We start from the raw sequence: 47,693 nt of genomic DNA on the forward strand, positions 1-47,693 counted from the left end.
GCAAGACTTGATTCACTTCTAACAAGGGCTGCGCCTATTCACCTGAACGCAACGCCGGGATACGGGTTGACATCACCGTGCAGACCTTAACCGAACGGCATTGCCTTTAGCCCCTCAGGTTTACAGAGCAGTAGTTCAAAGAACACCTCACTCAAGGTATGCGTTTCAGTACTGAGTGCAGGCCATGGGCGGCGGCCCAGCATGGTGACAGTATCGCCCTGCCTGTAGGGAGCAATGGCGCCCGGTAAGTGGAAAATGTCCGACATACTCGACATCGGTTCCTCAGGGGAAAGTGGCAGCAGAATTACGTCAGCCAGAACTCCAGGCGTGTCAGTAGAACGTCCGTACTTGAACCTGGGGATCTTCACGCCCTCATCGTTCACGTCGAAAAGTGGAACTCTCGCCAAAGCCGCCTGCTTTTCGTTGTGAAGGGTAATCTCGTCGGCCCAGAGCGACCAATCGTCCGTTTGCGACGTCTCACCTGTGGCGAGATGCGCCACTGTGACCAGATAAATTCGACCATCCGACTGGACGAGGAAACCGCTTCCGACGTTGCTCTCGGGACCCTGTTGCGTGGGTGCCGCTAGGGGAGCCACCATACTGTTGAAGTTCACAACACGACCGTACCGGCCGCATCAAAGATGCTGCACTATTTGATGCCGTTTTCTCTTACCGGATGCGGGATTTTGGCGTCTGATGCGAGGCCTAGCTGAACGCCGATAAGAGATAATGCTAAAGCTGGTTGCCCTTAGGCGACAGTTCTGCTGACTGATTGTTCAGCCAGCAACCTCCGACATCCTCACCAAGGGGACATGCACTGTCAGCCCCAACCCATAGGATTTGCGTGACGACAAACCGAGGAGACAACTATGGGCCAACTGTGGGAAGGCATCAACCAGTACTTGGCTGACCGCGCTCCAAAGGAATGGGAGAAGGCTGAAGTGCGCCGGTACCGTCAGCGCCTGCACGACATCTTTAATGCCAAGTACCGGCTCATGTCGTTCTACCAGAGCGGCTCGTTCCAGCACGGAACCGCGATCACCCCGCATAGCGACGTCGACTACGTCGCAAGAATTCACTTCGAAGACCGGCCCGTCTCGTCGACCACCGTCCTCAATAACGTGCGGCAACTGCTGAAGGACGAGTTGTACGAGGCAATCAGCGTGAGCGTTTCCCGCCCCACAGTGACCGTCCAATTTCCGGGTCTAGTCACCCGTTACGAAATCACGCCCGCCTACCTTATTCGTGGAACTTCGGATGATGACCGGGTGGTTTCCATCCCAGCTGCCGGCGGAGGGTGGCGTGAAGCTGCACCGAAGGCACACAACAAGTTCGTTGCCGATGTTGATCGGCAGCGCAATGGGAACGTCCGGGAACTCGCGCGCCTGCTCAAGGCGTGGAAGTACGAGCACGGGGTTCCCATTTCATCGTTCTATCTGGAAATGCGCTGCGCTGAGCATGGGAAGAACAACGACTTCATCTGGTCGCTGTCCTCGCTGAAGGCGATCGTCAACAGACTCATAACGACAAACCTGGCCGCGATGAACGACCCGACTGGCCTTGTTTCCCGCATCAGCCCATGCTCAGCGGAGAGCAGTCGCTTGACGTCGATGGCTCGACTCCGAGACCTCCACAAGAATCTGGACGCGGCATACACCGCCTGGGCAGCCGGGGAGTCGAGACGATGGGAGATGAACCAGGCACTGCGGGCCATCTGGGGAACCAGTTTCCCCTACTGCGACCCCTACTCCGCGTGAGAGGCGATGGTACGACGGCGGCCGCTCGGACTCCGATCGCTGTGGCCCAAAACACCGACCATTCCCAGCGCCTCCTCGCCGCTCAATCACGGCTGTACACCGATGCGAAGAGGATCCACGACGGCCGGGTGATCATCGTGGTCCTCCTCGCCGTTGTCACCATCGCCGTTGCCCTCGCCGTCCCGGAGGCGCGACAGGCGGTTGGCGCTACCGGAGGCGCGCTCACCTTCCTGTGGTCTGTCCTGGGCAGCAGCCGGGAAAAGCGCCGACGCCGCGAAGCCGTTAGTGTTCAAGAGGAGTTCGACACTAACGTCTTTGACATTCCCACAAACGAGTTTGCCATCGACAGGCCCTCGCCCACGCTCATTGCTGAGGCCGCAGCCCGTTACAAAGGCAACCGAACCAAGGACTGGTACCCTGATCCGCGGCCCGTCGCCCGTCCGCTGGACGTCCTGATTTGTCAGCGGAGCAACCTCGGATGGGGCTCGTCAGTACACCGGTACTACGCGGCATGCCTCACGGCCGGTCTCCTCGCGCTCATCTTCTCCGGGTTCGCTGTCGCCGCGGTGGCAGGCCTGTCTATGGTCGACGCCCTGGTCGCCGTGCTGGTGCCGCTCCTCAGCCCCGCCCGCGAACTCATCGAGGCGATTCGTGCCAATCACGACAGCGCCGACATGAAAGCAAAAGCTGAGTCAAAGGTCCTCAGACTCTGGCAACGCGGTCTGGAAGATCACGGCGCTATAACCGCTGAGGATTGCCGCAGCGTTCAAGACCGTATTCTCCAGATCCGTCAGACCAATGCGCACGTCCCGGACTGGCTCGACAACTTGAGGCGCAGCCGCAACGAGACCGTGATGCACGAAAGTGCTCAGCACCTCATCGAAGACGCGATCCAGCACGGTCGTACGACTTAAAGGCTTGATCAACCAGGTACTCGGCCCAGGAACAAGGTCCGCCACGATGATTCTGACTTAGTCAGAGTGCCTCCCATACCTCAGCGCCGCAACAGGTGCCGCTAACGGGTCAGGCCTTTCTGAGCTTGCTTGTAGGGTCCGGCCGCTGTGCGAGATTTTCGCGCCTTGGACCCGCGCGTGGCCGGAACCTATCGCTGATTTACGCCGATATTGGATTTCGTCAAGCTACTCTCAAAGACGGGGAGCCCTTGTTCCTGAGAGAGTTCCTGTAACCGGACGGCCTAGGACGCCACTTGCTAATGGCAGGCACAGACCCTTTGGCGGGCACTCCCCCGTTCGTTTTCTTACGCCGATAATGGAGATTATGTAAAGCTAATGGATTGAAGCTTCAACTAACGGCCTCTTCTCAGCCTACACGGGCGGGCTCTCCCGCGGCTAACCGGACGTCGCCAGGGCCAGCGAAAACATCAGTGCTGCCACCGCAGTGTGCTTCCGCGCACCGAAGGTCCTGTGCGAGGTACTGCCCAAACATTCGCTCCACAGTACTTGGCGGCAGCGGAAGTGCATGGTTATGACGCCTAAAGGGGCCCCGAACATAGCGGTTATCCCCGCGGTCCGCCCTAGCCCGTGAAGGAGTTGGGGATCGCAGACCCTTCTGCGGGGACCTGCCCCTTCACCTCGCAAGCGACCAGCGGACCTGGGAAATACAGCAGCAGGGAACCGGGTATGGCCGCTGAATACCAGTACTTCACGTTTTGGACGGTGTGCTTCCAGCTCTGACTAATGGCGGTGTACGCCACCGAGGCGCCCGGTTCAAGGACGAACTCGCCCATGCACGGCTGTCCGGGCGGCGGCGCCCAGTCATACGTCCCGTAGAGCTCGATGACAATGGACTGCCCTCTGTCATCCAGCCCTTGGAAGTTAGGGATGTCATCTTCCCCCACGGCGATTGGAGAGGACGTGCCGTTGGTCAGAACGCCGCGCGCTCTTACATCAATGTCGTACATAGTGGGGTTTTCCACATCAAATTCCACAGACGTAAGTCGGGCAGATACCGCACCGGACGGGCATTCCCTGCGTTGCTGCGGACCAGGTACATGGACTGGGGGAGGCGCGTCAGCCAATGGTGCCGGAATGATTGGCTGTTCGGGCGCAAGCACGGGTGCAGGTTCGGGCGCCGGCAGAGCAGGCTGAGTTGAGGGATCTGCGGCCGCGGTCTCGGTCTCTTCGGGCTCTTCCCGCCAAGTCGGCTGGATAGTTTCGCTTTGCCGCTCGGCCGCCGCGGTCGGCGCCTTCGCTAGGGGCTTCTTCCCTGATTCGATTACCCCTGCCGCGATCGCACCAGCTGCGACGGCCACTGCCAGAATCACAAGGACCACGGTTACCCAAACCGGCATCCCGGGCCGTGAAGATTTCATACGGGCATATTACGTCCGGGCGCCCTGAGACCTATCAGTGGAAGCGCGATACGGGGTTTCGTTACGTGTTTTCAACTGGCTTCCTTGCCCTTCCCTCAGAAGAGGGTGAGCTGTCCTTCGGAGACATCCCGCCAGTGCGCCGGCCGGTCACGTGCCACCCAGGCGCACTCGATGGAGCAGAACTTCCGACCCTTCGCCCCTTTCCATCCAGGCAGCGTGAAGGTCTTCGCGCAGAGCGGGTTCAGGCAAACCTTGTCGATCGTTGTGCTAGTGCGCGATTTGAACACGCACTCCTGCGAGCAGTACTTGCGCGTCCGAGCCAGGTGGGCTCTGATCAAATCCGTTTTTCCGCACTGCGGACAGGTCCAATGGACCCGTGGCTGGCGCTCGGTACCCTCGTCGCGGGCGCTGCCTTCACGTGGTGAGGGATGCCGGAAGTTGGCCCGAAGCGACTCGGCCGGCAACGGCCAGGCGCCTCGTTTCGTCGTGTTGCACCTCTTGCAGATGGGGCGAAGGTTGGACAGGCAGTGGGACCCGCCCTTGGAGATGGGTTTGACGTGATCCTCTTCGGTCGCGTCGGCAATCCCGCACATCCAGCAGTGTCCGCCCCAGAGTGCGAACCGTACCGCTTTCTGGGCCGACGTGAAGTTGACCATGATCCCGCCGGGCGCCGCCTGGTACTGGTAGCGGCGCCGCTGATAGGCGCCCTTGTTTTCCTCGTAGTAGGCCCGGCTGCAGTCCTTGCAGTCGTTGGAGAGCCCGTTGCGGTGCTTGCGTTCCTTGGTAAACCGCTCGGCCGGCAGGATGTGTTTGCACCTGCGGCAGACCGCGAAAAGCTCACCGGTCTCGCGGGCGAGCTCCTCCAGTTGGGAGGTCAGCGCACACCGGTTCGAGCAATGAGTGTCCCCCGCCATTCTGCGTTCTTCCGGCCGGATTTTCGAGCAGACCGCGCAGCCCCACTCTGCGAACATGCACTTGCGGCTGCAGAAGTGGCGGTCCGCTGCTTCGCTGGCTTTCCTGCTGAAAACCAGGCCGCAGTGTTTGCAGGTGACGTCCCGGCGGCCGGATGCGGACCGGCAGGCAACCGAGCAGAACCGTGCCTGCTTCTGCCGCGCCACGGTCTGGCGCCCCTTCATGGTGAACTGCTCCTTGCAGTGCTCACATGCCTTGTAGATGTACGTGTGCGCCATGGCCTACCCTCCCCCCTGGATTGAAAAGAAACTACCACCTGCGTGCTGGACTGGTGTTCCCTCTAGGCTGCCTGAAGCTGGTGGTGCCAATGTCCATACATGAACCGAGAGCCACGAGGAAACATGGGACGGCAAAGAAGCTGGAGCAGCGGAAAGCATCGCCCAATCACCTCCACAGAGCGACCGGCAGTAGATCGCGGCGCTGTGGGAGGGCCTGTCTTCTCGTTACTGGTAAGCGTGCATATTGGATCTCGAACTAATCGTGCCCTCTGAGGCGCGAGATCGTCCGACTGCGCACACCCCAACCTGACGAACAGGACGCGTATGTCTTGACGTTCTTCTGGGGCTGGCCTAGAACTCAACCTGACAGAACAGACTGGGGAGGTCTTGACTTTCAGCTGGAGCGGGCCTAGAAGTCATCCTGACAGAACGAAGGTTGGAGGAAATCGTGGCTGGCCAGCGGATCGGATACGTGCGAGTGAGCACTCTGGATCAGAACGAGAAGCGCCAGCTCGAAGGCCAGGTTCTGGACCGGGTCTTCATGGACAAGGCCTCCGGCAGGGACACCGCCAGACCACAGCTCACAGAGCTGCTGCGGTTCGCCCGTGACGGGGACACCCTGGTTGTGCACAGCATGGACCGGCTCGCACGCAACCTCGATGACCTTCGCGCCCTGGTTCACGTCCTAACCCGCATGGGCGTGCGGGTGGAGTTCGCCAAAGAAGGCCTCGTCTTCACCGGCGAGGACTCGCCCATGGCCAACCTCATGCTCTCCGTCATGGGCGCCTTCGCCGAATTCGAACGCTCCCTCATCAGGGAACGCCAAAGGGAAGGCATCGCTCTGGCCAAGCAGCGCGGCGCCTATAAAGGACGAAAAAAGACACTCACACCGGAACGGGCCGCCGAACTGGTCCAGCGCGCCAGCAGCGGTGTACCTAAAGCCCTCCTTGCCCGTGACTACGGGATCAGCCGGGAGACCGTCTACCAGTACCTGCGCCACGCCAAGCTGGACTGAACCTCTTGCCGCCGGCGCGGCTGTTACTGCTAGGGAACGCAATTTGCTTGATGGAAGGTCCCATATCGGCCAGTTTCGAAGAGGGTCGGAATGCGCAGCTCTCGTGTCCGGTTTCAGTTTTGTTGGCAAGAATCTCAATAGCCCTGGCAATCTACGGACTGTCGGGATCTGCCTCGCCGTACTTGGCAAACGCAGCTGGCGGACTCTATTGGCGTTACCTTGCTAGGGGCACCTCGCGGCCGCTCACCGGACTTCGGCTCCGCCTACGATGGCACCGAAAGACATTTTCGTATCCGGATCCATGGCCGAGTCCACGCCACATTTCACCGCGGCCTGCGCAGCGATGCGGTTGCGGAGGCCAGCTGCCTGGCGGATGTGCCTTCAGTCTGGGCCCTGGAGACCGCTAATCTCCGGGCTGGCAGCTCTGATGGACACGTAGGACGGCTCTTCTCCGCTGAAGGTTCGCACGCCTCCTGCGGGCCGGGTAGCTTGGGACCATGAGACTGAAAATGTGCAGCATCCATGTCCAGGATCCGGTCACCGCCCATACGTTCTACACCGGGACCCTCGGGTTCGAGACACTCATGGCGATGCCTGAGTACAACCTCTTCATCATCAAGGATCCGGGCTCCGACGCCGGGTCGGTGGGGCTGCTGCTGGAGCCTAGCGACAACCCGATCGGCGCCAATTACATGAACGCACTGCACGACGCCGGTATCGCGGCCATCACCTTCGGGGTTCCGGATGTACAGGCTGAGTACGACCGGCTGGTGGCTGCCGGTGTGAAATTCCAGGGCGAACCGTCAGAGGATCCGTCTGGGATCAGTGCGGTCTTCGACGACGGCTGCGGCAACTTCGTGCAGCTGCACCAGGACTGATTAGCCGGCCTTCGGCACGGCGAGGAATGTGCTTTCCTGAAGTTCACACGTGGTTTCGATGCTGCCTGGCAGGTGGTACCAGCGGGGTGCGGGGCCGAAGTTGAAGACTCTGATGAGGTGGAAGACCTCAGCTTGCTCTTGGGAAAGCTGTAATTCGTTGCGGGACACGAAGAACGGCGTCTCGGCGCGCGACTTTGTGGTTTTGACCTCGAGGAGCCGTTCTTTTCCGCTCTCTTCGAAGGACAGGATGTCGTACCCGAGGCCATCCCCGCGGGTCTTGGACACCTGCTCAACCGACTCCGCAAGCTTGCGCTTTCCGGCACTGTGCAGCCGCCGTCGTTCAAGGTCGACGACGGCTTCCTCGCCGCCTTCGCCGAGCTTGCGGTTGCTGGACTCTACCGTGGCGTAGTCGTAGTGACGCGCTGACCGGGCGCCGGCCCGGGCGTCCGGGAGGACGATTTCGGGGATCGGGGACCACTCGAAGTCGAGTGCGCCAATTGCTGCGGCGTCAGGCGTGTGCAGCGCCTCGGCCAAGACTTGCTCAATGATCGACGGCGAGGACGCCAGTTGCGCTTGAACTTCAGCGATCAGCGCGTGCTGGTAGTTCTTGGCTGGCTGGTATCCCTTGATGGGGCGAAGGCCCAGCCTCATCATGACGGCCGAGATGTTCTGGTGCTTATACTCGACGGCGGTGCTGGTCCGGTTGTTCAGCAGGGCCAGCAGCCGATCCCGGAACATCGTTTTACTGTAGGGCTGCCCTAGCACTTCCAATCGCAGCATCTCAAGGTAGCTGGCTACGGTTGCCGCGATTTCAGCTGCTGACCAGTCTCTGGCCGTCAAGGTGTTTCGCTCCCGGTGCGCATAGCGTCCAGGCTATCGCTTCGGCGCACGGACCTGGCCCGGAATGGGTTGGATTGTCAGTCCCGCACTCAGTCGCCTGCCTCCAGGATCTCCACCACATCTTCGACCAACTCGAAGTCCCTGGCGTTGCGGGTCATCAACGGGATGCCAAGAGAGTGGGCTTGCGCGGCGATCATTATGTCCTTACTCCTGGCATGTTGGGGCCTCAGGCGCTTGACCCGCGCAGCCAGCTCGCCATAACTCTCGGCGGCATGCTCGTCAAAGAGAATCCAGTCCATCAGTTCCCGCCAGACGGCAAGGCGGTGCACCCGGGTCCGGCGGATCTCCTCAGACGCTGACGATCGGATTCCGAATTGGAGCTCCGCCAGCGAGATGATGCTCGAGCCGAGTACGGCGCCGGCCGGCCACACGGCCGGTGGTGCGATCAGGACATTCGTGTCAAGGAGGATCACTGGGTAGTCCACGGATCAACAAGGGGATCGGCATCTCTTGATTCGTCATGTTCCTCGAGCCACCCGGTNATCTCTTGATTCGTCATGTTCCTCGAGCCACCCGGTCTCGTCTGCGCCGAGTTGGGCAAGCTTCAGGGCAATTGCCACTTCAGCGGCTGACGTCCACTTCTTGCGATGCGTTACAGGTGAGATCACTGCAACCGCGCGGCCCTGAAGGGTTATCTCAAGAGTGGCTCCGTGCTCGACCCGCTCAATGACAGCCCTCGGATTTTGCTTGAGTTCCCGAACCCCTACCTTGTCCATGGCTGCATTCTACGCTTGATGTAGCCCTTGTTCTACGGGTGGCAGACCAGGAAAACAACAGAGGCCTGTCCGCGGATCCAAACCTTCAAGGTTCGGATCCGCGGACAAGCCTAGGAAAGCGCAGGTGACTCAGAAAGCGAAGGCTACTCGGCCTGGGCGCGGGCTTTCTTGGCGTCCTTTTTGGCGGCTTCGTCCTTGACGCGCTGGGCTTCGGTGCGGACGGCGGCGTGGGTGGAGCGCTCGGTGACCAGCCAGGCCGGGGGAGCCTGCAGCAGCGCGGTGATTTCCGCCGTCGTCAGCGCTTCCTCAACACCGCCGCGGGCCAGGCCGCTGATGGAGACGTTCAGCTTCTGGGCCACCACCGGGCGGGGGTGGGGGCCGTTGCGGCGCAGCTCCACGAGCCACTCCGGCGGGTTGGACTGGAGTTCGGCGAAATCGGCGCGGCTGATGGTTGAATCCTGGAACTCCTGCGGTGTTGCCGGCAGGTAGATGCCAAGCTTCTTGGCAACGGTGGCCGGCTTCATGGACTGGGAGTTTGCAGAGGTCATGGTTCAAGGGTATCCGGCTGCTTGCCTGAAAGGCACCAGTCCCGCACCAGCTCCGCGCCATCTCAGCGCCGGTTCCGGCATTGCGGGGCCGCGCGGGCGGTACTGTGAAGACGTGCCCGCAGACAATGAATCCCCCCAGAACGCCAGCCCCGACGAATCGCCGGAGCAGGAGGCGCCCCGTGTGCTCCGCTTCGCCTATGTGGCCGGCGTAACCCCGGGCAAGTGGATCCGCCGCTGGGAAGAGCGCGTGCTGGACATCCCGCTGGAGTCGTTTATGTCCGACGACGGCGCCCAGCTTTCCGTATTGCGTGACGGTTCCGCGGACCTCAGCTTTGTCCGGCTTCCGGTGGAGCGGGAAGGCCTCAACGTGATCCCGCTGTATGAGGAGCAGCCCGTGGTGGTGGCGCCTAAGGGGCACGAGATTTCAGTGTTTGAGGAAGTGGCCCTGGCCGACCTGTCAGCAGAGACTTTCCTGGACGTCGCCGAAATGGGTGGCCCGGAAGCGGCCATGCAGGTGGTGGCGTCCGGTGCGGGCCTGGTGATTTTGCCCATGTCCGTGGCCCGGCATTTCAACGTCAAGGACACCGTGGCCCGCCGGCTGACGGGTGCCCCGGTCACGGAGATCGCGCTGGCCTGGCCCAGCGATTCCTCGGACGACATCATTGAGGAGTTCATCGGGATTGTCCGCGGCCGCACCGCGGCGAGCTCCCGGCAGCCGTCGGCCCAGCAGGAGAAGCCCAAGAAGGAGCCGAAGCCGGACCGGCGCGGCCCCGCGGTCAAGAAACCGAAGGTGGCCCAGCGCTACGCCCCGAATCCGGACAAGGGCCGCGGCAAGGGCTCACGCAAAAAGGGCAAGCGCTAACTTGTGAGCCCGCGTTGCCTTAACAGAGGCGGCCGGAACTAAGCCGAGCAGGCTTCCGTCAGTGCTGTGACTGACTCAGCCGGCACCTGGTCTCCGGCTTCGGCGATCTGGCCCAGCGGCGTCGTAATTTCCGCGGGCACCCCGGCAGTGTCCGCGGCGGACACCAGCCCGCCCAGCAATGCCTTGTCCTGGACGCTGACCAGCCCGTCCTCCACCACGGTGCAGACCTGCTTCCTGACCTCGTCCGAGGCTGCGGTAGCCACCTTGGAGGCGGCATCGTTTGCGGTGTTTTCAGCGACTTCCTGGACCGATCCGCAGGCGGAGAGGAGGAGCATCAGGGGGACGGCGGACAGGGCTGCAAGGCGGCGTTTCATTCGTCCAGCCTAACGGCTCAGTCTGTTCCGGCTTCGCCGTGCACTTCGCTCAGGTTGTCTTCGGAGCGGTCCAGATACGCCTGGAGAAGGTCGGCCGCGCGGTCCAGTTCCCCGGCTTCCAGGGCCAGGCAGATCGCTTCGTTGTCCGGCAGGTAGTGCTGGTAGAACTGCGCGTCCACGGTGGCTTTGTGGAAGAACAGGCGCATCTCGGCCAGGACCTGGCCCATGATGCTGTTCAGCCGCGGGCTTCCGGCCATGGCCACAATGGCGCCGTGGAAGTGCTGGTTGGCGGTGCCCAGGGCTTCGTCGTCACTGGCCGCCGCGGCACGCTTGCCTTCCTCGACGGCGGCCCGGACGGCGGCCACATCCTCCGGGCTGCCTCCGGCACGCAGCGCGCTGACCTCGATGGCGCGACGGACGGTATAGACGTCATGGACGTCCCCTGCCTCCAGGCTTGCCACGAAGACGCCGCGGTTGGGATGGCGGACCACCAGGCGTTCGCTGGCAAGTTCAACGAAGGCCTCGCGCACCGTGTTGCGGGAGACGCCCAGGTCCTCGGCGATGGTGGATTCGGTGAGCCGCGTTCCGGGAAGCAGTGCTCCCTCCGCCAGTTGCAGGCGGAGTTCATCCGCCACCCGCTCCGCCACGGACGGAACGGCGACGCGAAGGCGGCCTGCAGCGGTCCGCGTCGCCGCGTGATTCGCCGATCCCCGCGGAGAGACGGACGAAGAGGGGACGATCGGTTCTGAAGAGGCCATACTCGAGAATTTACACGATCGTCACATTGTTGAATCGAAGGATTGTTGAACAATCCGTAAATTTAGTGCATCCTAGTAGGACCACTCAATGAGACGGGGATCACAAATGGCAACGATTGACCTGAACAGCGACGTCGGCGAGTCCTTCGGCCGCTGGAGCCTCGGCGATGACCTGGCCATGTTCGGCTCGGTTTCGAGCGCGAACGTGGCCTGCGGATTCCACGCCGGCGATCCCAGCGTCATCCGCAGGACCTGCCGCGAGGCAGCTGCTGCCGGCGTTGTCATCGGTGCCCACGTCAGCTACCGGGATCTCGCCGGTTTCGGACGCCGTTTTATGGACATCAGCCCCACGGAACTGGCCGACGACATGGTGTACCAGATCGGTGCCTGCAGGCCCTGGCCGCCGTTGAAGGAACCCAAGTCCGGTATGTGAAGCCGCACGGCGGACTGTACAACGCCATCGTGACGCACACAGTGCAGGCCCAGGCCGTCGTCGACGCCGTGAAATCGGTTGACCCCAACCTTCCGATCCTCGGCCTCCCAGGTTCGGAAGTCCTGCGGCTTGCAGAAAAAGCCGGCTTGCGCGCCGTGACCGAAGCGTTCGCGGACCGGGCCTACAACCCGGACGGCACCCTGGTGTCGCGCTCCCTCCCCGGAGCAGTCCTTGAGGATCCGGAACAAGTGGCGGAACATGTCCTACGGATGGCCACGGAATCCTCAGTCCGCGCAATTGACGGGTCCACCCGCAAAATCCGCGCGGAAAGCATCTGCGTGCATGGTGACTCACCGGGGGCCGTAGCGATGGCCACTGCAGTGAAGTCCGCTCTCGGGGACGCCGGCGTGAGCATCGGCTCGTTCCTCTAGCCCCATCCCATGGCCGCACCCAGGCCCCCGCACTACCCCTCATCCCCCCGGAGGAAACCATGACCAGCACAAACAAGGCCGCAAAGGCCGCGACAAGGAAGCCGCCGCCCGGCGCGCTCAAGGCGTACGTCGCCAGCCTCACCGGCACCTCGCTTGAGTACTACGACTTCGCCATCTACTCGGTGGCGTCAGCCCTCGTCTTCCCCAAGATTTTCTTCCCCTCGGACGATGAATTCGTGGGGCTCCTCCTGTCCTTCTCGGCCTTCGCCGTGGGCTACCTCGCCCGCCCGATCGGCGGCATCATCTTCGGCCGCCTCGGCGACAAGGTGGGGCGCAAGTACGTCCTGGTCTTCACCCTGGTGCTGATCGGTATCGCCACCGTCCTCATCGGTGCGCTGCCTGACTACTCCGTGATCGGCATCTGGGCCCCCATCATCCTGGTGCTCCTGCGCCTGGCCCAGGGCATTGGCGTCGGCGGCGAATGGGGCGGCGCCGTGCTGCTGTCCAGCGAATTTGGCGACCCCAACAAGCGCGGCTTCTGGTCCTCCGCAGCCCAGATCGGGCCGCCCGCCGGCAACCTCATGGCCAACGGCGTCCTTGCGATCCTGGCCGCCTCGCTGAGCACCGAAGCGTTCCTCTCCTGGGGCTGGCGGGTAGCCTTCCTTGCCTCCGCCCTGCTGGTGGTCTTCGGCCTGATCATCCGCCTCAAGCTCGAGGAAACCCCGGTCTTCAAGGCCATCGCAGCCCACGGCGACCAGCCGAAGGCGCCCATCAAGGAAGTCTTCACCACCCAGCCCCGCGCGCTGATCTCCGCCGCCCTGTCCCGCGTCTGCCCGGACGTGCTCTACGCGCTCTTCACGGTCTTTGTGGCCGTCTACGCCACCAAGGAACTGGGCATGACCACGGGCAACGTGCTGGCCGCGATCCTGATCGGCTCCGCGTTCCAGCTCTTCCTCATCCCGCTTGCCGGCGCACTCACTGACCGCTTCAACCGCCGCTGGGTTTACGGCATTGCCGCTGCCGCCACCGCCGTCTACATTCCCCTGTTCTTCCTGATGATCGCGGGCAAGTCCGTGGTGATGCTGATCATCGGCGTGGTCATCGGACTGGCCCTGCACGCCTTTATGTACGGCCCGCAGGCAGCCTTCATCACTGAGCAGTTCCCGGCCCGCCTCCGCTACGCCGGTAGCTCCCTGGCCTACACGCTTGCCGGCGTCATCGGCGGCGCTGTGGCTCCGCTGATCTTCACCGCCCTTTACGGCGCAGCGTCCGGCGGCTGGTACCTGATCGCCGGGTACATCCTCCTCACGGCCATCATCACGATCGTGGGCATGCGCCTCGGCCGCGACCCGCAGCCGGAAGAGGACCTCCGCCTGCTGCACCGCGACGACGCGCGGGAGAGCCACGCCTGAGCGGCGCGGCCTGATCCCCATGGAAACAGTCACTAAGCCAGCTTCCGCGGCCCGCGTGCTCGCCGTCCGGCCGGTAGGTACGACGGCGGTGCTCGCCGAACTCTCCGGGCTCCACGACGTCCTGGCCCTGCAGGCCCTCCTGCTGGAGCAGCCGCTGCCCGGCCAGGTGGACGTCCTGGCCGCCGCCGAAACCGTGATGGTGAAGGCGGATTCACCCGCTGCGGCGCGCAGGATGACGGCCCGGCTGCTGGAGATGGACCTGACGGTCCAGTCCCACGCCGAAGGCAAACTGGTGCAGATTGAGACCGTGTACGACGGCGACGACCTCGCGGAAGTGGGGCGGCTCACCGGGCTGGGCACTGACGGCGTCATTGCGGCCCACACCGGGCAGGTCTGGACGGTTGCATTCGGCGGCTTCGCGCCGGGCTTCAGCTACATGGTGGGGGAGAACCAGGTACTGGAAGTCCCGCGCCGGAGTTCGCCCCGCACGGCCGTCCCCGCAGGTTCGGTGGCCCTGGCCGGCAACTATTCGGCCGTGTACCCGCGGAAGTCCCCGGGCGGCTGGCAGCTGATCGGCCGCACCGCGGCTACCATGTGGGACCTCAGCCGGGAGCAGCCGGCCCTGGCCGCGCCCGGTGACCGCGTGCAGTTCCAGGCGGTACGCGAGCTCATTGAAGTTACGGCACCGCGTGTTGCTGCCTCGGCTTCCCAAGCCTTGGCTGCCCGGAAACCGGACATTCAGTCCGGCCTGCTGATCCTGTCGCCCGGGCTCCAGAGCCTGATCCAGGACCTCGGCCGCCCCGGTCACGCCGGGCTCGGCGTGTCCTCGGCCGGTGCGCTGGACCGCTCCTCCCTGCGACGCGCCAACCGGATCGTGGGCAACGACCCGTCGGCCGCCGTCGTCGAATCCGTTGCCGGCGGGCTGCGCGTGCAGGCCGTGGGGGACCAGGTGCTGGCAGTGGCCGGCGCACCGTCGGCTCTGACTGTTGTGACGCCGTCGTATTCTCCCGATCCGGTGGCTGAAGACGAAGGCGACCAGTCCGAGTTTGACCAGTCCGAGCAGGTGCGCGAGGTACCCATGGCCACGGCGTTTGCCCTGCTGGACGGCGAGATCCTGACCATCGGCGCACCCGAGCGTGGCTTCCGCAGCTACCTGGCCATCCGCGGCGGGGCAGCAGTGGACACGGTGCTGGGGAGCCGGTCCACGGACACCATGTCCGGGATCGGGCCTGCGCCGCTGGCCGCCGGGCAGCTGCTGGGCGCTGGCGCTGCAACGTCCTCCAACGTGGTGGGCAACCCCGAACTGCAGCCCGACTTCCCGGACACCGGCGTCACGGTCCTTGACATCGTGCCCGGGCCCCGCGAGGACTGGTTCGACGCCGCAGCACTGGAATCCCTTTGCGCCCAGGACTGGGCGGTGACGCCCCGCTCCAACCGCGTGGGCATGCGCCTGGACGGCCAGCCGCTCAGCCGAAGCCGGGACGGGGAGCTGCCCAGCGAGGGAACCATGGCCGGCGCACTGCAGATCCCGCCGGAGGGACAGCCGGTGCTCTTTCTGGCCGACCACCCCATCACCGGCGGCTACCCGGTCATCGGGGTGGTGGTGGACCACCAGCTGGACCTGGCCGCCCAGGTTCCCATCGGCGGGTCCATCCGGTTCCGCTGGGCTCCCGGCTACGGGCTGCCCACCGGCTTTTCCGATTCTTCCCCCGGCGTTTCCCAGACAAAAGATTCCCAGACGAAGTGAGCAACTGATGCGCAAGGTCCTGATCGCCAACCGCGGAGAAATCGCCGTCCGCATCGCCCGCGCCTGCGAGGACGCCGGACTGGAGTCCGTGGCTGTCTACGCGGACGTTGATGCCGACGCCATGCACGTGGGCGCCGCCACCGAGGCGTACAGCCTGGGGGGCAACGCGCCGTCGGAAACGTACCTCGATATCCCCAACATCCTGCGCGTGGCCGCGGAGTCCGGGGCCGACGCGGTGCACCCGGGCTACGGCTTCCTGTCCGAGAACGCTGGCTTTGCACAGGCGGTCCTGGACGCCGGCCTGACCTGGATCGGCCCAAATCCGGACGCCATCCTCAAGCTGGGCAACAAGATCACGGCGCGCGAGATCGCTGTCCGCGCCGGAGCCCCGTTGGTGGCCGGCAGCGACGGTCCGGTGGATTCGGCCGCGGAGGTCCGCAAGTTCGCCGAGGAGCACGGCCTGCCGATCGCCATCAAGGCGGCGTTCGGCGGCGGTGGACGCGGGCTGAAGGTGGTCCGCGAGATGGACCAGATCGAGGAGTCCTTCGATTCCGCGGTCCGTGAAGCGGTGGTGGCCTTTGGCCGCGGCGAGTGCTTTGTGGAGCGGTACCTGGACCGGCCCCGGCATGTGGAGGCGCAGGTGCTGGCGGACCAGCACGGCAACGTGCTGGTGGTGGGCACCCGCGACTGCTCGCTGCAGCGCCGGCACCAGAAACTGGTGGAAGAGGCGCCTGCACCCTTCCTGACCGAAGCGCAGACCCAACAGATTTACGACGCCGCCAAGGCAGTGTGCCGCGAAGCCTCCTATTCGGGGGCTGGGACGGTGGAGTTCCTGGTGGCCGCCGACGGCACCGTCGCGTTCCTCGAGGTGAACACGCGACTGCAGGTGGAGCACCCCATCACCGAGGAGACCACCGGCGTGGACCTGGTCCAGGAGCAGTTCCGGATCGCCGCCGGCGAGCCGCTGCGCTTCACCGCCGATCCCAAACCGAGCGGCCACTCATTCGAGTTCCGGCTCAACGCGGAGGACGTGGGCCGGGGCTTCCTGCCGTCGCCCGGCACCATCGCGACGTTCAGCGGCCCGACGGGTCCGGGTATCCGGCTGGACTCCGGGGTCCGCTCCGGTTCGGTTGTTGCTCCGCAGTTCGATTCCCTGCTGGCCAAGCTGATCGTCACCGGCGCCGACCGGCAGCAGGCGCTCCGCCGTGCCCGCCGTGCCCTCGCCGAAATGGAAATCACCGGCGTGGCCACCGTCCTGCCGTTCCACCGGGCCGTTGTCCAGGCGCCGGACTTCACGTCCGAGACCGCGCTGGGCATCCACACGCGCTGGATCGAGACTGACTTCGCGGATTCCATCGCGGCGGATCCGGAGTTCGGTACGTCCGTTCCGGACGGTGAGCGGCGCACCATTACCGTCGACATCGACGGCCGGCGCCTCGCCGTCGGCCTTCCCGCTGACCTGCTGGATGGCTGGGCGCGCTCCGGTGCGGCCGTTCCTGCGGGGGTTTCCCTGGACGGGGCTGGTTTCGATGGCGCTGCCGACGGCGACGCTGCGGCGGGTGCCGCTGATTCCGGCGAGCTGCGGGCCGACATGGCCGGGACCGTGGTCAAGTGGCTCGTGGAGCCGGGCGCCGAAGTGTCGGCGGGGGACGCCGTCGTCGTTCTTGAGGCGATGAAGATGGAGACCCAGGTGACCGCCCACCGCGCCGGTACGCTGGCCGGGATCCGCGCAGAAGCCGGCGGGGTTGTGAACGCCGGCGCCGTGCTGGCGCTGATCGGCTGAGCCGTTCGGGCATGCCTGGCTCCAGCGAAAAGGTCCGGCCGTGTTCTCACCCCGCCGGACCTTTCCTGACGTGTAGAGGTACTTCAGTCGACGTGCTTGGACAGGGCCACCAGCACGCCTGCCATCGCAAAGTACTTGTTGCTGCCGAGATCGCGGACCGTCTTGATCCCCATGCTGGCGAGGACTTCAGCGTGCTTGTCCGTGAGGCCGGCCAGTGCGGACGGCGGGGCGTCCAGGGCTTCCTCCAGGCTCTTGTTCTCGTAGTCCTTGTCGAGTTTCCTGCCCAGCTCAATTGAAACGGCCATGATCATCCTTTGCTTGAACGAAACAACAGTCACAACCCGGCGGCAGCATCACCGCGGATCCCGGGGCCCCGAAACTACCCGATCCCCAGATGAAACACACTCCAGTACTACGGCCTGCGGCGCAGCCTGGATCCGCGCCGGTGGGGATTGAAGACGAAGGTGCTTGACTATGCGTCATGACACTAAATCGAAACCTGGTGGTTGACTCTTTTCTTGAGTCGCTGGACCAACCGTTGAAGCCTGTGATTGAGCGCCTTCGGCTGGCTGTCCTGGACGCGGATGACGCCATAACGGAGCGCATTAAGTGGAAGGCACCCAGCTTCTGTTTCGAATCTGTTGACCGGGTCACCTTCAACTTGCGGCCGCTTCATCACGTGCAGCTGATTTTTCACCGCGGTGCCAAGACCATCGAGGATGACTTCGATTTTGATCCCTCTAAATGGAGCGGGCTGTTGGAAATGATCGGGCAGGACCGCGGCCAGGTGATTTTTCCAAGCGCGGAGGCCGCGGCGGCCCGGCAGGAGGAATTCGTGGCGCTGGTGCGGGAGTGGGTTCGAGCCTGACCTGCGGGTTGACCTGCGCATACCGGCAGTGAGTGCATGATTCGACGGCTTTGGCTGGCGGTGCCCTGACATGATTCTGATAGTCTTCAGTCATCCACGGGCCTCCCGGTCGCTTCTTAGGCCGGTTGTAGATAACGAGTGGGAGCTCGCGATTTATCGCGAATGATTAGGAGGCTTTTTATGCATCTAACGCCACGCGAAAGCGAAAAACTGATGATTGTGGTTGCTGCCGATCTTGCACGACGGCGGCAGAAGCGCGGACTTAAGCTCAACCATCCGGAATCCATCGCGATCCTTACCTATGAGCTGGTCGAGGGCGCCCGCGACGGACGCCGGGTCGCCGATCTTATGAGCTATGGCACCACCATCCTGACCAGGGAAGATGTCATGGAAGGTGTCGCCGACATGATCCATGACGTCCAGGTCGAGGCGACGTTCCCGGACGGCACCAAGCTCGTCACCGTGCACAACCCCATTCGCTAGGCGAAGGAGAACCCATGAAACCCGGCGAATACGTCCTCCGCCCGGAGCCCATCACGTGCAATGCGGGCCTCATTCCCCGCGCCCTGGCCGTGATCAATCGCGGTGACCGCCCAATCCAGGTGGGGTCCCACTATCATTTCTTCGAGGTGAACGATGCCCTCGAGTTCGACCGGGATGCGGCCCACGGCTTCCGGCTGGACATCCCGGCAGGCACTGCTGTGCGGTTCGAGCCCGGTGATGCCAAGACGGTCAACTTGCTTGCTCTCTCGGGCGAGCGTGCGGTGTTCGGATTCCGGGACCGCATCAACGGCCCGCTCGAGCCGAGCCGCGGCCTGATCTCCCTGCAGGACGACACCAAATGAGCTTCGAGCTGAGCCGCAAACAGTACTCGGACCTCTACGGCCCCACCACGGGAGACGCAGTTCGCCTGGCGGACACTGATCTGTTCCTCGAGATTGAGCACGATCACACCAACTACGGTGAAGAAGTCGTGTTTGGCGGCGGCAAGGTCATCCGTGACGGCATGGGCCAGAACGGGCAGCTGGTCCGCGACGACGACATCCCGGACACCGTGATCACGAACGTGATCGTGTTGGACTACACCGGCATCTACAAAGCCGATGTGGCCCTGCGCGACGGGCACATCTTCAAAATCGGCAAGGCTGGAAACCCCCAGATTTCCCAGGGTGTGAACATCACCATCGGTGTCGCTACCGACATCATCGCGGGCGAGGGCAAGATCCTCACCGCCGGCGGCATTGATACGCACGTGCACTTCGTAAGCCCCGATCAGGTGCCGGTGGCCTTGGCGTCAGGGATCACCACGCTGATCGGTGGCGGTACCGGACCGAGCGAAGGGACCAAGGCCACCACCGTTACTCCGGGCGCTTGGCACATTTCGCGCATGCTTCAGGCGGTTGAGAACCTGCCGATCAATATCGGCCTGCTCGGCAAAGGCCACGCCAGCGCCATGGAGCCCCTCGCGGAACAGATCCGCGCCGGGGCCATCGGGCTGAAGGTGCACGAGGACTGGGGCGCCACCACGTCCTCGATCGACATGTCATTGCGCGTGGCTGACGAGTATGACGTGCAGGTGGCCATCCACTCCGACACGCTCAACGAGTGCGGCTTCGTCGAAGACACCATCCGGACCATCGGCGGCCGCGTCATCCACACGTTCCACACCGAAGGCGCCGGCGGCGGGCATGCCCCGGACATCATCAAGATCGCGGCGCTGCCCAACGTCCTGCCGGCGTCGACCAATCCCACCCTGCCGTACACGGTCAACACCATCGACGAACACCTCGACATGCTGATGGTCTGCCACCACCTGAGCCCGGACATCCCCGAGGATGTGGCCTTCGCCGATTCGCGTATCCGCGAGGAGACCATCGCAGCGGAGGACGTGCTGCACGACATGGGCATCTTCTCCATCACCAGCTCCGACTCCCAGGCCATGGGCCGGGTCGGCGAGGTGGTCCTGCGCACCTGGCAGGTAGCGGACGCCATGAAGCGCCAACGCGGAAAGCTCGACGGCGACCCCGAGGTGGGAGACAACTTCCGGCTCAAACGCTTCGTGGCCAAATACACGATCAACCCGGCGATCGCCCACGGCATCGCGGACTCGGTCGGAAGCGTCGAAGAGGGCAAATTTGCCGACCTTGTGCTCTGGGACCCGATGTTCTTCGGCGTCAAGCCCGAGTTCGTGCTCAAGGGCGGGCAGGCGGTCATGAGCGTCATGGGGGATCCCAACGCCTCCATCCCCACGCCGCAGCCACGCACCCTGCGCGGCAACTTCGGGGCACTCGGCACCGCGGTACATGCCTCATCGATCACGTTTCTTTCCCAGGCCGCCATCGCCGCCGGAGTCCCCGAGCAGTTGGGCCTGCGCCGCGTGATCCGGCCGGTGAGCGGTATCCGTACCCTCACCAAGGCAGACATGAAGCACAACGGCGCGACGCCGGATATCGGCGTTGACCCGGAAACCTACGAGGTGACTGTCGACGGCGAGCCAATCTCGGCGGAGCCCTCGACGGTGCTGCCCATGGCGCAGCGCTACTTCCTCTTTTAGACACATATCCCTAAGGGGGCATATATGATCATCGACCACGTCATCGCCAACCGGCATGATCTCCCCGAGGACGAGCTGGCTGGCCTCCATGAGGAGCAGGTTCTGCTGCCGAGCGCGGAACTCGTCAAGAAAATCCAGCGGGTGACCACCGACCACGGCCGTGAACTGGGCATCCGGCTCAGCGATGCCGCAGGCCCGGTGCGGGATCTCCGCGACGGCGACATCCTGTTCCGCGACGACAAAACTGTCATCGTGGTGACTGCGCTGGCAACCAACGTCCTTGTTATCGCAGCGCGCAGCATCCGTGAAATGGGGGTTGTTGCGCACAACCTCGGCAACCGGCACATGCAGGCGCAGTTCTTCGACGCCGACAGTGAATATGCCGCGGAGGTGATGGTGGTGCAGTACGACCACACGATCGAGGACTACCTGATCCACGTTGGCGTGCCGTACTCGCGCCAGGAGCGTGTGGTGCCCGTGCCGTTCCGCCATGCCGAACACACCCACTGAGCGCGTGAACGAGCCGCCGTCGTACCTGCTGCCGCTGTTGCAGCTCTCTGACTCCGCGCTCCCAACCGGCGGGTTCAGCCATTCCTTCGGGATGGAAACGTTCCTGGAACGTGGCCTCATCGACGGCGAAGTGAGCTTCGCCAGCTGGCTGAGCCAGTTTGTGAGCATCCAGCTGACCTACAGTGACGGGTTCGCCCTGCGCCTGGCGTACGAGGCGTCCTCGGTTGACGATATTGCCCGGGTCGACCGGATGATCGCCGCGGCGGCGCTGCCCCGTGAGGTCCGCGAGGCGGGGACCAAGATGGGCGCACGGATGCTGGCCATCGCCGGTACCGTGGCGCCGGGTGCCCGGCTCGCGGGCTACGCGGCCGACGTCGGATCCGGGCGGTGCGCCGGGCATCCGGCCGTCGCGTTCGGCGTCGCCGGCCGGCAGTTGGGCGTCCCGCTGGAGGAATTGCTCGCGAGCTACCTCTTCACGGCGGTCACGTCGCTGACCCAAAACGCCATCCGAGCCATCCCCATCGGGCAGGACGCCGGGCAGCGTGTGCTGCTGGGAACACATCCCAGGATCATGGATGCCGTCCGCCGGATCCAGGCACTGGATGCCGACGACTTCGGGATCACGGCCCCGGGTCTCGAAATCGCCCAGATGCGCCACGAACGCCAGCGCGTCCGCATGTTTATGTCTTAGCAGTCCGCGGTTCGCCGTACCCAATACGTAGCAAGGAGCACCATGAAACTCATCAAAATCGGCGTCGGCGGTCCTGTCGGCGCAGGCAAGACCCAGCTCGTGGAACGCCTGACCCGCCACCTCAGCGCCGAGATCTCGATGGCCGCCATCACCAACGACATCTACACCATCGAGGACGCCAAGATCCTCGCGGCCAACGGGATCCTGCCACTGGACCGCATCATCGGCATCGAAACCGGCGGCTGCCCGCACACGGCCATCCGAGAGGACACGTCGATGAACTCGGCCGCTGTGGAGGAGCTGCGGCTGCGCCACCCCGGCCTCGAAGTCGTCTTCATTGAAAGCGGGGGAGACAACCTTTCGGCCACGTTCAGCCCGGAGCTTGTGGACTTCTCGATCTACATCATCGACGTGGCGCAGGGCGAAAAAATCCCGCGCAAGGCCGGCCAGGGAATGATCAAGTCCGACTTCTTCATCATCAACAAAATGGACCTGGCCCCGTATGTGGGTGCTGACCTCTCCGTGATGGAGGCGGACACTCTCGAGTTCCGCGGCAACAAGCCCTACTGTTTCACCAACCTCAAGACCGACGAAGGCCTGGAGCACGTCATCAACTGGATCAGGCGCGACGTGCTCATGCTTGATCTCCGCCAGTGACGGGTGCGCCGGCGCCCGAACTCCCGGTGCGCCGCGCCGCCGTCGAACTCGCCGGTACTCTCGCCCTCACCGTGGGTGTGCGTGGCGACCGCTGCATCGCCACGAGCCAGTACCACCAGGGCGCGCTGCGTATCCTGCGGCCGCACTACCTCGATGACACCAGCCAGGTCTGCTACGTGGTGGTCAATCCCGGGGGCGGGTACGTCGGTGGCGACGAGTATGAAATCGACATCACTGTGGAAACAGGGGCCCGGCTCCTGCTGACCACACAGTCAGCGACAAAGGTCTACCGCACGCCCGAGACCCGCGCTGAACAGCGGACGCACATCCGGCTCGGTCCTAACGCGAGCCTGGAATCTGTGCCGGACCCGCTGATCGCCTACCGCGGGGCGACTTACCGGCAGGCCACCGTGATTGAGATGCACGGCAGCGCCTCGCTGGTGATGGCCGAGATCGTCACGCCGGGCTGGTCACCGGACGGCGCCCTGTTCGGCTACGACGAAATCCGCCTGCGGAACGAGATCTCGGTCGACGGGCGCCTGGCGGTGCTCGACAACCTGCTGATCCGTCCGCTGACCGGTGCCGCCCCGATAGACGGCATGGCCTTCCTCGAGGACTACACCCACGTCGGTTCCCTCCTGGTTATGGATGCCCGCGTGGACGCCGCGCTGCTGAACGAGCTGCATGAGTTGCTGGTGCCCCTTGCCGACGGCTGCAAGCTGGGCATGTCACTGCTCGACGGCGGCCTGGCTATGCGAGCCCTGTCCCACGCCACCGAGCCGCTGGACGCCGCCATCCGCGCCGGCATCGATTTTCTGCGGTTCCGCTGGCACGGCCAGCCCCGCCTCAACCTGCGAAAGTACTAAATGAAAGCCCTCTTGAACCACCACGAGCGGGAAGCCCTCCCGACGGCCCGCCGCTTGGCGGTCACCTTCGCGGCAGTCGCCGCCCTCCACATCGTTATGCTCGCGCTGCTGGCCGATTCACTGCGCACAAACCACAACCCTGTGGTGCTCGGCCTGCTCATCACCGCCTACCTGGCCGGTGTGAAGCACAGCTACGACTGGGACCACATTGCGGCGATCGACAACTCCACCCGCCGCTTCGCCGCCCAAGGCCGCAGCCCCGTCAGCGTGGGCTTCGCCTTCAGCATGGGCCACAGCATGGTCGTCGTGCTTGCCGGCGTGCTTGTGGTCAGTGGTGCCGGCATCATTCAGGACGCACTTAATGACGGCTCGTCCGCGAACATGGTTTTGAGCATTACCGGGGCATCTGTCTCGGGCCTGTTCCTGCTGACCATCGGTGTTTACAACGCCGCCGCGTTCCGGCGTACCGCCTTGTTGTACCGCCGGGTCAAGGACGGTGCCACCGTCACGCGCGAGGCGCTGGCACCGACCGGGCTCGTGGCCCGCCTGCTCGACAAACCGCTCTCCCGCGTCAACCGCCCACGTGACATCTTTGTCCTGGGCTTCCTCTTCGGCCTCGGCTTCGACACGGCCTCGACCATCGCGTTCCTGCTCCTCACGGCGACGGCCGCCCTCGCCGGCATCTCCCCGGTCGCGCTGATGGCCCTGCCCTTCGGCTTCATGGCGGCTATGACCTTATGCGATACGGTGAACGGCGTCGCGATGATGAAGATGTACCGAAGCGCCGTTGTGGACCCCAAACGCCGTATCGGTTTCAACATGATCATCACAGGTGTGTCCGCAGCCTCTGCCCTGTTCATCTCGATCATCACCATCGCAGGCGTACTGCACGCGATGCTCGGACTCACCGACCCGGTGACCACCTTCCTTGCCGAACTCGACCTCAGCCACGCCGGGCTGGTCCTCGTGGCGCTGCTGCTGTTCATCTGGGGTGCGCATACCGGGGTGCGCCGCGTCGGCGACGCCGCCTCAGCCACAACGGGCGGAAACCCGCAGGGATAGGGCTCCACGGCGGGATCGCCTTGGTGCCGCCGGCGCCAGGCCGGGGGCCGCGCTACTCGGCGGACGGCCGCTGCCGTTGCCGTTTCGTCGCCGACCGCTGCTCCTTGGCGGCGAGGCGACGGCGGTTCGAACCCCGGGTGGGTTTGGTCGCCCGACGGCGGGGGCCTTCGGGTGCCAGACCTTCCGCCACAAGCTCGGCGAGCTTCGCCAGGGCGGTCTCTCGGTTGCGCAGCTGGGAGCGTTGCTCGGAGGAGGCCACGGTGATCACCCCGGCGACGAGGCGTGGTCCAAGCCGCCTGAGCAGCATCAGCCGCTGGTCATCCGTGAGCACGGCGGAGCCGGCGATGTTCCACGAGACTTCCGCACGGCTGTCTGTCGTGTTGACGTGCTGACCGCCTGGCCCGGACGACCGCGAGAACCGCCAGCGGAGTTCCGACGCCGGAATCGTGAGCGCGGGCGACACCTCCAGATCCATGCAACCAGCGTTGCACACTATGGGCGCTTACCCGCTACGGCTGCGGCAGGGGAGGGAGGTACTGGCAGACCCCTGATAACCAGAGCCCTCGCTAGGACAGGCATGACCGCGTTGTATTGAACGTGAACCGCAGTCCTGCCCCTACCCACAGACCGGAGCCAGCGTGACCGCCGTCGTAACCCCGATTCCCGCACGCGAGCAGACAGTCGGCCGCCCCCTGGCGATTGTGCTTGGCCTGCTGACCATCTTCGGTCCCATCTCCATGGACCTCTACCTCCCGGTCCTCCCAGCCCTCACCGCTGAGCTGCAAAGCACGACGTCGGTGGCCCAGTTGACCATCACCGCCTGTCTGCTGGGCCTCGCCATCGGCCAATTAGTAGCGGGGCCGCTCTCGGACCGCCTCGGGCGGCGGACGCCGCTGCTGATCGGTGTCGTTGCGTACACGGTCACTTCTGTCTTTTGTGCGATCAGCCCGACCGTTGAGACGCTCATCGTCGCGAGGTTTGTCCAAGGCCTCGCCGGAGCCGTGGGCATCGTCATTGCGCAGGCCGCCGGGCGGGACGTCTACTCGGGCGCCAAACTCATTCGCTACTACGGCCGCCTCACGGTTCTCGGCGGACTGGCCGCCATCATCGGCCCGGTCATCGGCGGGCAACTCGCCACCGTCACCGACTGGCGCGGAGTCTTCCTATTTCTCGCAGCCGTCGGCGTCGCCGTCCTGCTGGCGTCATTGGTGGTCTTCCAGGAGACCCTGCCGGCGAACCGCCGGGTGACCGGAGGGTTTTCGCAGACCCTCCACGGTTTCCGCCGGCTCCTCGCTGACCGCGTATTCGTCGGGGCCGTGCTGATCACCGGTTTCACGTACTCGGCGGTCTTCGCCTATCTGAGCGGGGCAACCTACATACTCCAAGGCATGTATGGGCTCTCCCCGCAGGGCTACTCGTTCGCGTTCGGCCTGAATTCACTGGGCTTTGTGGTCTTCGGGTTCATCGCCGGCCGGCTCGCTGAACGGTGGTCCGAACGTGGGACGCTCACCGCGGGCCTGATAATGACGGCGGCCGGCGCCTTGGGGCTGCTGGCGGCGGCGGCCCTGCACCTGCCGCTGATTGCCATTGTCCTGTCCCTGTTCACCATGGTCAGCGGCGTGGCCGTCACCAGCCCGCCGGCCACGTCGCTTGCCCTCAAGGATTATCCCGATATCGCTGGGACGGCATCCTCATTGTTGGGACTGGCCCGGTACGCCTTCGGCGGCATCGCCGCTCCCTTGGTGGGCATCGGCGGCGCCAACGACGCCGTCCCCCTCGGCATCGTCGCGACCGCTTCAGCGGCAGCGGCCGTGCTTTGCCTGTGGCTGGTCAAGAGGCGGCGTGGTCAGGATCGAATTCGCTGACCCGGACCACACTCGCACACTGTCTATGGGTCTTTGTCAGCGAGGCTTGTAGACGTCCGCGCGGTGCTCGATGCGGTGGACATATAAGGTGTGCTCTTCAACATCGAGGGTGAACAACACGCGGTAGTCACCGCGGCGTGCGGTGCGCAGGCTCAGGAGTTCACTTGTGAGGGGCTTGCTGAGCCGGCGTGGATTGTCGGCCAGAACTCCAGTAACGAATTCGACAATTGCGGCAGCAGCCTTCTCCGGCAGCCGACGAAACCCCTTCAGCGCGGGGCTGGTAACTTCGATTCTCCAGGGGCCCTGCTCGTTCGATGGTTCCTCAGTCACCTCGGCGGTAGCCCAAACTCTCGGCGCAGGTCATCGCCGCTGACGGTGTTCCCTGCCTCGATGTCGCGCCGGGCCTGTTCCAAATCTGTCCTGATGTCCGGCTGCGATAGCCAGTGGATGGTTTCCTGGAGTGACTCGAGGTCGTCAGCGGACATCAACACCGCTGACGGGTGCCCGTGGCGGGTGATCTGGATGATCTCATGCGTCTTGTCCGCCTCCTCCACGAGTGCGGAAAGCTTGTCCTTGGCTTCGCTAAGGGGCACGGTTTTCATACTGTGATTATAGCCTGAAGTCAGGCTATTTAATGGCCTGACTTTTAGCCGATAATTGAACTCGCGGAGGCTCAGCTGATGTCACTGCTTAGATCCGCCGCGTCACCCCGTCCGCTCCACCGCCGCCAGGATCGCCTGGCCCAGTTCCACAGGCTTGGTGAACTGGGGCCAATGCCCGGTGGGGAGGTCCACGTACTCGACGTCGCGGATGCGGGCCAGCTCGGCGGTGAAGGGATGGCCGGCGTCGATCCATTCGGTGAGGAGCGACGACGGGAACTGGCACGCGATCACAGTCGCCGGAACGTCGTACCTGCGGACGTCATGCAGCCGCTGCCGGCCATGCGCAACGCCCCTGGGCTCGGGGATGGCGCGCGCCCGGAATGACGCGCGCAACTCATCGGTGAGGTCCACCAGATCGGCGTCATCGAAGCCATCCCACGGCGGCAGGGGCACATCGTCGCCCTCGGTGCGCAGCCCGTCATTGATGACGCCGCCCTCGCCCAGGGGTCCGCTGTCCACGTAAATATTCCGGGCAACGCGGTCCGGCCGTGCGTCCGCCACGCCGTGGATGACCGCGCCACCACCGGAGTGCCCCACGAGGACCACCTTTCCGTCGAGACCGTCCAGAACGTTTACGACGGCGGCAATATGGTCCTTCAGAGTGATGCCGCCACGCGGTGCGTCCACAGATTCAAGGCCGGGAAGAGTCAGTGGATGGGTTGTGTGCCCCGACGCCTCCAGGGCAGGCGTCACCTTCTCCCACGACGACGCGTCCAACCAGAAACCGGGTACCAGGATGATGTCCATGACGGAACCCTACTCCGCGGCGCCTGCGCTAAGTAAGGTGCCGGCGCCGGGTAAGACCGGGGCGGTCAGGCCGCCGTCGCGCATTACAGCGACGGCGTCGGTCAGCGGGACGAATTCCGTGTCATGCGTGACCATCACCGTGGCCACCTGGAACTCGTCGGTGACCCGGCGCAGCAGCCCGACGATCGACGCGCTGCGCGCGTGGTCCAGCGCCGCCGTCGGCTCGTCAACCAGCAGCACTTTCGGACTGCCCATCAGGGCCCGGGCAATGTTCACCCGCTGCCGCTGCCCGCCCGAGAGCTGGTGCGGACGCTTGTCCGCGGACGCGGCCAGCCCCACCAGATCCAGGAGTCCCGCGGCGCGCGAACGCGCGGCCCTCAGCGGTTTGCCACGCAGGTGGTGGCCAATCATCAACTGCTCGACGGCGGTCAGGGACGCCAGGAGGTTGGGCTGCTGGAAGATGATGCCCACCTTCTCCCGGCGCAGCGCGGTCAGTTCCCTGTCCTTCAGCCCCGCGGTGTTGATCCCGTCAACGATCACGTCGCCGCTGGTGGGGCGGACCAGGGTGGCGGCGACTGCCAGGAGGCTTGATTTGCCCGAGCCGGACGGGCCCACCAGCGAGACCATCCGGCCCGCTGCGACTTGGAGGCTACGGCAAGCTCGGCGTGGACAACCGGACCTCCGCCATCGAACTGGCCACGCAACGACGGATCATCCTTATGAGGCGAAAATGTCCGACGGCGGTGCAATACTGAGGTTTGCATCACTCGGCAGCCGGGGGAACTTCTGAAATGGTCTTGGATACAGCGACGCTGCGGGTCGCGTTCGGCCTGATGGCTTTGGTCCTGGTGCTGCTGTTCTACTTTTCGGCCTACCGCTACACACGCTCGCCGTACAGCGGCTGGTGGTGCCTCGCTCTGGTGTTCTTCCTGTCCGGATCCACCGCTTTCCTGCTCAACGGAACCCCACACCAGTGGTGGGCCAACACTCTGGGCAACGTCCTGCTGGTCCTCGGCGGTGTAGCCGTCTGGGCCGGCGCACGCTCGCTCCGGGACGTGCGGCCGCTCCGTTGGATCTTCACGGGGCTGCCGGTGGTCACGCTGGTGGCATCCGCCGTCGACCATCCCGGCACCAACACCTGGTCCGGCGGCCCGGTCTTCCTCGCCGCGATGTGCCTGACGGTGGGGCTTGCTTCCCGGGAACTCTGGCGGCTGGAGCCGGGATATTCGCGCGTCCGGGTCCCCATGGCTGCCGCGGCGGCCGGGTTGTCCGCGTTTTATTTCGGCCGGCTGGTGTACTTCCTCCTGGAGGGCCCGAATGGACCCACGTTCGTCACGTATTTCGGGTCCGCAGTGACCACGTTGGTGACCATGGTGCTGCTGGTGGTGGTGTCCTTCAGCATGGCCGCATTGAGCAACGAACAGCAGACCCGGGCCCTGCGGATGGTGGCCACCCGGGACGATCTCACGGGGCTGCTCAACCGCAAAGCTTTCCTGGACCTGGCCGCGGAACTGTTGAATGACAGGGCCGTCACCCAGGGAACGGGCGCCCTGATCCTTGCTGACCTGGACCACTTCAAGGCAGTCAACGATACCCACGGCCATGCCGCCGGTGACCTCGCGCTGCAGGCTTTCGCTGGCGCCTGCCGGGACACCGTCAGGTCAACGGATCTTGTGGGCAGGTACGGCGGGGAAGAGTTCATCCTCCTCATCCCGGGCGCCTCCGCCGACCGGGCGCAAAAAACAGCGGGGGAGGTCAGCCGGCGCCTGGCTGAGGTCCCCACTGCCGACGGGCTGGAGATGCCCACCGTCAGTTACGGTGTGGCACTGTACGACGCCGGGACCTCCGATGTGGAAGACCTCATCGCCGCCGCTGACCGGGCCCTCTATATGGCCAAGTCGTTGGGCCGGAACCGCTCCGTCCACAGCGACCCGCGGGGCTAGCCCGTCAGTTGAGCTTTCCCGCCAGCCGCGTCCGCATCTGAATGCTGGCGGCATTAAGCCCGATCAGCTCCACTTCCAGCCCGTTCCGCCCGCGATCACGGAGAAGGCGATAGCTTCCGGGATCAGTGCCAGCGCCACCACCAGGCCCGCCAGCGCCTCGGTCTTGAGCCGCCGTGGGGAGCGAAGGGTGGCGCGGACTGATTGGAGCTGCTGCGGCGTGCTGGTCCGGGCATCGGGGACGCTTCGTGCGGCCATGGCTGGGTCCAATCGTGCTGGTGAAGCCGGCAGTGGTGGCTTCATTCTTAGGCGGGGATGGGGCGGCGCGACGCCTCATTGCGAAATAGGGGGCACGTCCGCCCCTACCAGTCTGGGGCACGCGCCAAGCCAACTGCTAAAATAACTGGGTTGTAGACCGGCCTATAGCTAGTCCAGCCAGCGCCGTAACGTAAGTAGGGGACCACACAAGACATGACGGCAGGCGGTTCACACATCAGCACTTCGGAGAGCGTCCCCGGTCCGTCGAAAAAGACAGCGGCCGGCACGGAGCTTCCGAAGTCTGCCGTGCCCGCTGTAGCTCCCCCCACCAGGCGCCGGGTGTACATCGCCACCTGGCAGGGGTTCCTCGGCGCCCTCATGATGTTTGTGGGCTCGATCGGAACCGGCTGGATCGCCAACGGCTCACCCATGATCCGCCAGCCGGTGGTCATCGCCCTGCGGACCGAAGGCTGGGGGGTGACGCTGTCCACCGTGCTCCTGACGGTGGGGGCGATGCTCCTGATGCGGTCCTGGCTGCGGCTGGGCCAGCGCCTGGACGACTGGGGCGAACACTCGCTGCGTTCGGTGGTCATAGCCATCTCCGCCTGGTCCCTGCCGCTCCTGCTGGCCGTCCCCATCTTCTCCCGCGATGTCTATGCCTATACCGGCCAGGGCCGCCTGGTCATGGAAGGCCAGAACCCCTACGCCGTGGGCATTTCCACCCTCAACAACTGGTTTGCCCTCGGCGCGGATCCGGCCTGGGCCGAGAACAGGACCCCCTACGGGCCCTACTTCCTGTGGCTCGCCCGCGGCGTGGTGGAGCTGACAGGGGCACAGCCCGACGTGTCCGTCCTGCTGTTCCGCCTGATCGCCGGCGCAGGGGTTCTGCTCTGCGTCATTTACGTGCCCAAGCTGGCCGAACTGCACGGCATCAACGGCGCGCGGGCACTCTGGATCGCGGTGGCCAACCCGCTGTTCCTCATCAGTTTCGTGGCCAGCGCCCACAACGACGCACTCATGGTGGGCCTCGCCGTCGCCGGTGTCTACTTCGCCGCGACGAAGCGCTACATGGCCGGAATCCTCCTTGTCACGGCCTCCATCGGGATCAAGCCGATCACCGTGCTGCTGCTACCGTTCATCGGGGTCATGTGGGCGGGGCACGCCGCCTCGTGGACGCGGAAGTTCCTTATTTGGGGAGCGACGGCGGGAATCAGTTTCGCCGTTCTGGCCGTCAGCGGGATCCCGTACAACCTCGGGTTGGGCTGGGTCTGGGCCATCATGGACCCGACGCCGGGGTACACCGGCTATTCGCCGTCAGGGTTCCTGGGGCAGCAGGTGGAGTTCCTCGGCAACGTGCTGGGACTGCCGGGCGGCACCATCGCGGACCTGCTGCGGACGGGCATGAAGTGGGCGGCCATCGGGCTGGTCCTGCTGCTGATGTTCCGCGGCGACTACTCGCGGGCGGTGCGCCGGCTGGCCCTGGCGTTCACCGCCGTCGTGATGCTTTCGCCCATCATCCAGCCCTGGTACATCCTCTGGTTCCTGCCGTTCCTGGCTGTGACGGGCATCCGGAACGACTGGCAGATCCGGTGCCTCTACGTGGGCGTGACGTTCTTTGTGGTGTTCGGCGCACAGGACCAGCTCTCGATCTGGTCCTTTGTGGAGCTGGCCATTGACGCGTCGTCGCTGGCGTTCGTGACGGCGCTGCTGTTCACGTTCTATCTGCTGGTCCTGGACATCCACACGCGGAAGTTGCTGATCGAGGGTAAACCCCTGGACTGGGCCCGGCGTGGTTGGCGTTGGGTCCTGGACCAGCGCCGCAGCGCCCGCTGAGGCGCGCCGGCTTCGTCAGGTCCTGAGAGTTGACGAGCCGAACTAATGCGCTGGCTGGCGCCGGAGACCCAAGCGGTATCCCAACCAGAACGCCAGTGTCAGCAGGCCCATTGCAATGAGTAAATAACCGGCCCGTGCACCGCTGTCCATCAGGACTATCGTGTCCGCTGTGAAGGTTTGGTTGGACAGGGGCGCGTAGGCGAACCACCCGATCTCCTGCCGGGGCGCCAGGATGGCAGCAAGTCCTGTAGCAACGGCTGCTGCAGCAAGGAGCGGTGCCAGCAGCGGCAGCCAGCGGCGGAACCCCGGCCTGTTTGTGTTGTCTGCCCCCGCGGTCATGGCACTACCCTAGTGCGGCCCGGGTCAGGCGGCCCACATCAGGCGGCCTGCGGGACCGCCTGCGATTTGCGGCCCAGCTCCGCGGTCCGCTTCACCGACCACCACAGCAGCACCACCAGGAGCACGTTGCGCGTGGTCAGGATGGCGGCCATGACCGGGTGGGCGTGGATGAGGGGCGTGTAGAACAGCGGGTAGATCACAAACGTGGTCAGGGCAATGCCCATCAGCAGCGTGGCAGGGACCTTCCACCGCTCCCAGTCGTGCGTGAGGCCGGCGATGATCACCGGGGCCAGCCAGATGATGAACTGCGGCGATCCCACCTTGTTGAACACGATAAACGCCGTGGTCATCATCAGGGCGCCCTCGAGGAAGAGTTCCTCCCGCTCGGCGCCCCGGTTCAGCGCCCGGACCAGCAGGACGGCGGCCACCACGGCGGCGAGGATCAGCAGGGGCTGCATCAGGAACGCGGCCACGTCCGCGCCCGGGCCGTAGACCTCGGTGGAGTTGATGGCCGTGTTGTCCGCCATCTTGGAACCGGCGATGTTGAACACGCTGAGCCACACCCACGGCGTGGAGAATGTGGCTTCCAGCTGCATGCCGCGCTCGCCCTGGTTGGTCAGGAAGTCCATGATGTGCGGCAGGCCGCCGGACAGGTACGTGCCCAGGCCCACGACGGCGGTGACTGCGACGCCGGACACCAGCACCTGGATCCGTTTCCGGCTGGCAATGACGATCGGCACCAGGACCGCTGCCGGCCACACCTTGAGCCAGGTGGCCACGCTCAGCAGGATCCCTGCCACCACGGGGCGTTCGGCCGCGTACAGCAGGGCAATCAGCACGATGGGGGCGGTAATTCCCTCCACCCGGGCGAAGCTGAGGTAGCCCATAAAGACGGTGAAAAACAGCCACCACCAGGCCGGGGCGATGCCCTTCACCTTCCGCGGCCCGCGCGTCAGGAATGCAAGCCCGACGGCGTTGAGGCCTGTGATGATGAGGAACCAGCACAGGAGGTACAGGCTGGGTCCGGCAATGTTCGCGAGGAAGATGGGGATCTGCGCCAGCACCGGGTACACCCAGGGGCTGATCTTGCCGTCCAGGCTGTCCGGGCTGTAGCCGTCCATGGCCCACTGGCGGTACTGCTCGGTGTCGCTGAACGTATCGCCGTTGAGGAAGAAGGACGCCATCCAGCCGAGGAAATACAGGTGGATGACCGCGAAGCCCCACCAGACGCTGGACGGACGGGCGAACCAGTCCACCACGCGGGCGGGCAGGACTGTGCGGCGGACGCTGACCAGCCGGTCGAAGAACTTTGTGGAAATCTCAGGACTCCTTGAGCGCGGGGACGGACGCTGAAGTCTTTTTGCCCAGCGAGTACAGGCGCCGGACCGACCACAGGAACAGGACCACCAGAAGGACGTTGCGGATGGTCAGCACACCGGCCATAAGGGGGTTGTTGTGGCTGAGGGCATCATAGAACAGCGGGTAGATGAAGAACGTGGCCACCGCGATCGCGATGAGCATGGCCGCGGGGACCCGCCACTCACGCCAGCTGTGCGCCAGGCCCACCGCTACGGCCGGGGCGAGCCACACCATGAACTGGGGCGAGCCCACCTTGTTGAACACCACAAAGGCGGTGGCCAGGGTAAGCGCCCCGGCCAGCAGCAGCTCGGTACGGTCCACGCCGCCGTCGGCCTTTCCGTTGCTGTTGAGCTTGCCGTTGTGCAGCGCCCAGAAGGTCAGTCCGGCCACGAGCAGGGCAGCAAGAATGAGGAGCGGCTGCATCAGCACGGACATCACCGCGGTGCCGGGTCCGTCCACCTGCATGGAGTTGATATCGGTGTTCATGTACATCCGGGAGTCGCCGATGTTCAGCACGGACAGCCACAGCCACGGGGTGGTGAACGTTGCCTCGAGCTGCATGCCCCTGTCACCCTGCTGGGTCAGGAAGTTCAGCAGCTTGGACACACTGCCAACCGCGGCGGCAAGTGCCACCACCACCGCTGACGTGGCCACGCCCGCCAGCACCACCAGGAGGCGGTTCTTGACCACGGCGAACAGGGCCAGCATCACCGCGGCCGGCCAGACCTTTACCCACGTGGCGGCGGCGAGCAGGACCGACGCGACAAACGGCCGGCCCACACCATAGGCCAGGGCCACCAGGACGATCGGTGCGGTGAGGCCGTCCACGCGTGCGAAGCCGAGCCAGCCCATCAGCAGCGTGAAGATCAGCCACCACCAGGCCGCCGGGATGGCGTCCTGGTTGCGGCCACGGTCCGTGAGCTTGGCCAGGGCCCAGCCGTTGAGGAGGGTGGTCATCAGCACCCACAGGAAGAAGAACGGTCCGGGGCCGGCAAGCCCTGCCAGCGCCATGGGGATGAGCGCGAGGATGGGGTACACCCAGGGGCTGGGGCCACCGCTGAGGTTCGCTTCGTCGAAACCGGCCCGGGCCCAGTCGCGGTAGATGAACGTGTCGCTGAACGCTTCGCCGCGCAGGGAAAGCAGCGCCGCGAAGATCAGGAAGCCCAGGTGCACCAGGATAAAGCCCGTGAGCAGTCCACGCGGCGTGTTCAGCCAGGACCGTGCGGCCGCAGGCAGGATGACGTTGCGGATCCGGGTGAGCGTGGCGAAGAATGCGTCCGTGGAAATGGCGGAATCCTTGTCAGAGAGGGGCAAAAACGTGCCGGATCTTGCCGCGGGGCTGGAGCCGGGAGCATCGGAGGTCCGTGTACAACAGCCTCCACCATGAGTCAAGGGTAGTTGAATGTCAGCGGTGCCCAATAATCCTGCGGCTCCGCGATTGGTCTACTCGGACTTGGTCTGGCGGTAGCGCACGATCTGTTTGAGCCGCCGCAGGAGGCTGTCGCGCCGCGGGTGCGGGACGGCGTCGGGCGCCTCTGCGGTGAGGTCAATGTGTTTGGTGCCGTATTGCCACAGCAGGAGGTCATCCAGCAGGCGGTCCGGGCCGGGGGAGTAGCGGTGGTCCAGTGCCTTGCGGACCTCGGTGATCCGCTGGGCGCTGAGCAGGCCTGCCAGCTGGACGGTCTGGTTGAGGCCGTGGGCAGCCATGAGCTCGGCGGCCCAGCCCCAGTCGTCATCCACTTTGCGGTCCACGTGCGGCAGCAGCGTGCGCCAGACGTCCCGGATCCGGTTGGGTGTGAGCTGCGCGGCGCCTTCGCCCTCCATGTCCCAGTAGCTGCGGACTTCCTCGTAGCGTTCGTGGAGGTCCGCGAAGGCGCTTTCCACTGTTTCCAGCATGGCGGCGGTGGCGGTGAACTGCCGGTCGAAATGCGGCGTCCAGGCGCGGGGGTCCTCGGCTTTGAAGCGGATGTCGTGCTCGATCTCGCTCCATGCGTGGGCGAAGACGGTGCGGATCTGGCATTCGAAGAAATAGCTGCCGTTGGCCGGAATATCCGGGTTGAAGGCCTGCTGGTAATCCTTCACCGCCTCGTTCTGGATGGTGCGCAGGATCAGGTGGCGGCTCGAATAGCCGTACGTGCCGGACTCGATGGAACCGATGTCCTTCTCCCGGTCCCCGCGGCAGTCAAACACCTGCCGCTGGCGCTTGATGATGTTGGCCACCAGGGCATTCTCGGTTGGCAGTTTGGTGATGACGCGCACGCCCACCATGTCGTTGAGGGTGCGGAACGGGTCCGGGAACTTCAGCACCGGGGGTCCGCCGGGTTCCAGCGGTTCCTCAATCCGGGAGATCTTCTCCCGGAAGGATTCCACCGACTTGGTGCGCCCGGTGACAAAGAGCGGCGTGACCTCGGTGTCCTTCAACATGTCGCGGAGGATATGGAGAACGTCCTTGGTGACCAGCTTCAGGGCAGGGCGGACGCGCTCGTAGATCTCCACGTTCTCCTGCACGGATTCACGCAGGCTGATGTCCAGGGCGTCCCAGTTACTCGGCATGCCCCCAGCTTACGGCGGGGGTGTGACAGCACCCCATCAGGACGCTCTCTCACTTATTCTAAGAAATGCGGCAACGCTCTCTCACTTTCTTAGGGAAAGTGAGAGAGCGTTGGCTATGAAGGGGCCGTTGCCGAGGTGGAGTTGCGGACCACCAGGGAGCTTTCCAGGGTCAGCTGCGGCTGCTCCAGCTGGTGGCCTTCCATAAGTCGGCGCAGCTGCCCGCCGGCCTTCAGCCCCAACGAGGTCGCCGGCAGATGCACGCTGGTCAGGCTGGGATTGCTGGTGGCGGAGTACGGCAGATCATCGAAGCCGGCGATGGCCAGCTGGCCCGGGATCTGGACGCCTGCCACCCGCGCTTCCTGCAGCACCCCATAGGCGTGGGTGTCAGTGCAGTAGACGACGGCGGTGACCCGGGCCTGCTGCCACGCGGGCCAGGCGGCGGCGAACGCGGCGGCAGACGCCCCGACGTCGATGGTGGTCCTGATGATGTGGCCGGGCCCCACCGATATTCCGTGGGCCGCTGCCTCGTCCAGGAAGGCTTCGCGGCGGATGGCGAACGTCGCTGTGCCGGTGACACTGTCCACGTAGGCCACCTGCCGATGCCCTGCATTTGCCAGGTGTCCCGCCAGCTCCCCCGCGCCGTGTGCAACGTCCAGATTGACGGACGGCGCGTAGGCTTCCAGCCCTGGGGCATCGAGCAGGACCACGGGGCCCGCGGCAGAAAGTTCTTCCAGGAATTCGGCGTTTGGGGCACCCACGAGCAGCCCGGCCGGCCGGAGTGCCATCAGCTTCCGGACGTCGCCGGCCTGCGGAAATTCGCCCGCGTCGGTGACGGACAGCAGCAGCTGGTAATCAGCCCCGAGTGACTCCCGGACCCCGGCGATCACCTTGGCGAAAAACGGGTTGGAGATGTCCGGAGACACGAGGATCACGATGGAGCTGACGCCTTTGGCCAGCGAGCTGCCGATCCCGTCCACCACGTACCCGAGCTCGGAAATTGCGTCCCGCACTCTGGCAATGTTGTCCTCAGAAACGCGGCCGGCAGTCTTGCCGTTGGCCACCAGGGAAACCGTCGCCGTCGAGACGCCGGCGCGGGCCGCGACCATGGCGGCGGTGATGCGCCGAGAGCGGACGGATTGCTGCACCTGCTCCGCGGATTCCATCCTTCGATCGTAGTAGGCGTGGAGGGCCGGTGCTGCCCGCCGGTGTTCTAGACGAGAGTGGAGGTGTCGATGACGAACCGGTAGCGGACGTCGGAGGCAAGGACGCGTTCGTAGGCATCGTTGATCTTGCTGGCCGGGATGACTTCGATTTCGGCACCGAGGTTGTGCTCGGCGCAGAAGTCGAGCATTTCCTGGGTTTCGCGGATCCCGCCGATCATGGAGCCGGCGAAGGAGCGGCGGCCCATGATGAGGGCGAACGCGTTGACCGGGAGCGGTTCAGCGGGAGCACCGACGTTGACCAGGGCGCCGTCGAGGGTGAGCAGCTGCAGGTAGGCACTGATGTCGATCGATGCGCTCACGGTGTTGATGATCAGGTCGAAGCTGCCGGCGAGATCCTCAAAGGTGGTCTCGTCGCTGGTGGCGTAGTAGTGGTCCGCGCCCAGCTTCAGCCCGTCCTCCTGTTTTTTTAGCGACTGTGAAAGTACGCTGACTTCCGCGCCCATGGCGTGGGCGAGCTTAACGGCCATGTGGCCGAGGCCGCCCAGGCCGACGACGGCAACTCTCTTCCCGGGGCCGGCACCCCAGTGCCGCAGTGGGGAGTACGTGGTGACGCCCGCGCACAGCAGGGGAGCGGCGGCGTCGAGCTCGATGCCTTCGGGGATCCGCACAACAAAGTCTTCGGTCACGACGACGTGCGTGGAGTAACCACCCTGCGTGATGGTGCCGTCGCGGTCCACAGCGCCGTAGGTGCCGACGTTGCCATTCAGGCAGTACTGCTCTTCGCCCTTGAGGCAGTTGACGCATTCGCGGCAGGAGTTGACCATGCAGCCGACGCCGACCCGGTCGCCGATAGCGTGCTTGGTGACCGCCGTGCCGATCTCGGTGACGATGCCGGCGATCTCGTGGCCGGGGGCCAATGGGTAGGACTGGGGACCCCAGTCCCCGCGGACGGTGTGGATGTCAGAGTGGCAGATGCCGGCGAACTTGATGTCGATCAGGACATCAAGGGGGCCGACGTCGCGGCGTTCGATCTTCGTGGGAACGAGCGGCTCAGCGGCGGACGGTGCGGCGTAGGAACTAACGGTAAACATTCTTTTCTCCTGTTTAGGGGGTGCCTTTGCATCAATATCACCCTATTTCCATCGGCTGAAGAAGGCTGCGTTTATGGGGGTACAAGCTCTCCCCCCTTTAGCCTGGTGAACCGGGGCTATCGTGGAGTCATGGACAACCTGCCCGACAACCGCGCCGACATCCGGGACTTCCTGGCCAGCCGCCGCGCCAAAATCCGCCCGGAGCAGGTGGGGCTTCCCGCGGGCAGCCGTCGCCGCGTTCCCGGACTGCGCCGCGAAGAGGTTGCTGTCCTCGCCGGAGTGAGCACCGAGTGGTACGCGCGGCTGGAGAAGGGCAACATCAGTGGCGTGTCTGACGACGTCCTCAAGGCCGTCGCCGGGGCACTGCACCTGAATGATGAGGAATGCCTGTACCTTTTCGAGCTGGCACGGGCCGCCCGGCCCATGCGCCGGACGCATTCCCGCCGCAAGGAAGTGGGGCTGGCGGTCGCTGTCCATTGGCTGCTTGACTCCATCACCATGTCGGCCGCGTTCGTCCGCAATGGCCGCCTCGATATCGTGGCCTCTAATGCGCTGGGGCGTGCACTCCACGCGCCCATGTTTGCCAGCGAAACCACCACTGCCAACGGCCAAGCAAACTTCGCACGCTTTCACTTCCTCGACCCGGCCGCACGGGAGTTCTTCGTCGACTGGGACGCCGGCGCCGCGGCCACCGCCGCCCTGCTGCGTGCCGAAGCCGGCCGTGAGCCCAACGACCGCTCTCTGCGCGAACTCGTAGGCGAACTATCCACCTTGAGCCCCGAGTTCCGCACGCTGTGGGCATCGCATGACATCCGTTTCCGACACGAGGGAACCAAGCGGCTGCGACACCCCGTGGTAGGCGACCTGGAGCTGACCTACCAGTCCCTGACGACCACCTCCCCGGGTGCCGTCAACGACGTCAGCTTCTACACCGCTGAACCCGGGACGACCCACGAAGAGCGCATCAAACTCCTTACGAGCTGGGCGGCCACGGCGGTTTCGGAAGCAGCAAAACCGAACAATTGACGCGCACGCGTGACGAGCTTTGACTGAAAGGACACCATGGAACTCGCCGATCTCCTTGAGGCGCTGAATGCCGGACACACCATCACCGGGGACTCGCCGTTGCATGAGGTCATGCACCGGGTCAGCCAGGTTGCCCTGCGCATCACTGGCGAACTCAATGGCGGATATCAGGAACCGGAGCGGGTACGGGAGCTGTTAGCTCAGCTGACCGGCAAGCCGGTTGACGAATCTGTGACGGTTTTCCCGCCCTTCTACTCCGACTTCGGGAAGAACATCTCCCTCGGGGAACGGATCTTCATCAATTCCGGGTGCAAGTTTCAGGACCAGGGCGGTGTGGTCATCGGGGACGACTGCCTGATCGGGCACAACGTGGTGATAGCCACGCTCAACCACGACCTCATGCCGAGCCGTCGCGCGGACATGCACCCGGCCCCTGTGGTCATTGGCCGCAATGTTTGGATCGGGGCCAACGCCACAATTCTGCCGGGCGTGACGATCGGTGATGATGCCGTCGTGGCGGCTGCGTCCGTGGTCACGAAGGACGTACCGGAAAGTGCCATTGTTGTGGGGTCGCCTGCACGGGTAGTGCGCTCGCTGACCGACTGAACCCACCGGAGTCGGAAGCACCACACCCAAACCCGCCCCCAAGAAGATCATTCTTGACTGCGACCCCGGGCATGACGACGCCGTGGCCATCCTGCTCGCGCACGGCAACCCTGATATTGAACTGCTGGCCGTCACCACCGTGGTGGGCAACCAGACGCTCGAAAAGGTCACCAAGAACGCGCTCGCCGTCGGGACCATCGCCGGCATCACCGGGGTGCCTTTTGCCGCCGGCTGCGGCCGGCCCCTGGTCCGCACCATCGAAACCGCGCCGTCCATCCACGGCGAGACGGGCATGGACGGCCCCGCACAGCCCGAGTCCACCATCGAACTGGACCCGCGCCACGCCGTCGACCTCATCATCGACACCGTGATGGCCCACGAGCCAGGCACGGTCACCCTCGTACCCACCGGCGGCCTCACCAACATCGCGCTGGCAGCCCGCAAGGAACCGCGCATTGTGGAACGCGTCAAGGAAGTTGTCCTCATGGGCGGCGGCTACCACGTGGGCAACTGGAGCGCCGTGGCCGAATTCAACATCATCATCGACCCCGAAGCCGCCCACATCGTGTTCAACGAAAAATGGCCCGTAGTGATGGTGGGCCTGGACCTCACCCACCAGGCCCTGGCCACTCCGGACGTGGTGGAGAAGATCGCAGCTGTGAGAACCGGACCCGCCAAGTTCGTGATGGAACTGATGGAGTTCTTCACCCAGACCTACAAGGACGCCCAGGGCTTTGACTTCCCGCCCGTCCACGATCCCTGCGCCGTGGCCTACGTGATCGATCCCAGCATCGTCACCACCCGCAAGGTTCCCGTTGACATCGAACTCCAGGGCACGCTGACGCTCGGCATGACCGTGGCCGACTTCCGCGCTCCCGCACCAGATGACTGCACCACCTCCGTGGCCCTTGACCTGGACCACGCCCGTTTCTGGGACCTCGTCACGGATGCCCTCGTGCGCATCGGTGAGCCCGACGTCGGCGCTCCCGCCGCCGCTGCTGAACCCGCCGCCCTTGCAGCAGCCACGGGAGGCAAGTAGATGACCGCCACCCTCACTGAGGCAAAGACCAGCCGGGGCAACGTCACCGCCCTGATGGTCGCCCTGCTGGCCGCGTGCGTCGCGTTCCAGCTCAACGCCTCCATGCTCAGCCCCGCCTTGGTCACCATGGGCAAGGAACTGAACACCGATCAGGCCGTCATCGGCCTCTCCCAGACCTGGTTCTTCACCGCCGCCGCCCTGTTCTCCCTCTTCCTGCCCCGCCTGAGCGACATCATCGGCCGGAAGAAAATCCTGATCGGCATGATGCTCCTGATGGCCGTTGGTTCGGTCATCGCGGCCATGGCCCCCGACGTGACCTGGCTCTTTGTGGGCCGCATCATCCAGGGCGTCAGCGGCCCCACCGTGCCGTTGTGCCTGATCATGCTGCGCTCCGCCGTCAGCAACCCGCGCAAATACGGGACGCTCATGGGCCTCATCACCGCGGTCAACGGCGGCGTAGCCGGCGTCGACGCCTTTGTGGGCGGCTACTTCGCCGAGCACTTCGGGTTCCGCAGCATCTTCTGGCTCATGGTGGTCCTGGCCCTCGTCGCCACCGCCCTGATCGCCTTCCTCGCCGGCGAGAGCAAGCCGGCCGCCGGCACCTCCATGGACTGGCTGGGCGTGTTCTTCATCGTGGTTGCGGTGGGTGCGCTGCTCACGGCCCTCAATGAGGGTTCCAAGCTGGTGGGCGGGTTCGCGCCCGGCACGCTCATGCTGGCGATCGGACTGGTGGTGATTGCCGCCGTCGCGTTCTACGCCTTCTGGACCGTGGAAAAGCGGTCCAAGCAGCCCATGGTGGAAACGGTCCACCTGCGCCAACGCTCCACGTGGGCGCCGCTGCTGACCACCACGCTGACCATGACCGGCATCTTCGCCGTCATCAACGGGATCGTGCCGGCGTATGTGCAGGCTGCTGACCCGGGATTCGGCATCGGCCCCACCGAAATGTCGCTGATCATCCTCACCCCGTACGCCCTGCTCGGCTGGCTGGTGGGTCCCATCAGCGGCAGGCTCGCGCCGGTACTCGGCTACACCAAGGTCCTGCGCATCGGCATGCTGGGCAGCATCGCCGCCCTGGCCATCATCGCGTTCTTCGGCCTCAGCAGCCTGCCCATGATGATCGCCGGAACGGTCTTGCTGGGCATCATGTACGCCGGTACGGTCAACATCATGCTGAACGGCCTCGGAGTTGTCCTCTCACCCGCCGGAAACCCGGGATTCCTGCCCGGCATGAACGCGGGCGCCTTCAACCTGGGCGCCGGCTTGAGCTTCCTGGTGCTGCCCGCAGTGCTGGTGGCCACCTCGGCTCTCGGCGACGCCAAGGCGTCCTACCTCTCCGTGGTGGTGACGGGCCTGGTCATCACGGTGGCCGCGTTCGCCGCGTCGCTCCTGATCCCCAAGCCCGTCGAGGCTGAGGTGACCGAATGACCGCCGCAACAGCCGGCACCCGCGGCCGGATCGTCGTCGTCGGTTCCCTGAACGCGGACCTGACCATTTATTGCGAGCGGCTGCCGCTGCCCGGCGAGACGGTGCACGGCAACGGTTTCGCCGTGAACCCGGGCGGCAAAAGCGCCAACCAGGCCGTCGCCGCCAGCCTGCTGGGCGGGTCCGTCAGTCTTGTGGGTGCCGTGGGCGTGGACGCCAACGGCGACATGCTCCTGTCCTCCGCTGCCGGCGCCGGGGTGGACATCTCCGGCGTGCGCACCTCAGCAACCGAGGCCACCGGCGTCGCCGTCATCGCCGTGGATTCCAGCGGCGAAAACAACATCATCATCTCCGCCGGCGCCAACGGCACCCTCTCGCCGGCGGACGTCGCCGCTGCGGCGGAAACGTTCGACGGCGCCGCAGTGGTCTGTCTCTGCCTGGAAGTCAGCCTTGACACGGTTGAGTCCGCCGCCCGGGCAGGGCACGACGCCGGCGCCACAGTTCTGCTGAACCTCTCGCCGTACGCGGAAATCCCGCAGGCGCTGGCGGACCTGACCGACGTCCTGCTGGTCAACGCCCATGAGGCGTCGCTGTTCCTCGGCTCCGCCGGGAATCCCGGTTCCGCCGAAATTCCCGGCAGCGACGCGGATGTCAGCCATTGGGAAGCGGTCAGGCTGCACTTCGCCGAGCGGGGCCTGCAACGCGTCCTGGTCACGCTGGGGGCCCACGGCTCGGTGGTGCTGGATTCGCTGGCGCCTTCGGGGCAGCAGCTGGTCCGGGTGGCACCCATCAAGGTCAAGGCGGTGGACACGACCGGCGCGGGCGACGCCTTCACGGGGGCGGTAGCCGCCCGCCTGGCAGCCGGTGCGCCGCTGGCTGACGCCGCCGCCTTCGCCTCGATTGCCGCCGCGCTGGCCACCGCCCGCAAGGGAACGCAGGCAGCCTATCCGCAGGTGGCGGACGTGGAGCGCCTCCTCGCCTCGGGAACCGTCTGACGGTCTGAGGGCAGTACAAAAGAAGCGCCCGACGGCGGCAGTCTCCTGCCGCCGTCGGGCGCTTCCTTGTGTGCCTCTTACCGCAGTCGGGGTTACCGGCTGTGGCTACCGGCCGGTGTCTGCTGCCGGACCGCGGCCGGCGTGAACCGGGCCCCCGTTTCCGGGAAGGAGGGGACCTCGATCCGGGCGTGGGTGTGGACCTCCTCGACGGTCCTGCGGGTGTGTTCGGCGATGGCCTCCATGGTGGTGACCCACATTCCGTCCATTGATTTCACCCGTTCAATCAGCTTCTCCAGGGCCACGGCCTTGGACGGCCGGCCCGAGATGAACGGGTGGTTGGTCAGGACAAAACAGCTGCCCTGGGCATGGTGTGCCTCAGCCTCCAGGGTCCACATTTCCAAGACCTTGGCCGGGCTTTCGATGACACCGCTGCCAGTGACTCCGGGGTAGAACGCGTACTGCTCCCAGTCATCCAGGGTCCAGTCGACCGGGATCTCCACGATGTCCCGGCTGTCGCCGGGGGCGACGCCGAAACGGTACGGTGCGTCGCCGTCGAGCAGGCTCGAATCGTAGAGGAAACCTCGGTCCGCCAGGAGCGCAGGGGAGTGCCAGTTCAGTTCCCACCACGGCGCGCGGTACCCCACCGGTTCCACACCGACCCTTGCGAGGGCCTCCAGCCCGCGGTCGATGTACCGGGCCTCGGTCTCGGCGTCGATGCCCTGCATGGGCTCGTGCAGGTACCCGTGGTGGGCCACCTCGTGCCCGGCGTCCACGATGCGCCGGACCGTGTCCGGGTAGCAGTCTGCCGTGAAGCCGGGAACGAAGAAGGTGGCCCGGATGTCCTGTCGCTGGAGGATCTGAAGCAGCCGCGGGACCGCCACCTTGGGCCCGTACGACTGGTGGGTCATCAGGGACATCCGGCGCGTGCTCTTCGGATCGTGGGCGATGGTGCAGGACTCGGCGTCGACGTCGAACGTGAATGAGGCTGCTGCCCGCTTACCGTCAGGCCAGGTGATGGGATGGGCTGAGTCCGCGAATGCTTCAAAGGTCATGTCTTGTTTCCTTGAGTTTCAGTGTCCGCCAGTAATTCAGGTCCGGGGCGTTTCAGAGACCGGCGGGGGCGTTGGTCTGGGCGTCGAATCCGAGGTCTGCGGACGCCGGGTGGGCGGCGGTGTCCGTTTGGTCGGCCTCGAGGTATTTGCGGTGGACCTTCGGCCCGAGGATGGCGTAGCTGCCGGCACTGGCAAGGCCGCCGGCAAGCCAGGACAGGTCCCAGCCGCCCAGAGCCACGGCAATGGGGCCCTGCATCGCCGGAACGAGTCCGTACATAAACAGCCAGGTGGCGAAGATGCCGACCAGGAGGGAGACGACACCTGCCCAGTTGACGCCGGGGAGGCGTTTGGTGCCGACGGCGTCGAAGAGCCTCTCCGGGTTGCCCGGCCAGCGCTTCTCGATCCAGAAGTAGTGGACCAGCATGACTCCGCCCCACGCGGCAACCCACGCCACGAGCCCGATGAGCCAGGCGTCGAGGACTGTTGCGAAGTCTTCCTGGAAGATGAAGAACACGACGGCGGCGAGGGAGAAGACGCCGACGAACAGGTTGAGTTTGCGGCGGCTGATGGTGATGTCCAGCGACTGCGTGGCGACCGAAAAGGTGTAGATGTTGAGGATGTTGGTGGCGATGGGGCCGTGCAGCACCATCAGCAGCACCGGCAGCGCGAGGACGCCGAAGTTCTGGACGATGAGCTTCCCAGGGTCGATTTCGCCGCTGTTGGTGGCCAGGCTTGCGCCGAGGATGCCGAGCCAGACAACCGGGATGAACTGGCCAAGGACCGACGCCAGGTAGACCTTTTTCTTGGGAACTTGGGTACTCACGAACCGGGAGTAGTCGGCGGCGTAGGTGAACCAGGTGATGCCCCAGCCGATGCCGATGGCGGTCATCACGGCGCTCATGGCCGCGATCCGTTCGGAGCCTTCCAAAATGTTGCCGGCGGGGCCAGCGTACGTCCAGTTGATCTTCATGCCGAACCAGGCCACGGCGGACATGACGGCCAGGATGAGGATGGTGGGCGGCACGGTCCACTTTTCGAAGGCTGCGATGGCTTTGTAGCCGAACCAGGCGATGGCTACCTGCGCGGCCATGATGGCGGTGGCGACGCCGATCTTCCAGCCATAGTTGTGTGCTGTGGGATCCACCCATCCGAGCGTGCCGAAGAGTGCCATGACCAGGTCCAGGATGATCCACGTGTTAACCGCGCACCAGCCGATCACCAGGACCGCCTGGATGGCTGCCGGCAGGTAGTTGCCGCGGCGGCCGAAGGCTGCGCGGGCCAGGACCATGCCGGTGGCGCCGGTCTTCTGGCCGAGGAGGACGAAGCAGCCGAACAACAGCATTCCGATCAGGTTCCCCAAAACCAGAACGGTGACCGTGTCCGCGAAGCCGAGGCCGAGATGGATGCCGAGGGCACCCAGTACCCAGTTGATCGGTGCAAGGTTTGCGCCGGCCCAGATCCAGAACTGACCCGAAACTTTCTGAGTTCGCTGGGACTCGGGAATCGGCTGAAGCCAGGCTTCGCAGTCCTCGGCCGGCGTCATTGCCGGCCCTGGCTGCGTTGTGGAGAGGTTGTCTTGCATGGGGGAGCCTCCATGAGTAAAAGGGATAAGCCCAGATTATGTGGCCCAGGCCACATGCACCACATACAATGTGTCTGCCAGTTCATGAGAAAACGCGACGGAGTGTCATGCCAATACGCCTGCAGGATGTCTTGAAACATTCCACCCTCACGCCGGCGGACCCTGTGATCCGCGCAGCGGCGGCCATTGCGGCCCAGACGCAGCTGCGCTGGATTCATTCCAGTGAGGTATTGGACATTGCCCCGTTACTTGGCGGCGGTGAACTGTTGCTCACCGGCGGTCAGGCCCTCGTCTCGGCAACGGATAAGCGGCGTATTGGCTACATCTGGGAACTGGCGGAACGTGGAGTGGCTGCGCTGGCCATAGAGACTGGCACGGAGCTGGCCTCGATACCGTCGTCGATGGTGGCAGCAGCTGAAGCCGCCGGGCTTCCCTTGATAGAGCTCCGCAAAGTTGTGCCCTTTGTCGGCGTCATGGAAGCGATCAACTCGTTGCTTGTGAGTGAGTCAGCTGCCCACTTGCAGCAGGCTGACCAGGCCAGCCATGCCATGGCAGTGGAGCTGGCCCATGGCGGCAGCCTTGATCGGATCCTGGCTGTCCTGGCGGACGCTACCGGCTCGGAAGTTGAGCTGACGTCCACCGCGGGCGCCCCGCTGGCCAGCGCGCTGCCGGCTGATCATGCGGAGGAGCCGGAACCCGGAGCGTCTATCGAGGCCGCGCCGGATCGTGCGCGGATCATCCAGGTTGACGTGTCCGTGCGTGGCATCCCTTCAGCCCGCCTTACGCTTCACGCCCTGGCGGGAGCTGATGTGAACCTGGCGAGGATCGCGGGCAACCGCTCGGTGGACATTCTGGCGTTGGCCCTGCTGCAGCGCATGCCCCCGGGCCTGAAGGAGATGGCGGGTGCGGCGCTGATCCGCGCCGTCGATTCCGGAACTCAAAACTGGCGGCTCCAGCAGCTCGCTCCGGCAGCCGGGATCCCGTTGGCCGCGCAGCTGGTGGCTGTTGTGGTTCGGTCCCCCGGCTCACGGCAACCCCGGATGGCCGTGGAGCACCTGCTGGAGCGGGTGGGGCATCACAGTGCAAGTTACGCCGACAACGCGGAACTCTTGGCGCTGGCCGTTCTCCGCCCCGGGAAGACGCAGGAAGACCGGGACGCAATTCTGGCCGGACTGCAGTCGCTGGCGTTGCCGGAGGGAACTGTCAGCGCCGTCGGTCCGGTGGCCACCGGAATCTCCGCCGCGCAATGGTCCCTGACGGAAGCCCGGCTGACGCTGGACCTTGCCGCCGGCGCCGAGCCGCTCAAGGCCGGGCCGCTCAGAGCCGGGCCGGGACAGTCCGGAGTGGTCCTCGACGCCGACGCTTTCGCGGTGGAGCGGCTCGCTTTCCATTCCCTGGATGACACGCAGCGCACGGACTATGTCAGCCAGCAGCTCGGCGCCCTCCTCGTCCACGATGCCCAACGAAATTCCGCGCTTGTTGAGACGCTGCGGGTCTGGCTGGATTCCGGCTGTAACACGGCGCAGGCTGCGCGTGAGCTGCACCTGGAGCGCCAGTCGATGCATCAGCGGCTGCAGCGAATCTTCTCACTCTGCGGCGGCGATCCCCGCGGAACGGGCCGTCTGGCAGCGCTGCACCTGGCCGCCCGGCTCGCCGCACTCTAGCCGGCCCCGGGCAACGCTCTCTCACTTGATGTGGGTTTTCCGGCGATCCCCTCTCCGTCAAGCTGGTTGTGAGTCATTCATTAACTTTTTGATTGAAGGAGCCGGCGATGCCCGTTGATAACAAGGGTTTTACGCGTGAAGAGATCCGTG

At 64.9% G+C, this 47,693-nt stretch carries 48 protein-coding genes and 3 pseudogenes; 27 read left to right on the forward strand and 24 right to left on the reverse strand.

Annotated features, from left to right (window positions below):
* Positions 1-86: 86 nt before the first annotated feature.
* Positions 87-614, reverse strand: a complete 528-nt coding sequence (locus ACX80X_RS17400) for a hypothetical protein (RefSeq protein ID WP_252603936.1) — start codon at positions 612-614, stop codon at positions 87-89.
* A 255-nt stretch (positions 615-869) separates the two neighbouring features.
* On the opposite strand from ACX80X_RS17400, the gene ACX80X_RS17405 reads away from it, so the two are divergent.
* Both ACX80X_RS17405 and ACX80X_RS17410 read left to right on the forward strand, forming a co-directional pair.
* A complete protein-coding gene (locus tag ACX80X_RS17405; RefSeq protein WP_252603938.1) occupies positions 870-1,757 on the forward strand; it encodes a nucleotidyltransferase domain-containing protein in 888 nt (295 codons plus the stop codon).
* 41 nt (positions 1,758-1,798) lie between these two features.
* Positions 1,799-2,671: an S-4TM family putative pore-forming effector gene (locus ACX80X_RS17410; RefSeq protein ID WP_252603940.1), complete on the forward strand. Its 873-nt coding sequence runs from the start codon at positions 1,799-1,801 to the stop codon at positions 2,669-2,671.
* Positions 2,672-3,291: 620 nt separating this feature from the next.
* Here ACX80X_RS17410 and ACX80X_RS17415 read toward each other — a convergent pair.
* Positions 3,292-3,693, reverse strand: a complete 402-nt coding sequence (locus ACX80X_RS17415) for a hypothetical protein (RefSeq protein ID WP_252603942.1) — start codon at positions 3,691-3,693, stop codon at positions 3,292-3,294.
* Between the two features lie 491 nt (positions 3,694-4,184).
* Positions 4,185-5,279 (reverse strand): HNH endonuclease, encoded by a 1,095-nt coding sequence (locus tag ACX80X_RS17420; RefSeq protein WP_459309757.1) that lies wholly within the window; start codon positions 5,277-5,279, stop codon positions 4,185-4,187.
* Between the two features lie 448 nt (positions 5,280-5,727).
* Between ACX80X_RS17420 and ACX80X_RS17425 the strand changes: the two genes are divergently transcribed.
* On the forward strand, positions 5,728-6,294 hold the full coding sequence (locus ACX80X_RS17425; protein WP_252564120.1) for a recombinase family protein: 567 nt from the start codon (positions 5,728-5,730) through the stop codon (positions 6,292-6,294).
* Between the two features lie 497 nt (positions 6,295-6,791).
* The gene (locus ACX80X_RS17430) at positions 6,792-7,172 is read left to right on the forward strand and encodes a VOC family protein (protein ID WP_252575075.1); all 381 of its coding nucleotides are present in this window, start codon (positions 6,792-6,794) and stop codon (positions 7,170-7,172) included.
* Here ACX80X_RS17430 and ACX80X_RS17435 read toward each other — a convergent pair whose 3' ends face one another.
* From ACX80X_RS17435 to ACX80X_RS17450, 4 genes are all read right to left on the reverse strand, one after another.
* The gene (locus ACX80X_RS17435) at positions 7,173-7,910 is read right to left on the reverse strand and encodes a protein NO VEIN domain-containing protein (RefSeq protein WP_252603382.1); all 738 of its coding nucleotides are present in this window, start codon (positions 7,908-7,910) and stop codon (positions 7,173-7,175) included.
* Between the two features lie 191 nt (positions 7,911-8,101).
* Entirely contained in the window at positions 8,102-8,485 is a 384-nt protein-coding gene (locus ACX80X_RS17440; protein WP_252603380.1) for a PIN domain-containing protein, read from the reverse strand.
* Between the two features lie 45 nt (positions 8,486-8,530).
* The gene (locus ACX80X_RS17445) at positions 8,531-8,788 is read right to left on the reverse strand and encodes a type II toxin-antitoxin system Phd/YefM family antitoxin (protein ID WP_459312864.1); all 258 of its coding nucleotides are present in this window, start codon (positions 8,786-8,788) and stop codon (positions 8,531-8,533) included.
* Positions 8,789-8,931: 143 nt separating this feature from the next.
* On the reverse strand, positions 8,932-9,336 hold the full coding sequence (locus ACX80X_RS17450) for a DUF5997 family protein (protein ID WP_252603374.1): 405 nt from the start codon (positions 9,334-9,336) through the stop codon (positions 8,932-8,934).
* A gap of 112 nt (positions 9,337-9,448) precedes the next feature.
* Here ACX80X_RS17450 and ACX80X_RS17455 point away from each other — a divergent pair, with 112 nt between their 5' ends.
* On the forward strand, positions 9,449-10,198 hold the full coding sequence (locus ACX80X_RS17455) for a LysR family transcriptional regulator substrate-binding protein (protein WP_210412377.1): 750 nt from the start codon (positions 9,449-9,451) through the stop codon (positions 10,196-10,198).
* A gap of 38 nt (positions 10,199-10,236) precedes the next feature.
* Here ACX80X_RS17455 and ACX80X_RS17460 read toward each other — a convergent pair whose 3' ends face one another.
* Both ACX80X_RS17460 and ACX80X_RS17465 read right to left on the reverse strand, forming a co-directional pair.
* A complete protein-coding gene (locus ACX80X_RS17460; protein WP_252603372.1) occupies positions 10,237-10,572 on the reverse strand; it encodes a hypothetical protein in 336 nt (111 codons plus the stop codon).
* Between the two features lie 17 nt (positions 10,573-10,589).
* A complete protein-coding gene (locus ACX80X_RS17465; protein WP_252603369.1) occupies positions 10,590-11,330 on the reverse strand; it encodes a GntR family transcriptional regulator in 741 nt (246 codons plus the stop codon).
* A gap of 106 nt (positions 11,331-11,436) precedes the next feature.
* On the opposite strand from ACX80X_RS17465, the pseudogene ACX80X_RS17470 reads away from it, so the two are divergent.
* From ACX80X_RS17470 to ACX80X_RS17485, 4 genes and pseudogenes are all read left to right on the forward strand, one after another.
* Positions 11,437-12,194: pseudogene (locus ACX80X_RS17470) on the forward strand (LamB/YcsF family protein).
* A 59-nt stretch (positions 12,195-12,253) separates the two neighbouring features.
* A complete protein-coding gene (locus ACX80X_RS17475; protein WP_252609363.1) occupies positions 12,254-13,606 on the forward strand; it encodes an MFS transporter in 1,353 nt (450 codons plus the stop codon).
* 19 nt (positions 13,607-13,625) lie between these two features.
* Positions 13,626-15,353 carry a 5-oxoprolinase subunit B/C family protein gene (locus ACX80X_RS17480; RefSeq protein ID WP_459309754.1) on the forward strand — a complete coding sequence of 576 codons (1,728 nt, stop codon included), beginning with the start codon at positions 13,626-13,628 and terminating at the stop codon, positions 15,351-15,353.
* 7 nt (positions 15,354-15,360) lie between these two features.
* Positions 15,361-17,136: an acetyl/propionyl/methylcrotonyl-CoA carboxylase subunit alpha gene (locus ACX80X_RS17485; RefSeq protein WP_459309753.1), complete on the forward strand. Its 1,776-nt coding sequence runs from the start codon at positions 15,361-15,363 to the stop codon at positions 17,134-17,136.
* Between the two features lie 83 nt (positions 17,137-17,219).
* Here the strand turns inward: ACX80X_RS17485 and ACX80X_RS17490 are convergent, their stop codons facing one another.
* Complete coding sequence (locus ACX80X_RS17490) at positions 17,220-17,441, reverse strand: hypothetical protein (RefSeq protein WP_459312867.1); 222 nt, start codon at positions 17,439-17,441, stop codon at positions 17,220-17,222.
* A 176-nt stretch (positions 17,442-17,617) separates the two neighbouring features.
* On the opposite strand from ACX80X_RS17490, the gene ACX80X_RS17495 reads away from it, so the two are divergent.
* The 9 genes from ACX80X_RS17495 (at position 17,618) to ACX80X_RS17535 (ending at position 24,344) form a co-directional block, all read left to right on the forward strand.
* The gene (locus ACX80X_RS17495; RefSeq protein ID WP_459309752.1) at positions 17,618-18,004 is read left to right on the forward strand and encodes a DUF1801 domain-containing protein; all 387 of its coding nucleotides are present in this window, start codon (positions 17,618-17,620) and stop codon (positions 18,002-18,004) included.
* Positions 18,005-18,184: 180 nt separating this feature from the next.
* The gene (locus ACX80X_RS17500; protein ID WP_252567738.1) at positions 18,185-18,487 is read left to right on the forward strand and encodes an urease subunit gamma; all 303 of its coding nucleotides are present in this window, start codon (positions 18,185-18,187) and stop codon (positions 18,485-18,487) included.
* Between the two features lie 14 nt (positions 18,488-18,501).
* Positions 18,502-18,849 carry an urease subunit beta gene (locus tag ACX80X_RS17505; RefSeq protein ID WP_252567740.1) on the forward strand — a complete coding sequence of 116 codons (348 nt, stop codon included), beginning with the start codon at positions 18,502-18,504 and terminating at the stop codon, positions 18,847-18,849.
* Complete coding sequence (gene ureC, locus ACX80X_RS17510) at positions 18,846-20,558, forward strand: urease subunit alpha (RefSeq protein WP_459309751.1); 1,713 nt, start codon at positions 18,846-18,848, stop codon at positions 20,556-20,558. The genes ACX80X_RS17505 and ureC overlap by 4 nt, the downstream gene beginning before the upstream one ends.
* A gap of 24 nt (positions 20,559-20,582) precedes the next feature.
* On the forward strand, positions 20,583-21,068 hold the full coding sequence (gene ureE, locus ACX80X_RS17515; RefSeq protein WP_252609381.1) for an urease accessory protein UreE: 486 nt from the start codon (positions 20,583-20,585) through the stop codon (positions 21,066-21,068).
* Entirely contained in the window at positions 21,049-21,759 is a 711-nt protein-coding gene (locus ACX80X_RS17520) for an urease accessory protein UreF (protein WP_252609382.1), read from the forward strand. The genes ureE and ACX80X_RS17520 overlap by 20 nt, the downstream gene beginning before the upstream one ends.
* A 42-nt stretch (positions 21,760-21,801) precedes the next feature.
* Positions 21,802-22,416 (forward strand): urease accessory protein UreG, encoded by a 615-nt coding sequence (gene ureG / locus ACX80X_RS17525; protein WP_056347453.1) that lies wholly within the window; start codon positions 21,802-21,804, stop codon positions 22,414-22,416.
* Positions 22,413-23,282 (forward strand): urease accessory protein UreD, encoded by an 870-nt coding sequence (locus ACX80X_RS17530; protein WP_459309750.1) that lies wholly within the window; start codon positions 22,413-22,415, stop codon positions 23,280-23,282. Before ureG ends, ACX80X_RS17530 begins: the two co-directional genes overlap by 4 nt.
* On the forward strand, positions 23,283-24,344 hold the full coding sequence (locus ACX80X_RS17535; protein WP_252614908.1) for a HoxN/HupN/NixA family nickel/cobalt transporter: 1,062 nt from the start codon (positions 23,283-23,285) through the stop codon (positions 24,342-24,344).
* Positions 24,345-24,396: 52 nt separating this feature from the next.
* Here the strand turns inward: ACX80X_RS17535 and arfB are convergent, their stop codons facing one another.
* The gene (gene arfB, locus ACX80X_RS17540) at positions 24,397-24,819 is read right to left on the reverse strand and encodes an alternative ribosome rescue aminoacyl-tRNA hydrolase ArfB (protein WP_252609388.1); all 423 of its coding nucleotides are present in this window, start codon (positions 24,817-24,819) and stop codon (positions 24,397-24,399) included.
* 163 nt (positions 24,820-24,982) lie between these two features.
* On the opposite strand from arfB, the gene ACX80X_RS17545 reads away from it, so the two are divergent.
* A complete protein-coding gene (locus ACX80X_RS17545) occupies positions 24,983-26,209 on the forward strand; it encodes a multidrug effflux MFS transporter (protein ID WP_459312869.1) in 1,227 nt (408 codons plus the stop codon).
* Positions 26,210-26,245: 36 nt separating this feature from the next.
* On the opposite strand, the gene ACX80X_RS17550 is transcribed toward ACX80X_RS17545, so the two are convergent.
* The 4 genes and pseudogenes from ACX80X_RS17550 to ACX80X_RS17565 all read right to left on the reverse strand — a co-directional run.
* A complete protein-coding gene (locus tag ACX80X_RS17550) occupies positions 26,246-26,539 on the reverse strand; it encodes a type II toxin-antitoxin system RelE family toxin (RefSeq protein ID WP_252609390.1) in 294 nt (97 codons plus the stop codon).
* Entirely contained in the window at positions 26,536-26,811 is a 276-nt protein-coding gene (locus ACX80X_RS17555; RefSeq protein WP_056347465.1) for a type II toxin-antitoxin system Phd/YefM family antitoxin, read from the reverse strand. The genes ACX80X_RS17550 and ACX80X_RS17555 overlap by 4 nt, the downstream gene beginning before the upstream one ends.
* A 102-nt stretch (positions 26,812-26,913) precedes the next feature.
* Entirely contained in the window at positions 26,914-27,618 is a 705-nt protein-coding gene (locus ACX80X_RS17560; RefSeq protein ID WP_459312871.1) for an alpha/beta fold hydrolase, read from the reverse strand.
* Positions 27,619-27,627: 9 nt separating this feature from the next.
* Positions 27,628-28,269, reverse strand: a pseudogene (locus tag ACX80X_RS17565) (ABC transporter ATP-binding protein); the annotation flags it as partial.
* 140 nt (positions 28,270-28,409) lie between these two features.
* Between ACX80X_RS17565 and ACX80X_RS17570 the strand changes: the two are divergent.
* Positions 28,410-29,561, forward strand: a complete 1,152-nt coding sequence (locus ACX80X_RS17570; RefSeq protein ID WP_252603829.1) for a GGDEF domain-containing protein — start codon at positions 28,410-28,412, stop codon at positions 29,559-29,561.
* 87 nt (positions 29,562-29,648) lie between these two features.
* Here ACX80X_RS17570 and ACX80X_RS17575 read toward each other — a convergent pair.
* Positions 29,649-29,816 (reverse strand): annotated as a pseudogene (locus ACX80X_RS17575) (SulP family inorganic anion transporter); the annotation flags it as partial.
* Between the two features lie 213 nt (positions 29,817-30,029).
* Between ACX80X_RS17575 and mptB the strand changes: the two are divergent.
* The gene (gene mptB, locus ACX80X_RS17580; protein WP_459312873.1) at positions 30,030-31,649 is read left to right on the forward strand and encodes a polyprenol phosphomannose-dependent alpha 1,6 mannosyltransferase MptB; all 1,620 of its coding nucleotides are present in this window, start codon (positions 30,030-30,032) and stop codon (positions 31,647-31,649) included.
* A 42-nt stretch (positions 31,650-31,691) separates the two neighbouring features.
* Here mptB and ACX80X_RS17585 read toward each other — a convergent pair whose 3' ends face one another.
* The 6 genes from ACX80X_RS17585 to ACX80X_RS17610 form a co-directional block, all read right to left on the reverse strand.
* Positions 31,692-31,988: a hypothetical protein gene (locus tag ACX80X_RS17585; protein WP_459312875.1), complete on the reverse strand. Its 297-nt coding sequence runs from the start codon at positions 31,986-31,988 to the stop codon at positions 31,692-31,694.
* Positions 31,989-32,026: 38 nt separating this feature from the next.
* Entirely contained in the window at positions 32,027-33,247 is a 1,221-nt protein-coding gene (locus tag ACX80X_RS17590; RefSeq protein ID WP_252603837.1) for a DUF2029 domain-containing protein, read from the reverse strand.
* Between the two features lie 61 nt (positions 33,248-33,308).
* Positions 33,309-34,634, reverse strand: coding sequence for a glycosyltransferase family 87 protein (locus tag ACX80X_RS17595; protein ID WP_374209951.1), 1,326 nt, complete (start codon positions 34,632-34,634; stop codon positions 33,309-33,311).
* A gap of 156 nt (positions 34,635-34,790) precedes the next feature.
* Complete coding sequence (locus ACX80X_RS17600) at positions 34,791-35,900, reverse strand: GTP pyrophosphokinase (protein WP_459312877.1); 1,110 nt, start codon at positions 35,898-35,900, stop codon at positions 34,791-34,793.
* A 113-nt stretch (positions 35,901-36,013) separates the two neighbouring features.
* Positions 36,014-37,063: a LacI family DNA-binding transcriptional regulator gene (locus ACX80X_RS17605; RefSeq protein WP_252603752.1), complete on the reverse strand. Its 1,050-nt coding sequence runs from the start codon at positions 37,061-37,063 to the stop codon at positions 36,014-36,016.
* A 47-nt stretch (positions 37,064-37,110) separates the two neighbouring features.
* On the reverse strand, positions 37,111-38,154 hold the full coding sequence (locus ACX80X_RS17610; RefSeq protein WP_252603749.1) for an NAD(P)-dependent alcohol dehydrogenase: 1,044 nt from the start codon (positions 38,152-38,154) through the stop codon (positions 37,111-37,113).
* A 129-nt stretch (positions 38,155-38,283) separates the two neighbouring features.
* On the opposite strand from ACX80X_RS17610, the gene ACX80X_RS17615 reads away from it, so the two are divergent.
* From ACX80X_RS17615 to ACX80X_RS17635, 5 genes are read left to right on the forward strand one after another with little or no spacing between them, the layout of a single operon-like run.
* Positions 38,284-39,180: a helix-turn-helix domain-containing protein gene (locus ACX80X_RS17615; RefSeq protein ID WP_459312879.1), complete on the forward strand. Its 897-nt coding sequence runs from the start codon at positions 38,284-38,286 to the stop codon at positions 39,178-39,180.
* Between the two features lie 36 nt (positions 39,181-39,216).
* Positions 39,217-39,786 carry a DapH/DapD/GlmU-related protein gene (locus ACX80X_RS17620; RefSeq protein ID WP_252603743.1) on the forward strand — a complete coding sequence of 190 codons (570 nt, stop codon included), beginning with the start codon at positions 39,217-39,219 and terminating at the stop codon, positions 39,784-39,786.
* Positions 39,787-39,832: 46 nt separating this feature from the next.
* Positions 39,833-40,825: a uridine-preferring nucleoside hydrolase UriH gene (uriH, locus tag ACX80X_RS17625; RefSeq protein WP_252603755.1), complete on the forward strand. Its 993-nt coding sequence runs from the start codon at positions 39,833-39,835 to the stop codon at positions 40,823-40,825.
* Entirely contained in the window at positions 40,826-42,253 is a 1,428-nt protein-coding gene (gene uriT, locus ACX80X_RS17630) for a uridine transporter UriT (protein WP_252603740.1), read from the forward strand. It abuts the gene before it with no gap.
* A complete protein-coding gene (locus ACX80X_RS17635) occupies positions 42,250-43,245 on the forward strand; it encodes a ribokinase (protein ID WP_252603737.1) in 996 nt (331 codons plus the stop codon). Before uriT ends, ACX80X_RS17635 begins: the two co-directional genes overlap by 4 nt.
* 92 nt (positions 43,246-43,337) lie before the next feature.
* On the opposite strand, the gene ACX80X_RS17640 is transcribed toward ACX80X_RS17635, so the two are convergent.
* Positions 43,338-44,297, reverse strand: coding sequence for a polysaccharide deacetylase family protein (locus ACX80X_RS17640; RefSeq protein ID WP_252603734.1), 960 nt, complete (start codon positions 44,295-44,297; stop codon positions 43,338-43,340).
* A 52-nt stretch (positions 44,298-44,349) separates the two neighbouring features.
* Positions 44,350-45,879, reverse strand: a complete 1,530-nt coding sequence (locus tag ACX80X_RS17645; protein ID WP_252603731.1) for a purine-cytosine permease family protein — start codon at positions 45,877-45,879, stop codon at positions 44,350-44,352.
* Positions 45,880-45,986: 107 nt separating this feature from the next.
* Here ACX80X_RS17645 and ACX80X_RS17650 point away from each other — a divergent pair, with 107 nt between their 5' ends.
* A complete protein-coding gene (locus ACX80X_RS17650) occupies positions 45,987-47,543 on the forward strand; it encodes a helix-turn-helix domain-containing protein (RefSeq protein WP_459312883.1) in 1,557 nt (518 codons plus the stop codon).
* Positions 47,544-47,693: the final 150 nt, after the last annotated feature.

The organism is Pseudarthrobacter sp. MDT3-1, assembly GCF_054510755.1.

Coding starts and splice junctions, on each gene's coding strand:
- ACX80X_RS17465 (WP_252603369.1), bottom strand. CDS start 11,330: ATGGCCTCTTCAGAACCGATCGTCCCCTCTTCGTCCGTCTCTCCGCGG.
- uriT (WP_252603740.1), top strand. CDS start 40,826: ATGACCGCCACCCTCACTGAGGCAAAGACCAGCCGGGGCAACGTCACC.
- ACX80X_RS17435 (WP_252603382.1), bottom strand. CDS start 7,910: ATGTTCCGGGATCGGCTGCTGGCCCTGCTGAACAACCGGACCAGCACC.
- ACX80X_RS17420 (WP_459309757.1), bottom strand. CDS start 5,279: ATGGCGCACACGTACATCTACAAGGCATGTGAGCACTGCAAGGAGCAG.
- ACX80X_RS17585 (WP_459312875.1), bottom strand. CDS start 31,988: ATGACCGCGGGGGCAGACAACACAAACAGGCCGGGGTTCCGCCGCTGG.
- ACX80X_RS17635 (WP_252603737.1), top strand. CDS start 42,250: ATGACCGCCGCAACAGCCGGCACCCGCGGCCGGATCGTCGTCGTCGGT.
- ACX80X_RS17460 (WP_252603372.1), bottom strand. CDS start 10,572: ATGAAACGCCGCCTTGCAGCCCTGTCCGCCGTCCCCCTGATGCTCCTC.
- ureE (WP_252609381.1), top strand. CDS start 20,583: ATGATCATCGACCACGTCATCGCCAACCGGCATGATCTCCCCGAGGAC.
- ACX80X_RS17495 (WP_459309752.1), top strand. CDS start 17,618: ATGACACTAAATCGAAACCTGGTGGTTGACTCTTTTCTTGAGTCGCTG.
- ACX80X_RS17520 (WP_252609382.1), top strand. CDS start 21,049: ATGCCGAACACACCCACTGAGCGCGTGAACGAGCCGCCGTCGTACCTG.
- ACX80X_RS17490 (WP_459312867.1), bottom strand. CDS start 17,441: ATGGCCGTTTCAATTGAGCTGGGCAGGAAACTCGACAAGGACTACGAG.
- ACX80X_RS17500 (WP_252567738.1), top strand. CDS start 18,185: ATGCATCTAACGCCACGCGAAAGCGAAAAACTGATGATTGTGGTTGCT.
- mptB (WP_459312873.1), top strand. CDS start 30,030: ATGACGGCAGGCGGTTCACACATCAGCACTTCGGAGAGCGTCCCCGGT.
- ACX80X_RS17605 (WP_252603752.1), bottom strand. CDS start 37,063: ATGGAATCCGCGGAGCAGGTGCAGCAATCCGTCCGCTCTCGGCGCATC.
- ACX80X_RS17600 (WP_459312877.1), bottom strand. CDS start 35,900: ATGCCGAGTAACTGGGACGCCCTGGACATCAGCCTGCGTGAATCCGTG.
- ACX80X_RS17480 (WP_459309754.1), top strand. CDS start 13,626: ATGGAAACAGTCACTAAGCCAGCTTCCGCGGCCCGCGTGCTCGCCGTC.
- ACX80X_RS17555 (WP_056347465.1), bottom strand. CDS start 26,811: ATGAAAACCGTGCCCCTTAGCGAAGCCAAGGACAAGCTTTCCGCACTC.
- ACX80X_RS17560 (WP_459312871.1), bottom strand. CDS start 27,618: ATGGACATCATCCTGGTACCCGGTTTCTGGTTGGACGCGTCGTCGTGG.
- ACX80X_RS17505 (WP_252567740.1), top strand. CDS start 18,502: ATGAAACCCGGCGAATACGTCCTCCGCCCGGAGCCCATCACGTGCAAT.
- ACX80X_RS17535 (WP_252614908.1), top strand. CDS start 23,283: ATGAAAGCCCTCTTGAACCACCACGAGCGGGAAGCCCTCCCGACGGCC.
- ACX80X_RS17475 (WP_252609363.1), top strand. CDS start 12,254: ATGACCAGCACAAACAAGGCCGCAAAGGCCGCGACAAGGAAGCCGCCG.
- ACX80X_RS17405 (WP_252603938.1), top strand. CDS start 870: ATGGGCCAACTGTGGGAAGGCATCAACCAGTACTTGGCTGACCGCGCT.
- ACX80X_RS17610 (WP_252603749.1), bottom strand. CDS start 38,154: ATGTTTACCGTTAGTTCCTACGCCGCACCGTCCGCCGCTGAGCCGCTC.
- ureG (WP_056347453.1), top strand. CDS start 21,802: ATGAAACTCATCAAAATCGGCGTCGGCGGTCCTGTCGGCGCAGGCAAG.
- ureC (WP_459309751.1), top strand. CDS start 18,846: ATGAGCTTCGAGCTGAGCCGCAAACAGTACTCGGACCTCTACGGCCCC.
- arfB (WP_252609388.1), bottom strand. CDS start 24,819: ATGGATCTGGAGGTGTCGCCCGCGCTCACGATTCCGGCGTCGGAACTC.
- ACX80X_RS17450 (WP_252603374.1), bottom strand. CDS start 9,336: ATGACCTCTGCAAACTCCCAGTCCATGAAGCCGGCCACCGTTGCCAAG.
- ACX80X_RS17640 (WP_252603734.1), bottom strand. CDS start 44,297: ATGACCTTTGAAGCATTCGCGGACTCAGCCCATCCCATCACCTGGCCT.
- ACX80X_RS17620 (WP_252603743.1), top strand. CDS start 39,217: ATGGAACTCGCCGATCTCCTTGAGGCGCTGAATGCCGGACACACCATC.
- ACX80X_RS17485 (WP_459309753.1), top strand. CDS start 15,361: ATGCGCAAGGTCCTGATCGCCAACCGCGGAGAAATCGCCGTCCGCATC.
- ACX80X_RS17430 (WP_252575075.1), top strand. CDS start 6,792: ATGAGACTGAAAATGTGCAGCATCCATGTCCAGGATCCGGTCACCGCC.
- ACX80X_RS17615 (WP_459312879.1), top strand. CDS start 38,284: ATGGACAACCTGCCCGACAACCGCGCCGACATCCGGGACTTCCTGGCC.
- ACX80X_RS17570 (WP_252603829.1), top strand. CDS start 28,410: ATGGTCTTGGATACAGCGACGCTGCGGGTCGCGTTCGGCCTGATGGCT.
- ACX80X_RS17645 (WP_252603731.1), bottom strand. CDS start 45,879: ATGCAAGACAACCTCTCCACAACGCAGCCAGGGCCGGCAATGACGCCG.
- ACX80X_RS17650 (WP_459312883.1), top strand. CDS start 45,987: ATGCCAATACGCCTGCAGGATGTCTTGAAACATTCCACCCTCACGCCG.